At 67.7% G+C, this 56,147-nt stretch carries 55 protein-coding genes (2 of these 55 running past the window's edge); 45 read left to right on the top strand and 10 right to left on the bottom strand.

Features of this window, described 5'->3' with window-relative positions:
* The 15 genes from KV106_RS05750 to KV106_RS05820 all read left to right on the top strand — a co-directional run.
* Nucleotides 1-254 carry the 3' portion of a hypothetical protein gene (locus tag KV106_RS05750; RefSeq protein ID WP_261206979.1) on the top strand. 160 nt of this gene lie to the left of the window's left edge, so only the last 254 of its 414 coding nucleotides appear in the window; its start codon lies off the left edge, out of view; the stop codon is at nt 252-254.
* 10 nt (nt 255-264) lie between these two features.
* Complete coding sequence (locus KV106_RS05755) at nt 265-1,050, top strand: phage tail tube protein (RefSeq protein WP_261206981.1); 786 nt, start codon at nt 265-267, stop codon at nt 1,048-1,050.
* A gap of 98 nt (nt 1,051-1,148) precedes the next feature.
* Nucleotides 1,149-3,869, top strand: coding sequence for a phage tail tape measure protein (locus KV106_RS05760; RefSeq protein WP_261206983.1), 2,721 nt, complete (start codon nt 1,149-1,151; stop codon nt 3,867-3,869).
* A gap of 2 nt (nt 3,870-3,871) precedes the next feature.
* Nucleotides 3,872-4,270, top strand: a complete 399-nt coding sequence (locus KV106_RS05765) for a hypothetical protein (protein WP_261206985.1) — start codon at nt 3,872-3,874, stop codon at nt 4,268-4,270.
* Nucleotides 4,271-4,273: 3 nt separating this feature from the next.
* Nucleotides 4,274-7,852 carry a hypothetical protein gene (locus KV106_RS05770; protein WP_261206987.1) on the top strand — a complete coding sequence of 1,193 codons (3,579 nt, stop codon included), beginning with the start codon at nt 4,274-4,276 and terminating at the stop codon, nt 7,850-7,852.
* 23 nt (nt 7,853-7,875) lie between these two features.
* Nucleotides 7,876-9,069, top strand: coding sequence for a hypothetical protein (locus KV106_RS05775; RefSeq protein WP_261206990.1), 1,194 nt, complete (start codon nt 7,876-7,878; stop codon nt 9,067-9,069).
* Nucleotides 9,070-9,072: 3 nt separating this feature from the next.
* Nucleotides 9,073-10,527, top strand: a complete 1,455-nt coding sequence (locus tag KV106_RS05780) for a LamG domain-containing protein (RefSeq protein WP_261206992.1) — start codon at nt 9,073-9,075, stop codon at nt 10,525-10,527.
* Nucleotides 10,524-10,934, top strand: a complete 411-nt coding sequence (locus KV106_RS05785) for a hypothetical protein (protein WP_261206994.1) — start codon at nt 10,524-10,526, stop codon at nt 10,932-10,934. The genes KV106_RS05780 and KV106_RS05785 overlap by 4 nt, the downstream gene beginning before the upstream one ends.
* Complete coding sequence (locus tag KV106_RS05790) at nt 10,924-12,813, top strand: hypothetical protein (protein ID WP_261206996.1); 1,890 nt, start codon at nt 10,924-10,926, stop codon at nt 12,811-12,813. The genes KV106_RS05785 and KV106_RS05790 overlap by 11 nt, the downstream gene beginning before the upstream one ends.
* 3 nt (nt 12,814-12,816) lie before the next feature.
* Nucleotides 12,817-13,050, top strand: coding sequence for a hypothetical protein (locus tag KV106_RS05795; protein ID WP_261206998.1), 234 nt, complete (start codon nt 12,817-12,819; stop codon nt 13,048-13,050).
* Between the two features lie 21 nt (nt 13,051-13,071).
* The gene (locus KV106_RS05800; RefSeq protein WP_261207000.1) at nt 13,072-13,443 is read left to right on the top strand and encodes a hypothetical protein; all 372 of its coding nucleotides are present in this window, start codon (nt 13,072-13,074) and stop codon (nt 13,441-13,443) included.
* A complete protein-coding gene (locus KV106_RS05805; RefSeq protein WP_261207002.1) occupies nt 13,430-13,825 on the top strand; it encodes a hypothetical protein in 396 nt (131 codons plus the stop codon). The genes KV106_RS05800 and KV106_RS05805 overlap by 14 nt, the downstream gene beginning before the upstream one ends.
* The gene (locus KV106_RS05810) at nt 13,822-14,406 is read left to right on the top strand and encodes a glycoside hydrolase family 19 protein (protein ID WP_261207003.1); all 585 of its coding nucleotides are present in this window, start codon (nt 13,822-13,824) and stop codon (nt 14,404-14,406) included. The genes KV106_RS05805 and KV106_RS05810 overlap by 4 nt, the downstream gene beginning before the upstream one ends.
* Nucleotides 14,403-14,756: a hypothetical protein gene (locus tag KV106_RS05815; protein WP_261207004.1), complete on the top strand. Its 354-nt coding sequence runs from the start codon at nt 14,403-14,405 to the stop codon at nt 14,754-14,756. The genes KV106_RS05810 and KV106_RS05815 overlap by 4 nt, the downstream gene beginning before the upstream one ends.
* Nucleotides 14,753-15,052 carry a hypothetical protein gene (locus KV106_RS05820; RefSeq protein ID WP_261207005.1) on the top strand — a complete coding sequence of 100 codons (300 nt, stop codon included), beginning with the start codon at nt 14,753-14,755 and terminating at the stop codon, nt 15,050-15,052. Before KV106_RS05815 ends, KV106_RS05820 begins: the two co-directional genes overlap by 4 nt.
* A gap of 239 nt (nt 15,053-15,291) precedes the next feature.
* Here KV106_RS05820 and KV106_RS05825 read toward each other — a convergent pair whose 3' ends face one another.
* From KV106_RS05825 to KV106_RS05845, 5 genes are read right to left on the bottom strand one after another with little or no spacing between them, the layout of a single operon-like run.
* Complete coding sequence (locus KV106_RS05825) at nt 15,292-15,591, bottom strand: DUF2591 domain-containing protein (protein WP_261207007.1); 300 nt, start codon at nt 15,589-15,591, stop codon at nt 15,292-15,294.
* Nucleotides 15,588-15,830 (bottom strand): hypothetical protein, encoded by a 243-nt coding sequence (locus tag KV106_RS05830; RefSeq protein ID WP_261207009.1) that lies wholly within the window; start codon nt 15,828-15,830, stop codon nt 15,588-15,590. Before KV106_RS05830 ends, KV106_RS05825 begins: the two co-directional genes overlap by 4 nt.
* A 26-nt stretch (nt 15,831-15,856) precedes the next feature.
* The gene (locus KV106_RS05835; protein ID WP_261207011.1) at nt 15,857-16,069 is read right to left on the bottom strand and encodes a hypothetical protein; all 213 of its coding nucleotides are present in this window, start codon (nt 16,067-16,069) and stop codon (nt 15,857-15,859) included.
* Nucleotides 16,070-16,093: 24 nt separating this feature from the next.
* On the bottom strand, nt 16,094-17,392 hold the full coding sequence (locus KV106_RS05840) for a Y-family DNA polymerase (protein ID WP_261207013.1): 1,299 nt from the start codon (nt 17,390-17,392) through the stop codon (nt 16,094-16,096).
* Nucleotide 17,393: 1 nt separating this feature from the next.
* Nucleotides 17,394-17,834 carry a LexA family protein gene (locus tag KV106_RS05845; protein WP_261207015.1) on the bottom strand — a complete coding sequence of 147 codons (441 nt, stop codon included), beginning with the start codon at nt 17,832-17,834 and terminating at the stop codon, nt 17,394-17,396.
* 84 nt (nt 17,835-17,918) lie between these two features.
* Between KV106_RS05845 and KV106_RS05850 the strand changes: the two genes are divergently transcribed.
* The 3 genes from KV106_RS05850 to KV106_RS05860 all read left to right on the top strand — a co-directional run bounded on the left by KV106_RS05850 (nt 17,919) and on the right by KV106_RS05860 (nt 21,226).
* Nucleotides 17,919-18,899: an SOS response-associated peptidase family protein gene (locus KV106_RS05850; protein ID WP_261207017.1), complete on the top strand. Its 981-nt coding sequence runs from the start codon at nt 17,919-17,921 to the stop codon at nt 18,897-18,899.
* Between the two features lie 9 nt (nt 18,900-18,908).
* A complete protein-coding gene (locus KV106_RS05855; RefSeq protein WP_261207019.1) occupies nt 18,909-19,859 on the top strand; it encodes an AlbA family DNA-binding domain-containing protein in 951 nt (316 codons plus the stop codon).
* Nucleotides 19,860-20,038: 179 nt separating this feature from the next.
* On the top strand, nt 20,039-21,226 hold the full coding sequence (locus KV106_RS05860; protein WP_261207021.1) for a hypothetical protein: 1,188 nt from the start codon (nt 20,039-20,041) through the stop codon (nt 21,224-21,226).
* Between the two features lie 659 nt (nt 21,227-21,885).
* Here the strand turns inward: KV106_RS05860 and KV106_RS05865 are convergent.
* Together KV106_RS05865 and KV106_RS05870 are read right to left on the bottom strand one after the other, a co-directional pair.
* On the bottom strand, nt 21,886-22,509 hold the full coding sequence (locus tag KV106_RS05865) for an FMN-binding negative transcriptional regulator (protein ID WP_261207023.1): 624 nt from the start codon (nt 22,507-22,509) through the stop codon (nt 21,886-21,888).
* An 8-nt stretch (nt 22,510-22,517) separates the two neighbouring features.
* Entirely contained in the window at nt 22,518-23,276 is a 759-nt protein-coding gene (locus KV106_RS05870; RefSeq protein ID WP_261207025.1) for a hypothetical protein, read from the bottom strand.
* A 136-nt stretch (nt 23,277-23,412) separates the two neighbouring features.
* Here KV106_RS05870 and KV106_RS05875 point away from each other — a divergent pair, with 136 nt between their 5' ends.
* Together KV106_RS05875 and KV106_RS05880 are read left to right on the top strand one after the other, a co-directional pair.
* Entirely contained in the window at nt 23,413-23,790 is a 378-nt protein-coding gene (locus KV106_RS05875) for a VanZ family protein (protein ID WP_261207028.1), read from the top strand.
* Nucleotides 23,791-24,056: 266 nt separating this feature from the next.
* The gene (locus KV106_RS05880; RefSeq protein ID WP_057595717.1) at nt 24,057-24,341 is read left to right on the top strand and encodes a hypothetical protein; all 285 of its coding nucleotides are present in this window, start codon (nt 24,057-24,059) and stop codon (nt 24,339-24,341) included.
* 67 nt (nt 24,342-24,408) lie between these two features.
* Here KV106_RS05880 and oxlT read toward each other — a convergent pair whose 3' ends face one another.
* Both oxlT and KV106_RS05890 read right to left on the bottom strand, forming a co-directional pair.
* The gene (gene oxlT / locus KV106_RS05885; protein ID WP_057595716.1) at nt 24,409-25,734 is read right to left on the bottom strand and encodes an oxalate/formate MFS antiporter; all 1,326 of its coding nucleotides are present in this window, start codon (nt 25,732-25,734) and stop codon (nt 24,409-24,411) included.
* A gap of 211 nt (nt 25,735-25,945) precedes the next feature.
* On the bottom strand, nt 25,946-26,770 hold the full coding sequence (locus KV106_RS05890) for a ferritin-like domain-containing protein (protein ID WP_057595715.1): 825 nt from the start codon (nt 26,768-26,770) through the stop codon (nt 25,946-25,948).
* Between the two features lie 266 nt (nt 26,771-27,036).
* Between KV106_RS05890 and alaS the strand changes: the two genes are divergently transcribed.
* From alaS to KV106_RS05990, 20 genes are all read left to right on the top strand, one after another.
* Nucleotides 27,037-29,661 carry an alanine--tRNA ligase gene (alaS, locus tag KV106_RS05895; protein ID WP_057595714.1) on the top strand — a complete coding sequence of 875 codons (2,625 nt, stop codon included), beginning with the start codon at nt 27,037-27,039 and terminating at the stop codon, nt 29,659-29,661.
* Nucleotides 29,662-29,680: 19 nt separating this feature from the next.
* Nucleotides 29,681-30,697, top strand: coding sequence for a 2-dehydropantoate 2-reductase (locus KV106_RS05900; RefSeq protein WP_261207041.1), 1,017 nt, complete (start codon nt 29,681-29,683; stop codon nt 30,695-30,697).
* Between the two features lie 52 nt (nt 30,698-30,749).
* Nucleotides 30,750-32,006 (top strand): D-amino acid dehydrogenase, encoded by a 1,257-nt coding sequence (locus tag KV106_RS05905; protein ID WP_261207043.1) that lies wholly within the window; start codon nt 30,750-30,752, stop codon nt 32,004-32,006.
* Between the two features lie 188 nt (nt 32,007-32,194).
* A complete protein-coding gene (locus tag KV106_RS05910; RefSeq protein WP_261207045.1) occupies nt 32,195-33,178 on the top strand; it encodes a Bug family tripartite tricarboxylate transporter substrate binding protein in 984 nt (327 codons plus the stop codon).
* A gap of 7 nt (nt 33,179-33,185) precedes the next feature.
* Complete coding sequence (locus KV106_RS05915; protein WP_261207047.1) at nt 33,186-34,001, top strand: SDR family oxidoreductase; 816 nt, start codon at nt 33,186-33,188, stop codon at nt 33,999-34,001.
* 33 nt (nt 34,002-34,034) lie between these two features.
* Nucleotides 34,035-34,583, top strand: a complete 549-nt coding sequence (locus tag KV106_RS05920; RefSeq protein WP_261207050.1) for a cupin domain-containing protein — start codon at nt 34,035-34,037, stop codon at nt 34,581-34,583.
* A gap of 11 nt (nt 34,584-34,594) precedes the next feature.
* Nucleotides 34,595-35,452: an alpha/beta fold hydrolase gene (locus tag KV106_RS05925; RefSeq protein WP_261207052.1), complete on the top strand. Its 858-nt coding sequence runs from the start codon at nt 34,595-34,597 to the stop codon at nt 35,450-35,452.
* A gap of 40 nt (nt 35,453-35,492) precedes the next feature.
* Nucleotides 35,493-36,329 (top strand): IclR family transcriptional regulator, encoded by an 837-nt coding sequence (locus KV106_RS05930; protein WP_261207054.1) that lies wholly within the window; start codon nt 35,493-35,495, stop codon nt 36,327-36,329.
* Between the two features lie 5 nt (nt 36,330-36,334).
* Nucleotides 36,335-37,168, top strand: a complete 834-nt coding sequence (locus tag KV106_RS05935) for an SDR family oxidoreductase (RefSeq protein WP_261207056.1) — start codon at nt 36,335-36,337, stop codon at nt 37,166-37,168.
* Nucleotides 37,161-38,867, top strand: coding sequence for a thiamine pyrophosphate-binding protein (locus KV106_RS05940; RefSeq protein WP_057595706.1), 1,707 nt, complete (start codon nt 37,161-37,163; stop codon nt 38,865-38,867). Before KV106_RS05935 ends, KV106_RS05940 begins: the two co-directional genes overlap by 8 nt.
* A 20-nt stretch (nt 38,868-38,887) precedes the next feature.
* Nucleotides 38,888-39,685 carry an aspartate dehydrogenase gene (locus tag KV106_RS05945; RefSeq protein WP_261207059.1) on the top strand — a complete coding sequence of 266 codons (798 nt, stop codon included), beginning with the start codon at nt 38,888-38,890 and terminating at the stop codon, nt 39,683-39,685.
* Nucleotides 39,686-39,693: 8 nt separating this feature from the next.
* Nucleotides 39,694-41,169: an aldehyde dehydrogenase gene (locus KV106_RS05950; RefSeq protein ID WP_261207061.1), complete on the top strand. Its 1,476-nt coding sequence runs from the start codon at nt 39,694-39,696 to the stop codon at nt 41,167-41,169.
* Between the two features lie 13 nt (nt 41,170-41,182).
* Nucleotides 41,183-42,154, top strand: coding sequence for a VOC family protein (locus KV106_RS05955; protein WP_261207063.1), 972 nt, complete (start codon nt 41,183-41,185; stop codon nt 42,152-42,154).
* Between the two features lie 14 nt (nt 42,155-42,168).
* The gene (locus KV106_RS05960; RefSeq protein WP_082322008.1) at nt 42,169-43,155 is read left to right on the top strand and encodes a Bug family tripartite tricarboxylate transporter substrate binding protein; all 987 of its coding nucleotides are present in this window, start codon (nt 42,169-42,171) and stop codon (nt 43,153-43,155) included.
* 31 nt (nt 43,156-43,186) lie between these two features.
* Nucleotides 43,187-44,347, top strand: coding sequence for an FAD-dependent monooxygenase (locus tag KV106_RS05965; RefSeq protein ID WP_261207067.1), 1,161 nt, complete (start codon nt 43,187-43,189; stop codon nt 44,345-44,347).
* Between the two features lie 29 nt (nt 44,348-44,376).
* On the top strand, nt 44,377-44,598 hold the full coding sequence (locus KV106_RS05970; RefSeq protein ID WP_057595700.1) for a recombinase-like helix-turn-helix domain-containing protein: 222 nt from the start codon (nt 44,377-44,379) through the stop codon (nt 44,596-44,598).
* A 10-nt stretch (nt 44,599-44,608) separates the two neighbouring features.
* Nucleotides 44,609-45,655, top strand: coding sequence for an aromatic ring-hydroxylating oxygenase subunit alpha (locus KV106_RS05975; protein WP_261207069.1), 1,047 nt, complete (start codon nt 44,609-44,611; stop codon nt 45,653-45,655).
* A gap of 17 nt (nt 45,656-45,672) precedes the next feature.
* Nucleotides 45,673-46,641: a PDR/VanB family oxidoreductase gene (locus KV106_RS05980; protein WP_261207071.1), complete on the top strand. Its 969-nt coding sequence runs from the start codon at nt 45,673-45,675 to the stop codon at nt 46,639-46,641.
* Between the two features lie 45 nt (nt 46,642-46,686).
* Nucleotides 46,687-47,793, top strand: coding sequence for a porin (locus KV106_RS05985; protein ID WP_261207073.1), 1,107 nt, complete (start codon nt 46,687-46,689; stop codon nt 47,791-47,793).
* A 26-nt stretch (nt 47,794-47,819) separates the two neighbouring features.
* Nucleotides 47,820-49,142 (top strand): MFS transporter, encoded by a 1,323-nt coding sequence (locus KV106_RS05990; protein WP_261207075.1) that lies wholly within the window; start codon nt 47,820-47,822, stop codon nt 49,140-49,142.
* Here KV106_RS05990 and KV106_RS05995 read toward each other — a convergent pair.
* Entirely contained in the window at nt 49,139-49,870 is a 732-nt protein-coding gene (locus KV106_RS05995; RefSeq protein WP_057595695.1) for an ABC transporter substrate-binding protein, read from the bottom strand. The two genes, KV106_RS05990 and KV106_RS05995, sit on opposite strands and share 4 nt — an antisense overlap.
* Before the next feature lie 203 nt (nt 49,871-50,073).
* Between KV106_RS05995 and KV106_RS06000 the strand changes: the two genes are divergently transcribed.
* The 5 genes in view from KV106_RS06000 to KV106_RS06020 are tightly spaced (at most 36 nt apart) and all read left to right on the top strand, a layout consistent with a single transcriptional unit that may run on beyond the window.
* Complete coding sequence (locus KV106_RS06000; protein ID WP_057597945.1) at nt 50,074-50,463, top strand: response regulator; 390 nt, start codon at nt 50,074-50,076, stop codon at nt 50,461-50,463.
* Nucleotides 50,463-51,119, top strand: a complete 657-nt coding sequence (locus KV106_RS06005; protein ID WP_261207079.1) for a biliverdin-producing heme oxygenase — start codon at nt 50,463-50,465, stop codon at nt 51,117-51,119. Before KV106_RS06000 ends, KV106_RS06005 begins: the two co-directional genes overlap by 1 nt.
* Before the next feature lie 36 nt (nt 51,120-51,155).
* Entirely contained in the window at nt 51,156-53,486 is a 2,331-nt protein-coding gene (locus KV106_RS06010; RefSeq protein ID WP_261207081.1) for an ATP-binding protein, read from the top strand.
* Nucleotides 53,479-53,937: a response regulator gene (locus KV106_RS06015; RefSeq protein WP_057593082.1), complete on the top strand. Its 459-nt coding sequence runs from the start codon at nt 53,479-53,481 to the stop codon at nt 53,935-53,937. The genes KV106_RS06010 and KV106_RS06015 overlap by 8 nt, the downstream gene beginning before the upstream one ends.
* Nucleotides 53,930-56,147 carry the 5' portion of a response regulator gene (locus KV106_RS06020; RefSeq protein ID WP_261207086.1) on the top strand. It continues 302 nt past the right edge of the window, so 2,218 of the gene's 2,520 nt are visible here — the first part of the coding sequence; the start codon lies at nt 53,930-53,932; its stop codon lies off the right edge, out of view. Before KV106_RS06015 ends, KV106_RS06020 begins: the two co-directional genes overlap by 8 nt.

A 56,147-nucleotide genomic window follows, 5' to 3' on the forward strand; every position in this document is an offset into this window, starting at 1 on the left:
GCGTGCTGGTGCGGCCGTTGTGGTTCGTAACGCTCGTTGGTAGGCGGGCCGATGCAGGGGCGTTGCAGCAGCTCGATAGCGCATTCGCGCAAGTCATCGAGGCGCTTCACGGCTGGGCACCGGGGCAGGTGACCGGTAGGCGGTGGGAGCGTCTGCGGCTGCTGCGCGTGAAGCCGCCCCCCTATCTCGAGAACGGCCTAGTCGGCATCGAACTCGCTTTTTCTACATCCGCCCGCTTCGACGGGCAACTCTGAAAGGAAATCCATGCCAATCGTGCATCAGAAAACCGAGCTGTCGGCCCCGCGCGGCCGGCTGCGTCTCGACATCATGAACGCCCTCGAGGAGCTGACGGGCGAGGAGGAGATGGGCAACTGCCCGAGCTTCGTTCTCTCCGTCGACTCGGAGAAGGCCGAGGAGTTCTCGTCCGAAACCGCGGCGAGCGAACTCATCGGGACGATGACGGGAAAGATCAAGCGCACCGCAAAGATCGTCTGCAACAACATGAGCATGGCGACCTATCAGCGCTTCCTCGCCGCCACCAGCGAGACGGTGACGCAATCGCCGGCGCCCGTGACCGGGGAACTGCGCAAGGTGATGCCGGGCAAGATCTATCAGCTCGGCCAGACTGCCGCCAACCCCCTCGGCGTGCGCAACGTCAGCACGGTCACGGTGAAGAACGAGGACGGCACCACGCCCTATGAGGCCGGCGTCGATTTCAACGTCGATCCGGAAACCGGCGCCGTGCAGATCATGGCCGGCGGTGCCATTGCGGCTGGCATGGTGCAGTTCGGCTACACGCCTGCCGCCGGCACGTACCAACGTCTCAAGACCGGCGGCAACACCACGTTCCTCGCCGCGATCCGTGTGGTGGCTGATAACGCCGCGGGCAGCAACAAGGATTGGTACATGCCCCGCGTCAACGTCACGCCGTCGGGCGAGCTGCCCATCGTGTCGGCGGATGTCGAGTTCGTGAAAGTCGAATTCGACATCGACGTATTGAAGCCCGCGAATGCGGAAGCCGTCTACGTCGGAGGCCGTCCGGTCGCCTGACCTCCATGCCCGGCCCCTCATGGGTCGGGCGGGTGACGCATGCGGCTTCCTGCGAGGCCGTATCCGTCTCCTGACTCTCACTCCTGCAGCTCCTCCACATGGCAGCATTCAAGCCGATTCAGATCCTCATCAACGCGAAGGACGATGCGTCCAAGGTGTTTGATCGCCTGCAGCAGCGGGTGATCGCGTTCGCCGCGCTGGTGGCCGGGTACTTCGGCATTCAGGCCTTTGCAGGGTGGGTCAAGGGCGGGGCAGATCTTGAGCAGCAGCTCAGTCGGGTGCAGGCCGCGACGGGGGCGACGGCAGAAGAAATGCGGCTCTTGCGCAAGGCAACCGCAGACGCGGCGGCTGACGCGCGCTACAACTTCACGCAGCTTGAGGCTGCTGGTGCGTTGGAGAACCTCGCGAAAGCGGGCCTGTCAGTGCGCGATGCGATTGCAACGCTGCCGGCGGCGATGTCGCTCGCGCGGGCCGGGGATGTCGAGCTTGCGACCTCTGCCGAGTATCTTACGAAGATCGTCAACGGCCTGGGGCTTTCGTTCTCGGAGTCGGGCCGCGTCGCTGACGTGCTCGCAAAGGGGGCCAATGCCACGAACACCAGTGTTGTCGGGCTGGCGCAGGCGTTGAGCTATGCCGCGCCCCTGGCGAACACCCTGGGCATCGGCCTCGAGGCGACGGTGGCGATCATCGGCAAGTTTGCAGATGCCGGCATCGATGCGAGCCGCGCCGGCACGGCGTTGAACAGCATCCTTGCGCAGTTCTCCGACCCTGCCTCCAAGTTCCGTACCGAGCTGGCCGCCGCCGGGATCACGACGACGAATTTCGAGAAGATGCTGCACGAGCTGGCTGCCGCCGGCCCGGCCGGACAGCGGGCGATTGCTGCTGTTGGCCAAGAGGCTGGCCCGGCGTTGCGTGCGCTGCTGAATCAGGGCATCGGTAAGCTCGATGACCTGAAGAAGTCGCTGCAGGACGCGAGCGGCAGCGCGGCGGAAGCGGCTGCGATCATGCAGCGCAACCTCAAGGGCGCATTCTCGGGGCTGGTGACCGCCTGGGACTCGGTACGCAACGCGCTCACGACTCCCATCCTGCCGGTGCTCACGCAGGCCGTGGAGCGCCTGGCGGGCGCGCTGCGCAGCGCGGTGGCGGACGGCACCGTGGGCCGCTTCGGCGAAGCGCTGGCCTCGGCTTTCCGCAATGGCATCAAGTGGGTGCAGGAGTTTGTCGCGAGCGTGGACGTGCCCGCCCTTGTCGCGAAGGCTGAAGACCTGGCGGCGCGGGTTGGTGCCCAGCTCGACAGCATCGGCCAGAGGGCGCAGGCGGCGGGCAACATCGTGCAAACCGTCTGGGGCGTGATTGTGGCCGGCGGCAATGCTGTCGTGGCGATCACGTTCAAGATCGCCGAGGGCATGGCGCACGCCGCCTCGACGGTGCAGGAAGGTATTGGCTTGATCCTGTCGGGCCTCTCGCGGGTCACGTTCGGCGAGGTGGCCGCGGCGTTCAAGGCGGCGGCGGCCGAGGTCCAGCTCTCCGCCGAGGCGACCGCTGCCGTGGCGGAGGCCTTCGGGGAGAAGGCGGCAGAGGCCTTCGACCGTGCCACCGAGGGCGCAGAGGCGGCGCGCGCGGGATGGGCTGGGTTGACCAGCGATGCGGAGCAAACGGCCGCAGCAGCCGCGGCCGGTAGCAATGCCTTCGCGGACATGGCGGCGTCGATGCAGGCCGCAGGCGACAGCGCGCAGGAAGCGGGCCAGAAGGCTGCAGGCGCGTCCGAGGCCCAGAAGCTGAGTGCCGAGCAGGCGCGCGCCGCGGTCGAGCGTCTGCGGGCCGAATACAAGCAAGCCATCGCTACAGAGAATCTGCAGCTCGCGGCCGAGAAGCTCGAGGAGCTGCGCAAGGCCAACATCGCGGCGGCGCAGGCGGCCACGGCAAACAAGAACGCGCAGACCGAGGCGGCGGCCGAGATCGCGGCGGCGTTCCAGCGAGCTGGCGTGCAGACGAAGGTCGAACTCGAGACGGCCGCGAAGACGGCGCTGCGCGATTTCGAGATGATCCGCGACAGCGGGCAGGCCACCGCCATCGGCCTGGGCGAGGCGTGGAAGCGCGCAGCCGAGGCCGCCATCGCAGCGGCGAACGGCATCGCGCCTGGCTGGGTGCAGGCGCAGGCCGCGCTTCGTGGCTTCGACGTGGTGCTCGACAGCGCGGGCCGCTCGACACTCAAGCTGCGCGATGCACAGCAGGATGCGACCCAGGCGGCCTACGGCCTGGCTGGTGCCATCCGTGAGGTGACCAGCGCGCGGGAACGAGACATCGAGGCGCGCGAGAAGGCGCTGCAGCTCGCCGAGCGCGAGCAGGAACTCGAGCGCAAGCGGCTGGGCGTCGACAAAAATGGTTTCTCCACCGACAAGGCCGGCAACACGGTCAACGCCGGGGGCAACCTCAACACCTTGACCGGCATCGCTGCCTTCCTGAAAGAAGCCGGCATTGCCGACGAGAAGAAGGCCAGGGCCATCGCGCTGCAGTTCTCCGACGGCAAGGGAAACATTCCTTTTTTCGGCAACCCCGGCCAGCGCCTCTATGGAGGCGACACGATCAGCCAAGCCCTGCTACGCGCTGCCGAGAAGGAAACCTTCTTTGGCAAGGGCGACACGGCCACCACGATTCCGCGGCCGGAATCGACGCGGCGCGTTGACCTGAACCTGCGCCTCAATGGCCGTGACCTCGGCACCGTCAACACCGACAACGCCGGCGCGGATGCGATTCAAGGTCTGCTCGCGCAGCTCGGCACCGCCGCTGGCACCTCTTCAATCCGGCCGGGGAGCTGAGCATGCCAGCACCGAAGTTTCACACGCTCAACGGGTCGCAGATCCCGCGCGGCATGGTCTGGGTCGATGAGTATGGATGGAGCGCCATCGAGAAGAGTCTCGAGTACTCGCTCACAGGCGCCGCGCTTATCGATGGCGCCAAGCGTCAAGCCGGGCGGCCGATCACTTTGCAGGGCGAGGTCGATGCCGGATGGATCCAGCGCGGAAAGCTCGAGGCGCTGCGCCAGCTCTCCGAGGTCGATGCCGTGGCGTCGTACTCGCTCGTGCTGGCCGACGGCCGCACGTTCAACGTGCAGTTTGCGCCGGCCGCAATCCCCGTCGAGGGCAAGCCGCTCGCGCGCCCCGAGCTTCCCGATGACCAGCAGCCCTATGTCGCCACCGTGCGCCTCATCACCGTCTGACCCATGACCATCCTCGAATCTGACATCAAGCTGGTGACCACGCAGGTCATGGACGACGTACCAAACGGCGGCGGTGCGCCCACGTCCAACGTCATCCCGGATGGCGCGAGCAACAAGATTTTCAAAGACATTTCGGCCGTGGATCGCGCGCAGGGCGATGACTCGATCATGAAGATCGCGGCCACGGTGCAGACCATGAACACCGACACCGCGCTCGGTGGGACGGTCATCATCTCGCGCATGCCGGCCGACCCCGGCGTGACCCCGTTGCTGTTCTACACGGGCGACTTCTTCGACCAGCGCGCCGCGATTCAGGCCCGCATCGAGGCCTACACCGTCCCGGGCGAGGAGTTCGCCGGCTTCCTGCTGTCGAACCACGTCGCAGGGCAAAAGTCGGTCCAGATCTTCCAGCGGCCCGGCGGCACGCCGCCCAATCCGAACAGCGCGCTCCAGATCAGCGACGGCGTGAACAGCGAGGCGGTGGGCATCGAGAGCGTCGATGTCGAAACCCGGACCTACAGCTATGCCGTGGGAACGTCCATCGTGGACTATGACGCGCAGGTCTGCATCTGCACGATCCGCGACGGCCTCAAGCACGATTACTCGGGCACCGCCGCAAACCGCCTGTTCGAGCGCTCGCCCACCGCTGCAGCGATCAAGCGGATGCTCGTTGCCGATGCGGCGCGCTTCTACAGCATTGCCAAGCTGGTCGACCCGATCGACATCGGCGACCTGTCCATCAAGGTGGACCGCACCCATGCCCAGCTCGTGCCCTCCGCGACCACCGAAATCCCCATCGTGGATACGGGCGCCGCCGGCTCCTCCCAGGCCCTGATCGCCTCGGGTGGTGGCAATGTGTCGTTGCCCACGAGCGCTCTGTTCGGGCCGAATACCTCGTTCACGCTCGGCAATTCCGCCTTTCCGGGCTCGGTGTCCATCGCAACGGCCGCGGGCAGCATCACTGACGATGGCGGGCGCCTGAAGCTGGCCGGCCAGACCATCGGCAGCATCGCCTATGCCGCTGGCACCTTCACGCTCGCTTCGGATGCACCGCAGATCACGGGGCCGAAGACGATCACCTTTCGCCCGGCCGGCGCGCCATCCCAGCTTGCAGACTCCACTTCCATCGCGGTCAGCGTCGAGAACCGCCGGATTAACTATCCGATCACCATCTTGCCGCCCCCAGCGCCCGGCACGGTGCGCGTGGCGTTCCGCTCGGGCAACAACTGGTATGAGCTGATGGACGACGGCGCCGGCCGTTTGCGCGGGGTGGATTCCAGCAGCGGCAGCGGAACGGTGGACTATGCGACCGGCACGGTCCTGCCAACCCTCGGCGCCCTCCCGGATGTGGGCAGTGAGGTGCTGTACTTCTGGGGACGGAAGGCCAACTATCGCGACCGCAGCGGCACGCTCACCGCGGCGCTGTCGATCCCGCTCGCGCTCGACAACGCCGCGGCGCAAGCGGGAACCGTATCGGTGGACTGGAACGATGGCACGGCCCGCCACGCGGGCGACAACGGCAGCGGGGCGCTGGCAGGCGATGCGACCGGCCCGGTGAGCTACGCGACCAGCACGCTCGAAGTGCGGCCCTCTGTGGTGCCGTCGTCGGCGGTGGCCTTCACCGTCACCTACAGCCACGGCGCGCCGCAGTCGCGCAGTTTCGGGGCGCCGGCGCGCGACGTGGACGGCGGCATCACCCTGAACCTCGGCGCGACCAACATCGCGCCGCGATCCATCGAGATCGACTGGAACTTGGTGCTCATGTCGATGGGCGGCGTGCCGCCCGATCTCTGGGTGCCTCAGAACTTCGCCTCCACAAAGACCGTGACCGACAACGGCGCGGGCAAGCTGGTGGATGGCGCGGGCGTCGAGTTCGGCACGGTCAACACCGCAACCGGCATCGCGAAGCTCTACCCCGAGGCCGTTGTCTCCATTCCTGTGCCGCAGTGGGCCGTGAACGAGCTGGGCGTGCTGGGCACGGCGATGTCGCCGAATCTGCCCGGCTTCTTCCGCAACACGCTCACGGGCTACAGCTATGTCGCCCTGAATGCCACGCTGCCGGCCGACTCGAGTGCGCTGGTCAACGCGCGATACCGCGTAGCCGGCGCTGGCACCAGCAAGTCGCAGGTGTTCAACAGCCCGCGGCTTGCGTTGAAGCTCCTGCCGAACGCCAGCGAGGTCAGCGTGCCCGGGAGCGTGCGATTCACGTTCGGCGGCAAGACCTACTTTGACCGGGCCGGCGCGCTGTACATGGACCTCGACACCGCCACCGGGGCGGCAACGCTGGCCGGCGGCTACGACTACGCGACCAACACGGCCACCTTCACGGCCTGGCCAGCATCGGCGACAAACAGCGTCGAGGTGAATAGCCTGCTGACCTCCCTCGACGGGCAGCCGGTGGACTACGTGGTCTTCCGCACGCCTGTGGCACCCATCAGCCCCGGTTCGCTGCAGATTCTGGCAACGAAGGTCAGCGGCGGCACGATCAACGTGACCGCGAGCCTGGCTGGTCTGATCGAAGGCCCCAACGTGCATGGCACCGTGGATGTCGCGTCAGGCGTCGGGAAGGTGCGCTTCGGCGACTGGGTGACCGCTGCCGGCAACGAAGGGGCGAGCTGGTACGACCCTGCGGCCGTGGGCTCGGACGGCAAGATTTGGAAGCCGGTCCCGGTGTTCGCGAACACCATCCGCTACAACACGGTCGCCACCACCATGGTGCCGATCGATGCCGAGCAGCTCGGCCTCGACCCGGTGCGGCTGCCGGTGGATGGGCGCGTGCCCATCTTCTCGGAAGGCGGCCTCGTCGTCATCGGCAACGTCCTGCGCATGCCTGCGGCCGTGGTGTCCAACGGCCAGACGCTCGACACCGCGCGCGAGCGCCTGGCGCATGTGCGTGTGATCGATGCGAACGGCCAAACCATCGAGGCGGGCTACAGCGTCAACTACGACGCGGGCACGGTGGAGTTCCTCGACGTGGAGGGCTATGTGCAGCCCGTGGTGATCGAGCATCGCGTCGAGGACATGCTCACGTTGACCGACATGGGCATCGATGGCCGGCTCACTTTCCGCAGCCGTGTGACGCACGACTATCCGGCCGAGGGAACCTACGTCAGCAGCGCCTTGCGCATGGGCGACCTGAAGGCGCGCACCTCGGTCCTGTTCGCGCAGAAGACGTGGACCGGCGTGTGGGCCGATGCGCTGATCGGCAATGCGCCCGATGGCCGCTATGACGACGTGAACTACCCGCTGTTGCTCACGAACAAGGGCGCGGTGACCGAGCGCTACCGCATCCAGTTCGAAACGCCCAACACCTACCGCGTGGTTGGCGAGCACCTCGGCGTGATCGTCACGGGACAGTCCGTCTTTGCCGACTGCTCTCCGATGGGCCCGCAGGGCGTGCCTCTGTTCACGATCTTCGCGGCCGGCTTCTCGCAAGGCTGGGCGGCGGGCGACGTAGTGCGCTTCAACAACGCGGCCGCCACGTTCCCCTTCGTGGTCATCCGCTGCGTACAGATGGGCGCCGAGACGGTGCTCGATGACTCTTTCGAGGTGATGGTGCGCATCGGCGTGGACCGTCCCTGATTCGTTGAAAACAAGGAACAGCTATGGCTTCTGTCGTTGACACCAGCGTCAAGAACTTTAACAACACGATGGGCGGTGCGCCCGTCGTCAATGGGGTAGCGGGCTCGTTCATCGCTATGTTCGATGCCGTGGGCGTGAACGGCTTCGATTCCAAGATCGCCACGAGCTTGACCATCGCGGGCGGGGTCGCCACGCTTGCCTTTACCGGTGGGCACAGCGCGCAGGTCGATTCGGTGATCGCGTTGAGCGGCATCACGGCAACCTATGCAGCCCTCAACGGCGAGCAGAAGGTGACCTCCGTTGCCGCAGGCATCGTGCGTTTCGCCACGAACATGGCCGACGGATCTGCTTCGGGAACAGTCACCTTCAAGATGGCGCCGGCGGGCTTCGAGAAGGTCTTTGCGGGCCCCAACAAGGCGGTATATCGAAGCCTCTCGCCCTTGAGCACGAAGATGCTGCTACGGGTAGACGACACGAACGCGCAGTTCGTGCGCGTCGTGGGCTACGAGTCGATGACCGACATCGATACAGGCGTGGGGGCGTTCCCGACGGCCGCGCAGATCAGCGGCGGTGGCTACTGGCCTAAGAGCAGCGTCACCGGGACTGCCGCTGTGCCGTGGGTGCTCGCAAGCGATGGCCGCACCTTCATTTATCACGTCGCGCCGCTCTACCCACAGAGCACTTCCTATGTCCACGGCATGACGCGCGGCTTTGGTGATGCCATCGCGCTCAAGCCAGGAGGGGATGCATTTGCCTGCTTCCTTAGCTACTCGGTGCAGTCATCGCCGGGGTCGATGTACGACTCCGCGCTCGATGCTGCGCAATCCGGGTTGTACACGTCGTTCCCGAGGTCGTATTCCGGCCTGGGTTCGGCGCAAGGGCATGCGTGCATCCCGTACACCGGGCAAAACGCTCTGTCGGGCCTCGACGGCGCCATGGGTCCGTTCCCGAGCCGCGTCGATGGGACGCTGAGGCTGAGTCGGCGATTCCTTGCGCTGGCGACGACGAATGCAGAGCCTCGTGCTGACCTGCCCGGGCTGCTGAGCGTGCCGCAGTCGGGCGCCTTCAATGCGTTCCGAACGGGGGACAGGCAGCCTGGTGCAGATGCTTTTGCCGGCCGCACTCTGATCGCGCTGAACCCCACCAACACGCCCGGCACGCCGAACGACTCGAACACCGGCGCATCGTTCATCGACATCACGGGGCCGTGGCGGTAAGCGATGACTGCTCATCGCTACTGGCGCGCTGTCGGAGTGGAGGCGACCGGGAAAACCGGCCTGGCGCTGTCGGAACTGCATCTGCTCGTGGCCGGCAGCCGCGTGGACGCGCTCGCCGTGTTCACGAGCAGCCCGGTGCCGGCGACGGGCTCGCTCGCGGCCCTGCAGGATGACAACGGCGCCACGGGCGCGGCGTGGGGTGCCAGCGATCTTCTCGCGGGACTGCAGTTCTACTGGGACTTCGGAGGGAGTCCGCAGGATGTAACGGACATGGCCGTGGGCGCCGGTGTGAGCGCGGGCCAGTTCCTCAATGCCATACAGCTCCAGTGGTCCGACGACGGCAGCGCATGGACAACGCTGGCGGCCTTCTTCGGAATGCCATGGCCTGGCACAAATGCGAAGTTGAGCTCGATCTCGAGCGTGGACCCGCTTGCCGGCAGCACGGCGATTCACCTGCCGATGATGGCCAATCTCAACGATGCCTTTCGGCCGCCGGTGACCGTGACGGGCGGCGTGAGCTTGACGACCGCGAACGCGAAGTTCGGGGCCGTCTCGGGTGCGTTCGACGGCTCGGGGCGTGTCGTCGTGGATACCGGACTCGACACGATCACGACGGCTGCCGCGGGCTACACCGTCGAGCTATGGGTGCGCATCGCCACCTTCGGCGTCAATCCCTACTACCTTGTCTCGCGTGGTGACTCGGGGTATTTGTCTGGCTTCGTGCTGAGCATCGACGGCGACAGAAAGGCCTATGCGCAGTACGGCACTGCCTCGGGCGAGGTCATCGCCAAGAGCCCGACCGTGATGCCGCTCAACACTTGGGTGCATCTGGCCGCTGTGCGAAACGGTTTTGCCCTGACGCTCTACGTGGATGGCGTCGCGGTCGCTTCAAGCAGTGGGGCGGCCATTTCTGACAACACCCGACCGATTGCCATCGGGTACGACCCGCGGAACTCGCTGCGCGGATTCATCGGGCAGATGTTCGACGTGAGGGTAACGAAGGCGGCGCGCTACACGGCCAACTTCGTCCCGCCGCTTCTAGCACTGCCGCGATACCCGTTCGCGAGCATTCGGCCCGTGCCCGAGGCGCCGCGCGTGCTCAGTGCCGCCAGCGTGCCGATGGTCTACGGGCAGACTCGCGTGCGCGAGCTGCTGCGCGGCAGGTTCGATTTTCTCACCGGCGTGCTCGGCAAGGGAATTGGCCGAGTGCGAGGGCAGACCCTCGACTATGTGCCGCCCACCAACCAGCCGTACCGCTGCCGCGTGCGCTTGATTCGAGAGGTTGACGGCCTGGTGGTGCGCGAGCTGTGGAGTGGCGTCGACGGCGGCTACGACTTTCAGTATGTCGATGAATTGCAGAGCTACAGCGTGCTCGCGTACTACCTCGATCACGGTAAGCGCGCGGTCGTCAGCGACGGCATGACGCTCGCAAACGGCAAGGTCGAGGTGATGGCATGAATGTGCTCGCCGTCAATGCAATGCTGGCCGGCCCGGGCCTCGTGCCGTTCATGGGCGAGGGCTCGCGCATGGTGCTGTGCGACGGCGCGCAGCCCATCGATGGTGGCGCGCTGACCACGATCATCGCCGCGGCCGTGCTGGCGGTTCCGGCGGGCAGTGCGGCCGACGGGGCACTCACGCTCGTGCAGGCGAATCCTGATGGTGACCTTGCCACCGCGACGGGCATTCCGACATGGGGGCGCGTGGAGCGCGCTGACGGTACGTGGATTGCGTACTACAGCGTGAGCGGGCCGTCGGGGTCGGGGCAGGTCAAGGTCACCGTCGAGAACCCGCCTCCCGGCGATCCGGAAGCCAAGATCTACCAAGGCGGAACCTTCTTCATCAGCGAGGTGAAGATTGGCGGGTAACGACCTGATCTTTCGGCAGCCGCTGGCCGGTGGCCCGCCGAATGTCCTTGTCTTCGGTGAGCCAGAGACGCCCAGCAGCGGCGCGGCCTATGCAGTGGGCCGCATCCCACTGCCGGCGTTCATGGTGGGTGGTGCCGTGCGGGTCACTGCGCCGCCCAAGGCGACGGCTGCAGGTCGCATTCCGTTGCCCGCGTTCATGGTCGCCGGCTCCGTGCGCTACGACAGCGCCGCACAACGCCCGTTGATCGGTGCAGTGGTATCGCGGTGGCAGCAAGCCCAGAACATCGAAGCACCGACGTTGGCGCGGCACCAGGTAGCGGCGACTGCTCGTGTGGGGCGCGTCTCGCGCTGGCAGCGCGCCGAGCCGCGAAGCGCCGGCACCGCGGTTGCTTGGCAGGAGGCGAAGCAATCGCGCGCGGCGGTGTCCTTGCGACACCAGGCGGCGGCCGAGCTGGGAAGTGTCAACGGCGTGCGCTGGCAGGAAGCGGCGCGCGTGCTCGGTGCCGCGTCGTTGCGGTGGCAGGCGGCGCGCGCCGTCGGGAGCGGCGTGGGGCTGCGCTGGCAAGAGGCGATCCGCATGCGCCAGGCCGCCGCGGTGCGTTGGCAGGCGGCCGAGATGCTTCTGCGGCCGCACGTCGAGGCCTTCGGCGCAGCGCGCCAGATCGAGCGTGGATGGGTGTCGCGCTGGCAGGCCGCCATGTGGCCGCAGCCAGGCCGCTCCCCGACTCCGCCCGGCAGTGATCCCTGCTACGTGCCCTCGACGCAGCTCGTGTTCCGCGAGCCGCAGCGCCACACCTCGGCGCTCATCTTCATCTGCGAGCGGCACGGCCTGCCGCCCGGCACGGGCGAAACCGTCGTCGTGCCCATTCTGGAGGTCTATTCCGTGGAGAACAGCATTGCGCTCTCGCGCGTCGATGGCGGCGACATCATCGACGCCAAGGGCTTCGCCATGTCCCTCGATGCCGATTCGTGGACATGGCAGTGGAGCGCGACGATTCCGGCCTCGGCGCTTCCGCTGGTGACCGCCGACGGCAACGGCGATCCGGCCGAGGTCATTGCGAACGTCAACGGCGTGCCGTACCGGCTGACTGCGGAGAGCTATCGGCGTGATCGCAGCTTCGGAAAGTCGGAGGTCCGGGTGCAGGGCCGAGGTCGCGCCGCGATGCTCGACGTGCCATATGCCCCTGAGCTCAACTTCGCCGCGAGTGCGCCGCGCAGCGCGGCCCAGCTCATGGCGCTCGCGATGACGATCAACGGCGTATCCAACGGATGGGCCATCGATTTCGGCATCACCGATTGGCTGGTGCCTGGCGGCACCTGGGCATTTCAGGGCACGCCCATTGCGGCCGTGCTCGACATTGCCGCCGCTGCGGGCGCCATCGTCCAGCCTCACGCTACCGACGCAACGCTGCGCATCCTGCCGCGCTATCCGGCCGCACCGTGGAACTGGCACACGCTCACGCCCGACTATGTGCTGCCGGCCGACGCCATCGCGGTGGAGGGCGTGGAGTGGATCACGCGGCCGGACTACAACCGTGTTTTCCTCTTCGGCTCGACCGATCCGAGCTTTCGCGGCCAGGTCACACGCAGCGGTACTCAGGGGGATAGCGTGGCCCCTCAGGTCGCCCACGCCTTGATGACCCATGCCGATGCCGCGGCCCAGCGTGGCATCGCGGAGCTAAGCAATACGGGGCGGCAAGCGAGCGTCAGCCTGCGCATGCAGGTACTTCCTGAAACCGGCTTGATCCTGCCTGGCTCGCTTGTGAGCTACGACGGCGGCGACGCGGTGCGCCTGGGCCTTGTGCGTGGCATGCAGCTCGACTGGTCGCGGCCGACGCTGCGCCAAGTCTTGAGCCTCGAAACGCATGTGGAGGCCTGACGCATGAGCCGCAATCTCTACCGCGCATTCCTCGACCTCCTGCCGTCGACGCCGTTGCAGATCGCGACCGTGACGGCGGTTAACGGCGATACCGCGCACCTCGTGTTGCCTGGCGGCGGTGTGTTGACCGCGCGCGGGGTGGGTAGCCGATCGATCGGTGCTGAGGTGTTCGTGCGCGATGGCGTGATCGAGGGCGACGCGCCCGCCGGCCTGCCGCTCGTGCAGCTCGAAATTTGACGAAGAAAGCAGAGGGAATACATGGACATAGGCGACATCGCGGGCAATCCCATCGCGCAGCTGGTGTTCCTGATCTTGTCGGCCGCGGGTGGCTACAAGGTCTGGCGCGCGCAGCAGCCAGCCGAGGCCAAGGAACGCGCCGACAGCGAGGGGCAGATAGCCGCGCTCGGTACGTGGAAAGAGCTGCTCGAGGGGGAGCGCGCTGCCCGCGTTAAGGCCGAGGAGCGGGCCGACAAGTTCGCGGCCGAGCGGAACGAGGCGATGCAGCAGGTTTGGGAGATGCGAGGCCAGCTCACGGCAATGAATGAGGCCCTCACTGCGCAAACGTCGGAGCTGGCGTCCTTGCGCGATCAGGTCCGCCAACTGAAGGAGCAAATCCATGCGCCGCAATGAACTGCCAATTGATTCCGACGCAGCGCCGCTCGAGGAACTGCCGCGCCTCCGTGCGCCGCGTCAGTGGCGCCGCCTGCTCGAGACAGCGGCCGTCGTCGGAAGCCTCTTCCTTGGCGGCTTCGGCTCGGGCTACTTCTGGTCCACGCGCAACGCAGAGGCGCAGATCTCGCGCCAGCGCGAAGACCACCTCGCAGAGATAGGGCGCCTGCGCCAGGCCTATGGCGACCGCCTCTCTTCCATCGCCGGCCGCGTGACCGAAGCGGCCGATACCGCGGCGAGCGCTGCGCAGACCGCGGGCGAGGCCGCGAGCACTGCGCAGAACGCCGCACAAACCGCCAACCAGGCCGCGAAGACCGCGGCGAAGGATCTCAAGAAACCATGATCGATACCCAAACCCTCATCGCATGCACAGGCGCGACGCGCACGGACGCCGAGCGCTACACGCTGCACCTTGCGGACGGCATGAACCGTTTTCGGATCCATTCCGATAGCGCGGTGGCCGCGTTTCTCGGGCAGCTCACAATCGAGTCGGATGCCCTGCAGAAGGTCGAAGAGGATCTCAACTACAAGACGTCGGATCGCCTGCGCGAGATCTTCCCGAGCCTGTTCGTGAAAGGTGGCTATCGCGCCGAGGACTACATTCGCAACCCGCGCGCACTGAGCCAGCTTCGCTACAAGGGGTTCCACGGTCGTGGCCTGATTCAGTTGACCTGGGAAGAGGCCTACATCGCGGCTGGGCGCGCTATCGGCGCTGACTACCGCGGCAATCCGGATCTCCTCCTGCAGCCGCAGCATGCGGCCTTCTCCGCGTGCTGGTTCTTTGCCGAGTACAAGGGCTGTATCGCACCTGCCGAGCGCGGCGACATCTACGACGTGACCGGCCGCGTCAACGGGCCGAAGCGCCTCAAGTTGGCCGAGCGGAAAGCGGCCACGGCGCGCGCGTTCAAGGTGCTGAGCGCATGAGCATGCTGCAAGCTTTGATGGCGGTCCTTGGCATCAGCCTGGCGGGCAATGCTGCGCTCGGCTGGGCGTGGGTGGGCGCCCGAGAACGAGCGGCTACGTCGGTACTTCAGCGCGACGACGCGCGCGCCGCGGCCTCGGCCTGCAGCGATGCGACCGAGGATCTCCGCGACCTGGCCGACAAGCGCGGCGCGGAGGTGAAGAAAGCGCAGGCCTTGGCGCGCGCTGATGCCAGTGGGCGCCAGCAGGCGGCTCACACGATCCTGAGCACGCCGCCGGCGGTGCCGGGCGATGCCTGCGCGAGCGCACAGGTTCGCGTCGATGGGTGGCTGAGGGGGAGGGTGCAGCCATGAAGCGATTGGTGCTCCTGGGGGCGATGGTGGCCCTTGTAGGGCTTCTCGCGGCGTGCGGGGTGGCGCCCGTGCAAACCGTGAAGGTGCCGATCCCCGTCCCGTGCGATGCCGCCGAGCCGGCGCGGCCGGCGATGCCGACCGAGGCGCTTTTGCCTAGCGTGGATCTCGACCGGTTTGCCGCGGCGGCGATGGCGGAAATCGAGCTGCGCGAGGGCTATGAAAGCGAGCTGCGCGCCGCCGTGAGGGCTTGCGCGGCCCCGATTGATGCGGCGGGTACATTCCGAGCTTCCCGATAGACCTGTAGGCCAGCTATGCCGATGGATTTCCTCAAGCGCATCGAAGACGCTTCTTTTCCTCTCGCTCTGAGCGAAGCGTCCGATGTTCGCTGTGCTGTTGTGCTTGCTGCAGCGGATCTCATCGAGGCCAATCTCCCGCCGGCGGATGTGCCACTCGAGGGCGCGCACGCAGTCATCTTGCGGATCACGCCGCAGGGCCGCGCGGCCCTTTCGAAAAGCCGAGCGGGGCCGAAGACCGGTCAATCTGATACTTCGGCGCCGTAGCGCGCGGCCACAATGGCGCGGCCGACGGCTACGCGCGGAGTCGGCCCCTCTTGCCAGGGCGCGCGCCCGTCAGGAAAGCGACTGCCTGGCTTGCCTGTCACGATGGCGCACCACTGATAACCCTTGCCTGGCATAGGTGCGACGTGGATCGCCTCTCTCTCGAGCACTCGGTCGAAGCCCGGCCACTCGTTCGCATAGTCGATGTCGACCGGCTCGCCAAGCGCCTTTGCGATCCAGGCATTGAGCGCAGCACCGGCCAGCTCGGCTGTTTTCATGCTTCCGATGTGCCCAGCAGCGGTATCTCGGTGCCGTCAGCGGCCACCATGATCCCGGGCGTGCTGTGCGAGATCTCGATGCGTACGCCCATGTGGGTTTCGCTGCTGATGGTTTTGGGGTCGGCACCGCATCGGATGCGCGATTCTGTGTAGGCCTCGAGCTGCGGCGGCGTGAGTACGAATTTTTGCGGGTAGGCGTTGTTGTTGGCTTTCCAGTGGGCGGACAGCTTCTCGGTCATCGAAAGGTATAGGGATGCCATGCCGCTCACCTCGAGGCGCGCCGGATTTCCACCGGGCCGATGCCGTCGTAGACAGTCGTTCCATCTTTTAGAGAGGTGACGGTCCATCGGGCGCCGGGCGTCACCTTGTAGTCGCCAGGTGCCAGGGGAAGTGCATGCTCGTCGCGGGCCTCATCGCTGTACCAGGTCGGCGCGCTGAGGATGGCGGGCTCGGGAGGAAAAAAATCTGCTTGGCTCATGGCTTCGATTGTGAGTGGGGGGCGCTATGCCCGTGCGATAGGGACTTGGCGCCAGTCGGTGGTGTAGTTCGGAGTGCGTCGCTGCTGTTTCATCGTCCATTCGCGTTGGTCGCCCGCGGTGCCGGTGCTTGCGATCCGTAGCGTGCCCTTGCCGTATCGATCGTTCAGCGTGTCCACCGCACGCATCAGCTTGCTGCGTTCGCGGCCTTCCTCGCTCTCGAGGTCTAACTCGCCCTGCAGGATGCTTCCGTCGTTGAGTTCGAGCAGCATCACGCCTGCTTTCGCGATGTTGTAGCCGGGCTCAAACAGCAGTTCGATGCCCATCACTGCGGCCTGAGTGATGGCGGCTGTGTCGCACGTTGGCCGACGAAGAGGCACGGTCAGCGAGCGCGCGAACTTCGGGCCAGGCCGGAAGGGCGACGTGTGCGCAAAGACGTGAACCATGCCGGCCAAACTGCCTTGGCGGCGCAGCTTCTCGGCCGCGCGTGCCGCGAACTCGCTCACTGCTTCGATCAGCGGCGGCAGCTCGCGCACGGGATGCCCGAAAGAGCGCGTGCAGGCGATTTCTTTTTTTGGCGGTGGCGCGTCATCGAGGTCGATGCAGGACAGCCCTTGCAGCTCGCGCACCGTGCGCTCGAGCACGACGGACCACCGTCGCCTGGCTGTTGCTGGATCGAGCTTTGCGAGGTCTAGCGCAGTGGTCACGCCGCCTTCGCGCAACTGCTCGCCGATGCGCCGGCCTACCCCCCACACGTCGCCCACCTCGGTGCTGGCGAGCAGTTCCTCGACTTCGTTGCACGACAGCGAAGAGAGGTCGCAGACCTGGGCTTGCGTCGCGGGATAGCTGCCGGGCTTCCGTTCGGCGTCTTTGGCAATGTGGTTCGCGAGTTTGGCGAGGGTCTTGGTGGGAGCGATGCCCACGCAGCAGGGGATGCCGATCCACTGCAGGATGCGCGACCGCACGGCGCGCGCTCGCTCCCGCAGATCGCCTCGCACGCCCGTAACATCGATGAAAGATTCATCTATCGAATAGATTTCTTGCCCTGGGCCCATGCCGGCGGCCAAGCTCATCATGCGATCCGACATGTCGCCGTACAGGGTGAAGTTCGCCGACAGCGCCACGAGCCCGGCGTGCTCCTCGAGGTGGCGGAACTCGAAATGCGGCTGCGCCATCTTGACCCCGAGGGCCTTCGCTTCGTCGCTGCGACTGATCGCGCAGCCGTCGTTGTTGCTCAGGACGACGACAGGGCGCCCCTGCAGACTGGGCCGGAACACCCGTTCGCAGGAGACGTAAAAATTGTTCCCATCGAGCAGCGCGAACATCTCACGTACGAAATTGCTTGATGTTGCTCGTCACCACGCCCCACACCTCGACGGTCTGGCCTTCCGAAGGGGTGATGTCCGGGTAGGTGGGATTGCCGGCCTTGAGCTTGAGGCGGCCGCCGCGAAGATGTAGAAACTTCACTGCGAAATCGCCGTCGATCACAGCCACGACGATATGTCCGTGCTGCGGCTTGATCGCTCGATCAACCACCAGCATGTCGCCGTTCTCGATGCCGTGCCCGCTCATGCTGTCGCCGGCCACGCGAAGGAGGAACGTTGCCTGTGGGTGCGTGATGAGGATGGCATTGAGGTCGATGCGCTTGACGAGAAAATCCTCGGCAGGCGACGGAAAGCCGGCGTGCACCGTCACCTCGGCCATCGGCAGCAGCTGGCTCTCGGTGCTCACTGGCACCGGGGCGGGTTGTGCTGCAATACTGTTCATACATACAGTATAGGGCGGGCAGGCGCAGGGGCGTCACCCCTTTTGCTTACAGCGCCCCCGGGCGCGCATCGGAGACACCTCGTCATGTGCTTTTCCGCTTCGACCCGAGCTGAGCATTCCGCCTTCCGGCGGCTGTTCCCGAAATCCCTACTGTCGATCAAGGACTTTTACCGGGAATACATCTCGCGCAAGAAGAAGCCGAGGCCCTTCGTGCCGAAGTTTCCGAAGGCGATGGATGCCAACTTTTCCAACCCGACGACCGACGAGGAGCGGGCCATCAAGGCGCTAATCGATGAGTACGACGCTGAGCAGGCGATGGGGTACGAGCGAACGCTTTTCGAGCAGCGCGCGCGCCTCGTGAAGGCCGAGCGAAAGCTGCAGGAGAAGGAGACGAAGACGGCGCTCCACGACCAGCGCGTGGCGTCTGAAAAAATCGCAGCGGCCCTGGCGAAGCTCGAGGACCTGAAGCGCACCGAACTGAAGCCGCGGGACGGGCGCATCTTTCCGGGGTGGTATGCCTCGGTGCTGGTCATCGAGGACGGCGAATGGCTCATCAAGCCGATGCGCTACCAGTGCCGGCCGGCGGGAAAACCTGTCTTTTACGACACGAAGTACCCTGGCACCTACAACGCGCGGCGCAACAGCCTCGAGGGCTTCTGGAAGGGCCAATTTGGGCAGACCCACGGGCTCATGATCGTCAACGGCTTCTACGAGAACGTGAAGCGGCACGACATGGAGCACCGAGAGTTGCGGCCGGGCGAGGAGCCCGAGAACGTCGTGCTCGAGTTCCGACCGCGGCCGACACAAGACATGCTCATCGCGTGCCTCTACTCGAGGTGGACGCCTCCAGAGGGCTCGGACGAGCCGGAATTGTGGTCTTTCGCGGCGATCACGGATGAGCCGCCGCCGGAGGTCGCGGATGCCGGCCATGATCGTTGCATCGTGCAACTGCGACAGGAAAACGTCGAAGCTTGGCTTTCGCCGCAGCGGCGGTCAAAAGCGGAGCTTGAGGGGTTGCTTGATGATAAAGAGCGACCGTATTACGAGCACCTTTTGGCAGCATGACTATTAAAAATGAAAATTGAACTTTTACGCGAAATCGAAAGACTAGTAGAGGGTAGGGCGCCAGAGTCGCCCACTCTGGAATTTAAGGCTGGGGATGCGCTAAGAAATGGTGGGAAAAATCCTTCCGAGATGATCAAGGATATATCTGGCATGGCAAATGCCGCGGGCGGCAGAATTATTTATGGAATTTCCGAGGATGGCCCAAAAAATGACCGTTGCGCAAGTAATTTTTCGCCGGTAATGGATGAGAATGTTTCTGCAGATTGGATATCCCAAGTGGTGGCAAGTCGTACTTCTCCGCCAATTCCGTCCTTAAGCGTTCAGTCGATTCCCAAGGGGAGTGGAAGAATTTTCGTTGTTGATGTTGCTCAAGGCAATACCGCGCATCAATCACTGTTCGATAATATTTATTATCAACGTATCGGCGCGCAAGTTCTAGCAATGCAAGATTTTCAGGTGCGCGATGTTATGAATCGCAGGATGGGTCCTGTATTAAATATTGCCTTGCAAAGGCGAATAACGAACTATCCGAAGGAAGAGGCGCGTGGATATCATTTTTATCCTACGATACAAAATGTCGGGCACATAACCGTGAGCAACTGGAGGCTGCGGGTTTTGGTTCCTCAATTGGCATATTTTTTACGTGAAAAAGACAATGCCATCGTGCTCGGGGGCGATAGGTTGGTTACTACGGATTTATCCCGCACTGAAACTGGTATGTGTAATGTTTATACGTACTCATCCGGAGCATTGTCGACCTTAAACAAAGAAGATTTACATCCAGGAGAATTGCTTCAACTCCAGGGGGGAGTGGCGCTTCCAGAGATAAATCTAAAAGTAAGCAATAAAAATTATGAAAATCTAAAAGCGTCTTCGGCAGCGATTTATTGGTTTTTTTACAGCCTCAATGCAAGACCTTTATTGGGATCGTTGACCTTTGATGAGTGGTGTGATTTTTGAGGTTCGGCAACGCAAATGTTATTTTGCGCTAATGCGCATACCCGCATTAAGGTGTCAATATGAATAGCAATATGACTATGACGTGCAAGGTTTGCGAACAAGACACGGATTGCCGGATAGGCTACTCAAACAGGCAAATCCAACCGCTTAGTTTTGCTTGTCCGCATTGCGGGTCGCTAATGAAAATCACGCTCGATATTTCTCAGGCACCACGCTCGATTTTCACGTATGAATCGTGCGAAATGTCCAAAAATCAGCCGACTAAGCTTTTTGACGGATCAAATCCGTTTGTGGATTTGCATTTAGATTTTCCGGTGAAATTTGGAAAATATATCCAAGGTGGCACTCCCTTTTTTATGGCCCTGCAAGAGCTAAGCGGGGGCCCTGATCCGGAACTGGGGGCGCGCAAAATGGCGTTTCATGTTCAAAGGCTGGATCAGTTAAATTACTTCCATGATCGTGCTGGCGAAATTAAAACGATCATCCGACTTTATAGCGGAAATAACAAGCAACTATTTAAAAAGCGAGTTGGTGAATTTCTCAAACAAGATCAAGGCGCTTCGCTAAAGCCTCAGGACGTCAACGCCTCGCTTTATCAATTCATTAGCTTTGTATTTTTGCCCTTCTTAGATTTTGGTGAAATCAAAGAAGTCGTTGATGGCTTTTCGGATTTAATTGGAAGACTGCCTAGGAGTGCTCTTGAAAAATTTGTATGGTCGCTGATGGCAACTGGATTTCTTGGCAATCTTCAGAAGGATTGTTTGAATATATATCCTGAAATCTATAATGCAGAAATGGCCCTTCGGCCTGCATTTTTTCTCGATCTGGTTGGTGGCTATGAGAAAGCTAAAACGGCAGCTAGAATTTCAACCAAAGACTTCCAGTCCTATAAGGATCTTTATAAAGATATCATAGAGGTTTTTTCTAGACAGCTTGTCATTCTCGCGGGAATCAATAACTTAATCCAACGAGGAGATAGCGAATCATTTCCCAAAATCGATGGCGGAGTGTTAAGCTCCATGGAGAAATTTACTGCGAAAGCACTTTCTGATAAATTTAAGTACTTGGATAATTGTTTTTACAACATTAATCCGGACGCAATAGACGCGGGAGTTAGAAATTCAATTGCGCACAACAATGTAAATTACGATGAAATTTCGCAAATAGTCACTTACTATCCCAAAGGCGGTGGCATTGCTCAAACGCCCGGTCAAACCATCTACTTCTTGGATTTTATGCGGATGGTTCTTGTGTTATTTCGAGAAATGCACAATCTTCATCACATGATTAAAGCCTTGTTCTATTTGGAGTATCTTGTGTTCCAGCCAGGCAGAGAGAAATTAGCGACGAATGGGGGGAATGACTGAGTCAGTTCGCGGCGAACATGTCCGTGCGATCAGTGGATCCGTCCAACGCCTGGCGTAGTTCGGCGTCTGATGCTGCTGGCATCCTTTGACTTTGGTGAGGGGGCTGGCTTCAGCTCGATGTTAGGCAAGACGCCTTGTTGCTATCTCGCGACAAATTTGAGGCTTATCGTGTAGGCATTTCTGTAGGTATCCCAGAAAAAATCTTTGGGAAGCCGCATGGATGCTTGATATTTGCCTCGCTCCATCTGCGCTTTAAGGGCATGGTCCAATAGCTCGTATGACGGCCGAGCATTTCCAATCATGAGCTGGCGGAGCAAATTGAGGTGGTTGGCGATGCTGCAACAAGCAACTTCATGCCCCCAATCGAAGGGGGCCACCAAACTCAGATATCTTTCGAATTTGCACGTTGCTGCCGTTAGCTGCCGCTTGTGTGCGCTTGACTCGCCTAGCACGTCAGCTTGACGCCAGCGGCGCGGCTATCGCGGTTTCCGGACTCAGCGTCGTTGGAGCTATCCAAATGGCGGCGTAGCTTTTGGCGTAGGTTTCAGTGAATCTACTGCATTTTCACTGGAGGGCGAGCTTCTACCATTGAACTACACCCGCGTGGGGGCGGATTCTAACGTCAGTCCGAAGGTGGGGCAGTACGCCCAGGGCCAAGGTCACCGCTTGATGAGCCCACCCACGACCCGCGCCGCCAGCGACACCTCCCCCTCCAGGTTCCGCACCAGGCTCTCCCGATCCGCATCGGTGCGCTGCTGGGAAAGAAACCGCTTGCCGGTCAAGCCCTCGATCTGGATCTCGAAGCCCACGAGCCGCCGTGCCGTCTCGCCGAGGAATTCGGGCGATGCGTCCTCCACCGACCAGGGCTGCGGTCGCCCCGCCTCCTGCGCCGCGGTCAACGCCGCAAGGTGGGCGCGCATCCAGTCGGCGTCGTCGATGAATCGCAGCCGCCCTTGCGCCTGCACCGCCACGTAGTTCCAGCTCGGTGCATTGCGGCCGCTGCGCTGTCCGTTGACGTACCAGCGCGGGGAAATGTAGGCGTTGGGGCTCTGGAAGACGGCGGTGACCTCGGTCTCTCCCGGGTCCTGCGTCCACAGCGAATGGCTTCGCGCCACGTGGCCCGACAGCAGGCCATGCGCGCCGCGGTCCGAGAGGTGCAGGGGCAGCAGGTTCGCGTCCATCTTCCCCGAGCGGGCGACGACGACGGTGGCGAGCGGGTAGTCGCGCATGAGCCGGTGCAGCTCCTCGCGCTCGGTCATGGCGAACAGCGGTTGAACGTGCATGGGTCGTGCTACTTCGCGCCGCTGACCAGCGTCTGCACCGTCGCACGCGAAATCGCTGCGATGTGCGCATCGATCGCCGCCACCACCGGCTGGAATTCGGCCTTGCTCAACTGGTTGAAGTCCTTCGGTTCCGCGAAGTCCTTGAGCTGCCGCACGCGGCCTTCCTGCAAGGTCTTCAAGGGCTCGTAGGCCGAGAGCTCGAGCGGCGGGGCGAGGGCGAAGACCTTGGCCTCCATCGCGGGCACGGCGAAGTAGCGCGTCGAGCCGAACATGCTGCGCGTGAAGAGGCCCGAGTTCGCCATGTAGCTCTCGGCGCAGGGGCCGCCGCTGCACTCCAGGCGCGCCAGGGTGCGCTTGCCCTCGACCACGACGACCGCCGCGATCTGTTCCTCCCTGAGCTTCTGCGTTGCCCAGGCTTGCGCCGGATTGGCGCGCCAGCCGTCGTTCTGCGAGACGGCGAGTGCATTGACGCTGGTGGTGGCGTAGCTCGTGAGGCGCACGACCTGGAAGCCGGCGCGCTCGAGGTCGGCCGTGAAGACGTCGTAGGTTCGCGAAGTCGGGTTCCACGGAAACTGGTGGTTCGCCGCGAAGTTGGTGAAGACGGTGGTGCCCACGTGCAGGTGCTGCGCGGGCGCCGGCATGTTGACGAGCAGGCCCACCTTCGCACCCTTGGGCAGCTTGCCGGCATTGGGTGGAACGGGGGGCGCGGTGGTGCAGCCCACGAGCGCGGTGGCGAGCATGGCCAGGGCCAGAAGCCGTTTGAGCATCGGTTGTCTCCTCGTTTTCTTCTTGGACGAATGCGCCCGGATGCGGGCACGCGCGATTCTGCGGGGACGCCGCGCGCGAGGGCAAGCCGCGGCTGTCGTGGGCGGCACAATCGAGGGCTTTGCTACAGGAGATGGCGTGAGCCGACCGGAGATCTTTTCGCATGCGGCCCTCGCCGGCCCGCGCAAGTGGCGCTGGCTGCTGGCCCTCACGATGCTCGCGGTGCTCGTGCTGAGCCTGCTGCCCCAGAACGTGCCGATGCCGAGCACGGGCTGGGACAAGTCCAACCATCTGCTGGCCTTCGCGACGCTTGGTGGCCTCGGCTGCTGGTCGTGGCCCGGTCGGTTGCGCTTCGTGCTGCCGGCGCTGCTGGCCTATGGCGGATTGATCGAGGTGCTGCAGTCCTTCACGCCCGATCGCTCGGCGGAATTCGAGGACCTGCTGGCGGACGCGATCGGGCTGCTGATCGGCGCGGCCATTGCCGCCTTCCTGGCGAGCCGGCTGCGGCGCGCCTGAGGCGCGCGGGACGCGGATCGCGGGCCCCAAAAAAACACCCGCCGAAGCGGGTGAGGTGAGCATGTAGCTCAGGGGGAGGGAGGATTCGAGCGAAGTTTCCGATGAAAACAAAAGTTTAACGTCGGTACTTTCCCTGCCCTCATGCCGGCCGCGATTCCGTGAACGATTCCCTCGTGTCTACGCCCGCGTGGCGCATGAGACTACAGACCGCCGCCGCCCGGCGGCCAAGGATGGCTCCATCGCATCACATCCGAAAGGAGCTTCCCATGATGTTCGACTTCCTTCGTTCGAGCCCGACCGCCTACCTGAAGCGCGCAGCGACGCTGCTCGAGGAGGCGCAGATGGCGCGCATCGAGCACCAGGCCGCGGCCGAGCACCACAGCGCGCTGGCGCGCATGTACGCCGAGCGGGTGCGGCGCCTCGAGAGCGAGCTCTACCGGCCGCAGCCCTCCAGCGGCGCGGATGCGCCCAAGGTGTCCGAGGAGCGCCCGCAACCTCAGCTCTACTCGCTCGATGCCGGCCGGCGTGCCGGCGCGACCTCGGCGAGCTGACACTGCCCGCAGAAAGAAGACAAAACGGCCGCTGATGCGGCCGTTTTTCTTTGGGGCGGAAACGTCTTCAGTTGCGCGCGGCCGCCGCCGCGTTCGCGGCCTCGATGGTGCGCCGGCGCAGCGGCGCCAGCACCAGCTTGGCCGCGATGCCCGAGGCGATCGACACCACCGCGACCAGCAGGAACACGCGGTCCCAGTTGCCGCCCGCGGCCAGCACGGTGCCCAGCGGCACGAACAGCGAGGCGGTGCCCTTGGCCGTGTACATGGTGCCGGCGTTGCCGGCGGCGTTCTTGATGCCGAAGGTGTCGGCCACCAGCGCCGGGAAGATCGAGTAGATCTCGCCCCAGAACAGGAACACCAGCGCCGCGAAGGTCATGAAGGCCACCGGCTCGTGGCCGTACTGGCGCAGGCCCAGCAGGGCCAGGCCCTCGCCGATGAAGACGATCAGCATGGTGTTCTCGCGGCCGATCTTGTCCGACACGAAGCCGCACAGCGGCCGCGTGAAGCCGTTGGCCAGGTTGTCGATGGCCAGCGTCATGGTCAGCAGGGGCATCGACAGGCCGAGGAAGTGCATCGGCATCTTGTCGATGTGGTAGTCCTTGGCGATCGGGCCGATCTCGGCCGTGGCCATCAGGCCGCCCGCGGCCACCAGCACGAACAGCAGGTAGGTGAGCCAGAAGACCGGGGTCTTGACCATCGCGGCCGGCGTGTAGTCGACCTTGGTCATCACCAGGCGGGTCTGCGCGATCACGCCGCTGGGTACGAAGGGCTTCACCATGAACATCGACATCACGAAGATGCAGGCGCCCTGCAGGATGCCGAAGTACAGGAAGGTGTGCTCGTAGCCCGAGGTCTGGATCATGTTGGCGATCGGGATCACGGTGATCGCCGCGCCGGCGCCGAAGCCAGCGGCCGTGAGGCCCGCGGCCAGGCCGCGGCGGTCGGGGAACCACTTGAGCGCGTTGCCCACGCAGGTGCCGTAGACGCAGCCGGCGCCGATGCCCGAGATCACGGCCGCGGCGTAGAGCACCGGCAGGCTGTCGGCGTAGGCGTTGATGATCCAGCCGCAGGCCGCGAGGATCGCGCCGCCGGCGATCACCGGCCGCGGGCCGAAGCGGTCGACCAGCCAGCCTTCGATCGGCACCAGCCAGGTCTCGACCACGACGAAGACCGAGAACGCGATCTGGATCGCGGCCAGCCCCCAGTGGTGCTTGGCCTCCATCGGTGCGACGAACAGGGTCCAGCCGTACTGGACGTTGGCGATCATCGCCATGCAGACGATGCCCAGCGAGAGCTGGATCCAGCGCGTCGAGGGTTTGCGGGTGGTGGAGGAAGCCGAGGCGGAGCGCGGCGCGCTGCTGCTCTCCACGGCGATGGGCGAGGGAGTGGTCATGACGAACCTGTCCTTTGTCTCTGGGCGAGTCTGTAGTTATGGAAGGTGCTCGGAGCCTTCGCATGGATGGCTTCCGAAACGGTTTCCACTGTCGGAGCGTTCGCCTCAAAAACTCTTGACGCGCGTCAATTTCATGCCGATGGCGGCATGCTCGTTGTCCCTTATTCGCTGTCGTGAATGGATGGCCGCGCGGGCCCGCATGCACCGTGCCTCAGCGCAGGAACACGTGCTGCATGAACTGCTGGATCGGGTACTGCACCACCGTCTGCACGCGCGCCGGCAGCTCGAGCGGACGCATCAGCATCTTGAGCGTGGCGCCCGGGCTCAGGTGGGTGCGGATGGTGCGGTTCATGGTGGCGCCGAGGCCGCGCACGTAGGCGGCATCGTCGGCACGCTCGGGCGAGCGCGCGCGCACCACGTGGCGGATCGCGCAGTCGGCGTCCTCGCTCTTGAGTTCCAGCGTGCGCCGGCCGATGGTGCCGAGCACGCGGAAGCGGCCCAGCCCTTCCTGCTCGCGGTAGCGGCGGAAGAAGCGATAGAAGTGCTTGTAGTGGTTGACCTCGTCGGTCGCGATGCGGGTCGCGAGGTCGTGCAGCACGGGCTCGTCGGTGCTGCGCGCCATGGCCTTGTAGTAGGTGGCGGTGCCGGTCTCGACCACGCAGCGCGCGCTCATCTCGAGGCCGCGCGTGGGCGCCAGCAGCTCGACCTTGCAGTAGGTGGCGTACTCCTCGAGGAAGCCGCGGTAGGCCTGCTCCCAGGGAAACTCGGGCCAGACGTACTCGACGTAGGCGCGCAGCGCCTTGCCGTGCTGCAGTTCCTCCTGCTCCCACTGGGTGCTGAGCCAGGCGGTGACTTCCTCATCGCCACGAAAGAAATCGACCAGGTTGTGGGTGTAGAGGTCGGAACCGCTTTCGATGAAGGAGGCGGCGGCCACCAGGTAGAAGAGGTTCTCGTCGCTGCGCACCCTGTCGAGCGCGATGCGCGAGAAGTCGAGGTCTTCGATCGTCCAGTGCGCTTCCGCCTCGTGGCTTGCCATGCGTGTTCCTTGATTCATGTCCAGATGAATAGGAGGGGGCCGGCCGGTTTTGGTTCTCGCCGGTCCCCGGATTCGCGTCAGGGCACATATTAGCCCCGCGCCAGGGAGCGTGCAGCGGGGGATTGCATCCGGCCGGGCCGCCCGGCGGGCGCCAAACCTATAATCGATTGTTCAAGCAAATCAAGCAGTTAGGCCGGTTCGCCGCAGTGGGTTCGACATGAGGGTCGCCATCGCCGCGCCGCCCTCGACAGAAGACGAATCCAAAGATGAGCCAGCCCACATTCACTGTCGCGGACATCCGCAAGACCTTTCTCGATTTCTTCGCCTCCAAGGGCCACACGGTGGTGGCCTCGAGCCCGCTGGTGCCGGGCAACGACCCGACGCTGATGTTCACCAACTCGGGCATGGTGCAGTTCAAGGACGTGTTCCTCGGCGAAGACAAGCGCCCCTACGTGCGCGCCGCCTCGGTCCAGGCCTGCCTGCGCGCCGGCGGCAAGCACAACGACCTCGAGAACGTGGGCTACACCGCGCGCCACCACACCTTCTTCGAGATGCTGGGCAACTGGAGCTTCGGCGACTACTTCAAGCGCGAATCGCTGCACTGGGGCTGGGAGCTGCTCACCCAGGTCTTCAAGCTGCCGCCCGAGCGCCTGCTGGCCACGGTCTACCACGAGGACGACGAGGCCTTCGACATCTGGACCAAGGAGATCGGCCTGCCGCCCGAGCGCGTGATCCGCATCGGCGACAACAAGGGCGGCAAGTACAAGTCCGACAACTTCTGGATGATGGCCGACACCGGCCCCTGCGGCCCGTGCTCCGAGATCTTCTACGACCACGGCCCGCACATCCCCGGCGGTCCCCCGGGCAGCCCGGAGGAAGACGGCGACCGCTTCATCGAGATCTGGAACCACGTGTTCATGCAGTTCGACATGCAGGACGACGGCAGCGTCGTCAAGCTGCCCGCGCCCTGCGTCGACACCGGCATGGGCCTGGAACGCCTGGCGGCGATCCTGCAGCACGTGCACAGCAACTACGAGATCGACATCTTCGATGCGCTGATCAAGGCCGCCGCGCGCGAGACCGGCGAGAAGGACCTCGCGAACAACTCGCTCAAGGTGATCGCCGACCACATCCGCGCCACCGCCTTCCTGGTGGCCGACGGCGTGATCCCCTCGAACGAAGGGCGTGGCTATGTGCAGCGGCGCATCATCCGCCGCGCGATCCGCCATGGCTACAAGCTGGGGCAGAAGAAGCCCTTCTTCCACAAGCTGGTGCCCGACCTGGCGAGGCTGATGGGCGAGGCCTATCCGAAGCTGGTGGCCGACGAGAAGCAGATCACCGACACGCTCAAGGCCGAGGAAGAGCGCTTCTTCGAGACGCTGGCGATCGGCATGGAAATCCTCGACACGGCGCTGGCCGGCGGCGTGAAGACCCTGCCGGGCGACGTGGCCTTCAAGCTGCACGACACCTACGGCTTCCCGCTCGACCTGACGCAGGACGTCTGCCGCGAGCGCGACGTGCAGGTCGACGAGGCCGGCTTCAACGAAGCGATGCGGCGCCAGAAGGAAGCCGGCCGCGCGGGCGGCAAGTTCAAGATGGAGCGCGCGGTCGAGTACAGCGGCGCGGGCAACGTCTTCACCGGCTACGAACACCTCGAGGAAGCGGCCAAGGTGCTGGCGCTGTACCTCGAAGGCTCGGCCGTGCAGGAACTCAAGGAAGGCCAGAGCGGCATCGTGGTGCTCGACACCACCCCGTTCTACGCCGAGAGCGGCGGCCAGGTCGGCGACCAGGGCTTCATCTCGGCCGAGGGCGTGCAGTTCGGCGTCGAGGACACGCTCAAGATCAAGGCCGACGTCTACGGCCACCACGGCACGCAGACCCAGGGCACGCTCAAGGTCGGCGACAGCGTCAAGGCCGCGGTCGACGGCGCGCGCCGCGCCGCCACCATGCGCAACCACTCGGTCACCCACCTGATGCACAAGGCGCTGCGCGAGGTGCTCGGCGGCCACGTGCAGCAGAAGGGCTCGCTGGTCGATGCCGACAAGACGCGCTTCGACTTCGCGCACAACGCACCGGTCACGCGCGAGCAGATCCTCGAGATCGAGCAGCGCGTGAATGCCGAGATCCTCGCCAACGCCGCCACGCAGGCGCGCGTGATGGACATGGAATCGGCCCAGAAGACCGGCGCGATGATGCTGTTCGGCGAGAAGTACGGCGAGACCGTGCGCGTGCTCGACATCGGCTCGAGCCGCGAACTCTGCGGCGGCACGCACGTGGCGCGCACCGGCGACATCGGCCTGTTCAAGATCGTGAGCGAAGGCGGCGTGGCCGCCGGCGTGCGCCGCGTCGAGGCCATCACCGGCGCCAATGCGCTGGCCTATCTGCAGGACCTCGAATCCACCGTGCACAGCGCGGCCGCCACGCTCAAGGCGCCGGCCGCCGAGCTGCAGGGCCGGCTGGCCCAGGTGCTCGACCAGGTCAAGGCGCTCGAGCGCGAAGTCGGCTCGCTCAAGGGCAAGCTTGCTTCCTCCAAGGGCGACGAGCTGCTGGCGCAGGCCATCGAGGTCAAGGGCGTGAAGGTGCTGGCCGCCAAGCTCGACGGCGCCGATGCCAAGACGCTGCGCGACACCATGGACAAGCTCAAGGACAAGCTCAAGAGCGCCGCCATCGTGCTGGCCGCGGTCGACGGCGCCAAGGTGCAGCTCGCGGCCGGCGTCACGGCCGACGCGATGGGCAAGGTCAAGGCCGGCGAGCTCGTCAACTTCGTGGCCCAGCAGGTGGGCGGCAAGGGCGGCGGCAAGCCCGACCTGGCGATGGCCGGCGGCACCGATGCCGCCGCGCTGCCCGCGGCGCTGCAGTCGGTGCAGGCCTGGGTGAGCGAACGCCTCTGATCCCGCGGAAACCGTCGCGATGACCGACACGGTGCCCGGCGAAGTCCTCGTGATGGGCGCGGGCACCATCGGCTGCTTCGTCGGCGGCAGCCTCGCGGCGGCCGGCGTGCCGGTCACCTTCGTCGGTCGCCCGCGCGTCCTGCAGGCGCTGGCCGCGCGGGGCCTGGCCCTGACCGATCTCGAAGGCCGCAGCCACCAATTGCCGGCCGAAGGCCTGCACCTGGTCGACCGGGTCCCCGGCGGCATCAAGCCCGCGCTGGTGCTGCTTGCCGTGAAGAGCGGTGCCACCGCCGAGGCCGCGGCCGAGCTGGCCTTCTCGCTGCCCGCGGGCACGCTGGTGGTTTCGCTGCAGAACGGGGTCTCGAATGCCGCGGTCGCGTCCGAGGCCGGTCCCACGCTCAACGTGGTGCCGGCGATGGTGCCCTACAACGTCGCCGAGCTCGGCCCCGGTGCCTTCCACCGCGGCACGCCGGGCCGGCTCGCGGCGCGCGACGACGAGGCGCTGCGGCCCTGGCTGCCGGTGTTCGAGCGCGCCGGCGTGCCGCTCGACCTGCATGCCGACCTGCGGCCGATCCAGTGGGGCAAGCTGCTGATCAACCTCAACAACCCGGTCAATGCGCTGTCGGGCCTGCCGCTGCGCGAGCAGCTGATGCAGCGCGGCTACCGGCGCTGCTTCGCGGCGCTGATGGACGAGGGCCTGCGCGTGCTGCGCCAGGCCGGCATCTCGCCGGCCCAGGTCACGGCCGTGCCGCCGCGCCGGCTGCCGGGCCTGCTGCGGCTGCCCGACTGGCTGTTCCGCATCGTCGCCGCGCGCATGCTGCGCATCGACGCCAAGGCGCGCTCGAGCATGGCCGACGACCTCGCGCTCGGCCGGCGCACCGAGATCGACGCGCTCAGCGGCGAGATCGTGCGGCTGGCCGAGGCCTGCGGCCTGGAGGCGCCGCGCAACGCGCGCATGGTCGAGTTGCTCGAGGCCTGGCCCGCGGCGCGGCAGCGCTTCTCGGCACGGCAGTTGCAAGACGCTTTGAAGCTGTAAGTCGGCCGCTGTACCCTCGCGGCATGCCGGCTTCGGCAGCGGGAGGTCTTCGATGCGGATCCTGGTCCTGGGCAGCGGTGTCATCGGCACCTCGGTGGCGTATTACCTGGCGCGCGACGGCCACGAGGTGACGGTGCTCGAGCGCCAGCCGGCGCCCGCGCTCGAAACCAGCTTCGCCAACGCGGGCGAGGTCTCGCCCGGCTATTCGGCGCCCTGGGCCGGGCCCGGCGTGCCGCGGAAGGCCGTCAAGTGGATGCTGATGCAGCACAGCCCGCTGGTCATCAAGCCGATGCTCGACCCGGCCATGTGGCGCTGGGGGCTCGCGATGCTGCGCAACTGCACGCAGGCGCGCTACGAGGTCAACAAGGCGCGCATGGTGCGGCTGGCCGAATACAGCCGCGACTGCCTGAAGGCGCTGCGCGCCGACACCGGCATCGCCTACGACGAGCGCATGCAGGGCACGCTGCAGCTGTTTCGCAGCCAGCAGCAGCTCGACGGCAGCGCCAAGGATGTCGAGGTGCTGAAGGCCTCGGGCGTGCCCTACCAGCTGCTCGACCGCGAGGGCTGCGTGCAATACGAGCCCGCGCTGGCCGCAGTGCGCGAGAAGTTCGTCGGCGGCCTGCGGCTGTCGGGCGACGAGACCGGCGACTGCTTCAAGTTCACGCAGGCGCTCGCGGTGCTGGCCGAGGGCCATGGCGCCAGCTTCCGCTTCGGCGTGAACATCGAGGCCATCGAGCACGACGGCGGCGGCGTGACCGCGGTGCGTACCGATGCCGGGCGCTTCGTCGCCGACCGCTACGTGCTCGCGCTCGGCAGCTACTCGCCCGCGCTCGCCAGGCCGCTGGGCATCGACCTGCCGGTGTACCCGGTCAAGGGCTTCTCGATCACGGTGCCGATCGCCGATCCGGCGGGGGCGCCCGAATCCACCGTGATGGACGAGACCTTCAAGGTCGCCGTCACCCGGCTCGGCGAGCGCATCCGCGTCGGCGGCACGGCCCAGCTCTCGGGCTTCGACCTGCGCCTCGATGCCGGCCGGCGCGACACGCTCGAGCACGTGGTGACCGATCTCTTTCCGCGCGGCGGCGACGTGGGCACGGCCAGCTTCTGGACCGGCCTGCGCCCGATGACGCCCGACGGCACGCCCGTGATCGGCGCCTGCCGCATCCCGAACCTGCTGCTGAGCACGGGCCACGGCACGCTGGGCTGGACCATGGCGGCCGGCACCGGCCGCGTGATGGCCGACCTGGTCGGCGGGCGTGTGCCCGCGATCGACATGGAAGGGCTGACGGTCGCGCGCTACGGCGGCTGAGCAGCGCTGCTTCGACGCCAGGGCAGGGCGGTTCCGAGAGGAGCCGCCCTGTTTTTGCATGCGCAAAGCCGACTAGGGTTTCTACCTAGATATGAAGTTGTCCTGATCGTTATCCTTCGTGGCGTTCCATTAATAAATCGTTGTTTCATTAGTAAAACAAACGGCGATCCACCCGGACCCACGAATCCATGCCCCTCACTCGCCGCCACGCCCTTGCCGCCGCCGTCTGCGCGGCCGCCGCCAGCGCCACCGGGTCCGCCTGGGCCGACGCCTATCCGGCCAAGCCGATCACGCTGGTGGTCGCCTACCCGGCCGGCGGCGACACCGACGCGCTCGCGCGGCTGTTCGCCGAGAAGCTCGCCACGCGCGTCGGCCAGCCGGTGCTGGTCGACAACCGGCCCGGCGCCAGCGGCATCATCGGCAGCGCCTTCGTGTCGAAGGCCGCGCCCGACGGCTACACGCTGCTGCTCGCGCCCAGCACCTTCTCGATCGCGCAACTGGTGCTCAAGACCGGCGGCACCTCGGGCTACGACGTGCTCGCGGGCTTCACGCCGATCGTGCAGACCGGTAGCCAGCCGCTGTTCCTGGTGGCCGGCGCCGGCAGCGGCTTCGCGAGCCTGAAGGACGCGGTGGCCGCGGCCAAGCCGGCCAAGCCGCTCGGCTATGCGAGCCCGGGCAGCGGCTCGCCGATGCACATCCTCGGCGAGATGTTCGCGCGCGCCTCGGGCGCCAGCCTCGCGCACGTGCCCTACAAGGGCGTGGCGCCGGCGGTCAACGATGTGCTCGGCGGCCACGTGCCCGTCACCTTCATCACGCTGGGCCCGGTGGCGCCGTACTTCGCCAACGGCAAGCTGCGCGCGCTGGCCGTGGCCTCGGCCCAGCGCACGCCGCTCGCGCCCCATGTGCCCACGCTGGCCGAGCAGGGCTACAAGGACGTCGAGGTGACGGCCTGGAACGGCCTCTGGGGCCCGCGCAACCTGCCGCCCGAGATCGTGAAGACGCTCAACGGCCACTTCAACGAGATCCTGAAGATGCCCGAGATCGTCTCGCGCATGGCCGTGCTCGGCACCACGCCCGTGGGCGGCGAGGCCGAGGTGCTCGGCAAGACCAATGCCGCCGACTACGCGCGCTTCGGCAAGGTCATCAAGGAGCTCGGCATCCAGGCCGACTGAACCCGCCATGACCGAACTCAAGACCACCGCCGATCCCGCCAGCCTGCAGGCGCTGCTGGCCGAACTGCCGGCCAACCTGCTGGCCGGCCGCCGCGTGCTCGTCACCGGCGGCGCGCGCGGCCTCGGCCTCGCGTTCGCGCAATGCATCGCCGCGGCCGGTGCCGGCGTGGTGCTGGCCGACATCCTCGGCGAGCAGGCCGAAAGCGAAGCGAAGGCGCTGCGCGACGCCGGCCGCCAGGCGCATGCGCTGGCCATCGACCTCGCGGACCCCGCCTCGATCGAGGCCGGCGCCGCCGAGGCGATCCGGCTGCTCGGCGGGCTCGACGGCCTGGTCAACAACGCCGCCATCACCAACTCGGGCGGCCGCGACGCGCACCAGCTCGAGATCGACATGTGGGACCGCGTGATGGCCGTCAACGTGCGCGGCAGCTGGCTCATGGGCCGCGCCTGCCGCGCGGCGCTGGCCGACAGCGGCCGCGGCGCCGTCGTCAACCTCGCCTCCGACACCGCGCTGTGGGGCGCGCCCAACCTGCTGGCCTATGCCTCGAGCAAGGGCGCGGTGATCTCCATGACGCGCTCGCTGGCGCGCGAATGGGGCGGCGACGGCATCACCGTCAACGCCGTGGCGCCCGGCCTCACGCTGGTCGAGGCCACCGAGTACGTGCCGATGGCGCGCCACCAGAAATACCTCGAGGGCCGCGCCATCCCGCGCGAACAGCAGGCGGCCGACGTCTGCGGCGCCACCTTGTTCCTGCTCTCCGGCCTCGCGCGCTTCGTGACCGGCCAGTTGCTGGCCGTGAACGGCGGCTTCGCGATGCACTGAATCCCTTCCTCTTCGACCCAGGAGTCCCACACCATGAGCGATCTGTCCGAACAGCAAAAGATCAACGATGCCGGCGGCAACAGCCTGGCGCAACCCGCGGGCAGCAGCCTCGCCGAGTGGATGGACAGCCGCATCGCGCGCTATTCGACCCGCAAGTACGACTGGGACGCGCTGAAGTTCCAGGCCGATTTCGATCCCAAGTTCCGCCGCGCCCAGATGCGCTACGTGGGCACGGGCGGCACCGGCGTCGCCAAGGACGTCAACACCGTGCCGGCCGAGCACTTCACCTTCTCGACCATGGTGATCCCGGCCGGCCACGAAGGCCCGCCGCACCTGCACACCGACGTGGAGGAAGTGTTCTTCCTGATCCGCGGCAAGCTCAAGGTGGTGATCGAGAAGGACGGCGAGCGCTTCGAGACCATCATGACCGACCGCGACCTGATCTCGGTGCCGCCCGGCGTCTACCGCGAGGAGATCAACATCGGCGACGAGGACGCCCTGATGTGCGTGATGCTCGGCGCCAAGAAGCCGGTGACGCCGACCTATCCGGCCGACCACCCGCTGGCCAAAATCAAGCGTTGAGCACGGCGGCCATGCAGACCACCGACATCCAGGCCTCGATGCCGCCCGCCGCCGAGCTGGCGCGGCTCGATGCGCGCTTCGCGGCCCGCGGGGTCGCGGTCGCGGGCGGCGCCGTGGTGTCGGTGCGCGAACGCGGGCAGGGCCCGGCGATCGTGTGCCTGCATGGCATCGGCTCGGGCGCGGCCTCGTGGCTCGAGGTCGCCGAGCTGCTCGCACCCGAGGCGCGCCTGATCGCCTGGGACGCCCCGGGCTACGGCGCATCGACGCCGCTCGAGGCCGATGCACCGGCGGCCGCCGACTACGCGGCGCGCCTGGGCGCCTTGCTCGATGCGTTGCGCATCGAGTCCTGCGTGCTGCTCGGCCATTCGCTCGGCGCGATCGTTGCCGCCGCGGCCGCGCGCCGCGATGCGCGCATCCGCCGGCTGCTGCTGGTCAGCCCCGCGATCGGCTACGGCGCCGCGCAGCGCGCGCAGGCGCGCGCCAAGGTCCGCGCCGAACGGCTCGCCACGCTCGAGCAGCTCGGCATCGCCGGCATGGCCGCGCGGCGCGCGGGCCGGCTGGTGTCCGACAACGCCAGCGAGCCCGCGCGCCAATGGGTGCGCTGGAACATGGCACGCCTCAACGACCGCGGCTACCGCCAGGCCGTCGAGCTGCTGTGCAACGCCGACCTGCTGGCCGAGCTGCCGCCGCCGATGCCGGTGCGCGTGGCCTGCGGCGCGCTCGATGCCGTCACGCCGCCCGCGGCCTGCGAGGAAGTGGCGCGGCGCTGCGGCGTGGCGCTCGAATTGGTGGACGATGCAGGCCACGCCGGCTACGTGGAGCAACCGCGGGCCGTCGCCGCGCTGCTGCGCGAATCGCTCGCGCATTGAGCGCCCACCACCCCGATACCCAAGGAAGGAATCCAGAGACATGGCCACCAACGACAACGACGCGATGGAAGAGGGCGCGGACCGCTACAACGTGCCCGCGCTCGAGCGCGGACTGCGCGTGCTGTGCGAGTTCAGCCGCGAGAGCCGCACGCTCTCGGCGCCCGAGCTGGCGCGCCGCTTCGACCTGCCGCGCTCGACCGTGTTCCGCCTGCTCACCACGCTCGAGAACATGGGCTTCCTCGAGCGCGCCGAAGGCGGGCGCGACTACCGCCTGGGCCTGGCCGTGCTGCGCCTGGGCTTCGAATACCTGGCCTCGCTCGAGCTCACGCAGCTCGGCACGCCGCTGCTCAACCGCCTCTGCGAGGAGCTGCGCACGCCCTGCAACCTGGTGGTGCGCGACGGCCGCTCGATCGTCTACGTCGCCAAGGTCGCGCCGCCCACGCCCTTCGCGAGCTCGGTCACGGTGGGCACGCGGCTGCCGGCCCATGCCACGGTGCTGGGCCGCATCCTGCTGGAGGACCTGACCCTGCCGCAACTGCGCGCCCTCTATCCCGAGGACAAGCTCGAGACCTTCTCGCCGAGCACGCCGAAGACCGTCAACGAGCTGTTCGACATGGTGCAGGCCGACCGCCAGCGCGGCTATGTGCTCGGCGAGGGCTTCTTCGAGTCGAACATCTCGACCATCGCCGCGCCGGTGCGCGACCACGGCGGCCACATCGTGGCGGCGCTGGGCGCCACCATCACCTCGGGCCACATCGACGAGAGCCGCATGGACGAGATGGTGCAGCGCGTGCGCGGCACGGCCGACGAGATCTCGGGCCTGCTCAACTATTCACCCGCGCGCGCCGCCAAGGTGGTGCCGCTGCGCAGCGCCTGAGACCCATGGCTGCTTCCTCTTCTTCCTTCTTCGCCGCCGATGCACTGGCCGGCCGCGTGGCCGTGGTCACGGGCGGTTCGTCGGGCATCGGCCTGGCCACGGTCGAGCTGCTGCTTGCCTGCGGTGCCGCGGTCGCGCTGTGCGGCCGCGATGCCGAGCGGCTCGATGGCGCCGTGGCCGGCCTGCGCGCGCGCTTTCCCGAGGCGCGGCTGTTCGCGCAGCCCTGCGACGTGCTCGATGCCGCCGCGGTGCGCGCCTTCGCGGCCGCCAGCGAGGCCGCGCTCGGCCCGGCCTCGATGCTGGTCAACAACGCGGGGCAGGGCCGGGTCTCGACCTTCGCCGACACCGACGACGAGGCGTGGACGCAGGAGCTGCACCTGAAGTTCTTCTCCGTGATCCATCCCACGCGCGCCTTCCTGCCGCAGCTCGCGGCGCAGCGCGCCGTGCTCGGCGATGCCGCCATCGTCTGCGCCAACTCGCTGCTGGCGCGCCAGCCCGAGCCGCACATGGTCGCGACCTCGGCCGCGCGCGCGGGCCTCTTGAACCTGGTGCGCTCGATGGCGACCGAGTTCGCGCCGCAGGGCGTGCGCGTCAACGGCATCCTGATCGGCCTGGTCGAGTCGGGCCAGTGGCGCCGCCGCTTCGAGGCGCGCGAAGACAAGTCGCTGGACTGGGCCGCCTGGAGCGGCCAGCTCGCGAAGACCAAACACATCCCGCTGGGTCGCCTGGGGCTTCCGACCGAAGCCGCGCGCGCGATCCTGTTCCTTGCTTCCCCCCTCGCTTCCTACACGACGGGCAGCCATATCGACATCTCCGGAGGCCACTCGCGCCATGCATAACCCCCAGAACAACAACAGCCCCGTGACCGTGGGCGCGGTCGTCGCCGCCTTCCTCGAGCAGTGCGGCGTCAAGGCCGCCTTCGGCGTGATCTCGATCCACAACATGCCGATCCTCGATGCCTTCGCGCAGCGCGGCACGATCCGCTTCGTCTCGGCGCGCGGCGAGGCCGGCGCGGGCAACATGGCCGACGCCTATGCACGCTCCACCGCGAGCCTGGGCGTGTGCATCACCAGCACCGGCCCGGCCGCGGGCAACATCGCGGGCAGCCTGGTCGAGGCGCTGACCGCCGGCGCGCCGCTGCTGCACATCACCGGCCAGATCGAGACGCCCTACCTCGACAAGGGCATGTCGTACATCCACGAGGCGCCCGACCAGCTCACCATGCTCAAGGCGGTGTCGAAGGCGGCGCTGCGCGTGCGCAGCGTCGAGACCGTGCTCGGCACGCTCAAGCGCGCGGTGCAGCTCGCGCTGACCGCGCCCACCGGCCCGGTCAGCGTGGAGATCCCGATCGACATCCAGTCGGCGCTGACCACCATGCCGGCCGACCTGTCGCCGCTGCCCATCGAGCGGCCCGTGCCCTCGGCTGCCGGGCTCGATGCGCTGGCCGCGCGGCTCGCCGCCGCGAAGCGTCCGCTGCTGTGGATCGGCGGCGGCGCGCGCCATGCCCGCGCCGCGATCCAGCGGCTGCAGAAGCTGGGCTTCGGCGTGGTCACGACCACGCAGGGCCGCGGCACCGTGCCCGAGGACGATGCCGGCTCGCTCGGCGCCTACAACATCCAGAAGCCGGTCGAGGCCTTCTACCAGAGCTGCGATGCGCTGCTGGTCGTCGGCTCGCGGCTGCGCGGCAACGAGACGCTCAAGTACGAACTCAAGCTGCCGCGCCCGCTCTACCGCATCGATGCCGACGCGGCCGCCGAGGGCCGCTGCTATGCCTCCGAGGCCTTCGTCTGCGGCGACTCGGCGCTCGCGCTCGAGGGCCTGGCCGATCGCCTCGAGGCGGCGGGCTATCGCGCCGACCCGCAACTGCTGGTCGACCTGCGCGCCGCGCACGAGCAGGCGGTGGCCACGCTGCGCGACGGCCTCGGCCCCTATGCCGAACTCGTGCGTCGCCTGCAGTCGGCGGCCGGCCGCCAGTTCAACTGGGTGCGCGACGTGACCGTCTCCAACAGCACCTGGGGCAACCGCGAGCTGCGCATCTTCGAGCCGAGCGCCGGCGTGCATGCCACGGGCGGCGGCATCGGGCAGGGCATGCCGATGGCGATCGGCGCGGCCATCGGTGCCGCGGTCACCGGTTCGGGCCGCAAGACCTTCTGCCTGGCCGGCGACGGCGGCTTCATCCTCAACCTCGGCGAGCTGGCCTGCATGGTGCAGGAGAAGGCGCCGATGGCCATCGTGCTGATGAACGACCAGAGCTACGGCGTGATCAAGAACATCCAGGACGCGCAGTACGGCGGCCGCCAGTGCTATGCCGAGCTGCACACGCCCGACTACGAACTGCTGTGCCGGTCGATCGCGCTGCCGCATGCGCGCGTGAAGGACCTGGCCGAGCTGCCGGCGCGGCTCGACGAGGCGCTGTCCACCGACGGCCCCTTCCTGCTCGAGATCGACATGCTGTCGATCGGCGGTTTCAAGACCAGCTTCGCGGGCCCGCCGACCAACACGGTCACGCAGATTCCCGCGCTCGGCACGGCAAAGTGACAGCGAGCGAGACCCGATCCATGACCGCCCCCACGCGCATCGCCCTGGTCGGCTGCGGCGCCATCGGCACCGCGGTGCTCGAACTGCTGCGCGACGACCCGGCCCTGAAGGTGACGACGATCGTCGTGCCCGCCGACGGCACCGAAGCCGCGCGCCGCGCCGCGCCCGGCGCGCAGGTGCTCGCCGCGGTGCCGGCCGAAGGCATCGACCTCGTGGTCGAGACCGCGGGCCATGCGGCCATCGAGCAGCACGTGCTGCCGGCGCTGGAACGCGGCACGCCCTGCGTGGTCGCCTCGGTGGGCGCGCTGTCGGCGGCGGGCTTCGCCGAACGGCTCGAGGCCGCGGCGGTCGCGGGCCGCACCCAGGTGCAGCTGATTCCGGGCGCCATCGGCGCGATCGATGCGCTGGCCGCGGCCCGCATCGGCGGCCTGGCCAGCGTGCGCTACACCGGCCGCAAGCCGCCGAAGGCCTGGAAGGGCACGCCGGCCGAGCAGGGGCTCGACCTCGATGCGCTGGCGCAGGCCACCGTCATCTTCGAGGGCAGCGCGCGCGAGGCGGCCTTGCTCTATCCGAAGAACGCCAACGTGGCGGCCACCGTCTCGCTCGCGGGGCTGGGGCTCGACCGCACGCAGGTGCGGCTGATCGCCGACCCGGCCACCGCCGAGAACGTGCACACCGTCGAAGCCGAGGGCGCCTTCGGCAGCTTCGAGCTGACCATGCGCAACAAGCCGCTCGCGGCCAATCCCAAGACCTCCGCGCTGACCGTCTACAGCGCCGTGCGCGCGCTGCGCAACCGCGTCGCGGCGCTCGCCATCTGAGCCATCCCATGATTTCTTCCGAACTTCTTCCGATCTGCATCGCCGGCGAATGGCGCCTGGGCGGCGGCGACATTTACGAGAGCCTGTACCCGGCCACGGGCGAACCGATCGCGCGCCTGCGCGCCGCGAGCCTGGCCGATGTCGAGGAGGCCATCGCGGGCGCCGACCGTGCCTTCCGCAACAGCGGCTGGGCCCAGCGCCTGCCGCACGAGCGCGCCACCGTGCTGCACCGCGTGGCGCAGCTGATCCGCGACGAGGCCGAGTCGCTGGCGCAGAAGCAGCGCCTCGACAACGGCAAGCCGATCAACGAGACGCGCAACCTCGTGGCCAGTGCCGCGGGCACCTTCCAGTTCTTCGCGGCCGCGCTCGAGACGCTCGAGGAAAGCATCACCCCGTCGCGCGGCGCCTTCGTCACGATGAGCGTGCACGAGCCCATGGGCGTGGTCGCGGCGATCACGCCGTGGAACTCGCCGATCGCGAGCGAGGCGCAGAAGCTCGCGCCCGCGCTGGCGGCCGGCAATGCGGTGGTGGTGAAGCCCGCCGAGGTCACGCCGCTGATGGCGCTCGAGCTGGCGCGCATCTGCGAACAGGCCGGCGTGCCCAGGGGCATCGTCAGCGTGCTGCCGGGCCGGGGCTCGGTGATCGGCGATGCGATCACGAAGCATCCGCTGGTCAAGCGCGTGTCCTTCACCGGCGGCACCACCACCGGCCGGCACATCGCCCACATCGCGGCCGACAAGATGATGCCGGTGTCGCTCGAGCTCGGCGGCAAGTCGCCGACCATGGTGCTCGAGGACGCGGACCTCGACCATGCCGTCAACGGCGTGCTCTACGGCATCTTCAGCTCGTCGGGCGAATCGTGCATCGCGGGCTCGCGGCTGTTCGTGGCGCGCGGCATCTACGACGAGTTCCTCACGCGGCTGGCCGAAGGCGCGAACGCACTGCGCGTGGGCGACCCGGCTTCGGAGCGCACACAGATGGGCCCGCTGATCACGGCGAAGCACCGCGAGGGCATCGAGCGCTACGTCGAGCTCGGCGTGTCCGAGGGCGGCCGCATCCGCACCGGTGGCGTGCGTCCGCAGGGCGCCGGCTACGACAGCGGCTACTTCTACCGGCCGACCATCATCGAAGGCCTGGACAACGGCGCGCGCACCAGCCAGGAGGAGATCTTCGGCCCGGTGCTGGTCGCGATGCCCTTCGACGACGAGGCCTCGCTGGTCGCGCAGGCCAACGACAGCGTCTACGCGCTGGCCGCGGGCGTGTGGAGCCGCGACTTCAAGCGCGCCTGGAAGCTCGGCCGCGCGGTGCAGGCCGGCACGGTCTGGGTCAACACCTACAAGCAGTTCTCGGTCTCCACGCCCTTCGGTGGCTGGCGCGACAGCGGCCTGGGCCGCGAGAAGGGCCGCGAAGGCATCTTCCAGTACATGGAGCAGAAGAGCATGTACTGGGGCACCAACGAACAACCGCTCGCGTGGGCGAACTGAACAGGGCCACACCATGAGCGTTCTAGGCATCGACCAGATCACCTACGGGGCGGACGACCTGCCCACCTGCCGCCGCTTCTTCGAGGACTGGGGCCTCGCGCTGAAGTCCGAGGCGCCCGGCGAACTCGTCTTCGAGTGCCTCAACGGCTGCCGGGTCGTCGTTGCGGCGTCGAGCGACGCGAGCCTGCCGCCCGCGATGGAGGAGGGCCCGACCCTGCGCGAGGTGGTGTGGGGCGTGGAGAGCGAGGCCGATCTCGAGCGCTACGCCGCCGCGATCGCGAACGATCCGGCTTTCTTCGACGCCAGCATCGACGGCGCGCGCCGCATCGGCTGCATCGATCCCAACGGCCTGGCCGTGCGGCTGCAGGTCAGCCGCAAGCATGCCGTCGAGGTCGACTGCGGCGTGATGAACACCTGGAACGCCAAGCCGCGCCTCAACCGGCCCGCGCCGATCTACGAGCGCGCCACGCCGATCGAGGTTGGCCACGTGGTGTTCTTCGTCGGCGACGTGAAGGCCACGAGCGCCTTCTATGCCGAACGCTTCGGCTTCGTCGGCTCCGACAGCTATCCGAACCGCGGCGCCTTCATGCGCTGCGCGCCCGAGGGCGGCCACCACGACCTGTTCCTGCTGCAGATCCCCTCGGGCAAGCGCGGGCTCAACCACGTGGCCTTCACCGTGCGCGACATCCACGAGGTGTTCGGCGGCGGGTTGCACTTCTCGCGCCAGGGCTGGGACACGCAGCTCGGCCCGGGCCGGCACCCGGTCTCCTCGGCCTACTTCTGGTATTTCAAAAACCCGGCCGGCGGCCTGATCGAGTACTACGCCGACGAGGACCAGCTCACGGCCGACTGGCAGCCGCGCGAGTTCGAGCCGGGGCCGACGGTGTTCGCCGAATGGGCGGTCGATGGCGGCCTCGACGGCCACACGCGGCGCCAGAAGAACGCGGAGGGGCCGAAGGGCGCCTTCCTCACCGAGAAGAAATGACGGTTCCGATCACCATGCAACGACGCTTCTGTGTCTCCCTCCTGTTCGCGGCGCTGGCCGCCATCGCCTTGCCCGCGAGCGCGCAAAGCGATGTGCACAAGCAACTGGCCGCCGAGCGCTTCACCATCGTCTCGCCGTTCCCGCCCGGCGGGCCGGTCGACACGCTGGCGCGCGTGCTGTCCGACGGCCTCGCCAGGCGCTATGGACAAGCGGCCGTGGTCGACAACCAGGTCGGCGCGGCCGGCAACATCGGCATGGAGAAGGTCAAGCGCGCCAAGGGCGACGGCCACACGCTGCTGGTGATCCCGGCCGGCAACGTCACGATCAATCCCACGCTGATGCCGAACTTCCCGTTCGACATGCAGAAGGACTTCGTGCCGATCACCATGCTGGCCAAGGCGCCCAACGTGCTGGTGGCATCGCCGGCCTCGGGCATCAAGAGCGTGAAGGAACTGGTGGCGCAGGCCAAGGCCAAGCCTGGCACGCTGTCGTATGCCTCGCCGGGCGTGGGCAGCGGGCTGCACCTGGCGGGCGAGCTGTTCAAGCAGCAGGCCGGCATCGACCTGCTGCACGTGCCCTACAAGGGCACGCCGCCCGCGCTCAACGACGTGCTCGGTGGCTCGGTGCCGCTGATGTTCAGCAACCTACCCGCGACCCTGCCGTTCATCGGCAACGGCAAGCTGATCGCGCTCGGCGTGACCGAGGCCGTGCGCAGCCCCGCCGCGCCCGACATCCCCACCCTGGCGGAGCAGGGCATCCAGGGCGTGGCCGTGACCTCCTGGTACGGCCTGATGGCGCCGCGCGGCACGCCGGCGGCGGTGGTCGACCAGCTCGCGAAGGACGCGGCCGAGATGCTGGCCCAGCCCGAGGTGCGCGAGCGCCTGAAGGCGCAGGGCATGACCGGCGCCGCGATGAAGCCGGCCGAGTTCGCCGCCCACATCCGCGACGAGACGGCCGTCTGGGCCCGCATCGTCAAAGCGCGAAACATCGTGGCCGAGTGAGCCGCGAACAAGAAGGAAGAGACACACACCCATGAACACCAGCGAATCCACCATCGGCATCGTCGGCGCCGGCATCGGCGGCCTGGCCGCCGCCATCGCGCTGCGCCGCGCCGGCCACGACGTGGTCGTGTTCGAGCAGGCGAAGCAGTTCGCGCGCGTCGGCGCCGACATCAACCTCACGCCCAACGCGGTGCGCGCGCTCGACGGCCTCGGCGTCGGCGAGGCGGCCCGCGTGACCGCCGCGCGGCCCTCGCACCGCATCAGCCGCACCTACGACAGCGGCGCGGAGACCTCGCGCCTCGAGATGGCCGAATCGGCCGAGGCACGCTACGGCGCGCCGCAGCTCACGATCCACCGCGCCGACCTGCTGGCCGCGCTGGCCCAGATGTTCCCGGCCGAGCGCGTGGCATTGGCCAGGCGCGCCGAGCGCATCGCGGCCGACGAGGGCGGCGTGTCGATCTCCTTCACCGACGGCAGCGAGGCCCGCGTGGGCGCGCTGATCGGCGCCGACGGCATCCACTCCTGCGTGCGCAACGCGATGTTCGGCGCCGAGAGCCCGCGCTTCACCGGCATCGTGGCCTACCGCGCCGTGGTGCCGGCCGAGCGCGTGGCCGGCCTGCCGAACCTCGGTGCCTTCACCAAGTGGTGGGGGCCGAATCCGCAGAGCCAGATCGTCACTTTCCCGCTCAACCGCGGCCGCGACATCTTCATCTTCGCGACCACGCCGCAGGACAGCTGGCAGCTCGAATCCTGGACCGCGCCCGGCGACGTGGACGAGCTGCGCGCCCAGTACACGGCCTACCACCCCGAGGCGCGCGCGCTGCTCGATGCCTGCGACACGGTGCTCAAGACCGCGCTCTACGAACGCGACCCGATGCCCGCCTGGGCGCGCGGCCGCATGGCGCTGATCGGCGATGCCGCGCATCCGATGCTGCCGTTCATGGCGCAGGGCGCCGGCATGGCGATCGAGGACGCGGTGGTGCTCGCGCGCCATCTCGAGGGCGTGGCGATGGACGGCATCGCCGCCGCGCTGGCCGACTTCGAGACCGCCCGCATCGAGCGCGCGAGCCAGGTGCAGCTCGGATCGCGCGGCAACAACTGGCTGCGCGAGGGCGGCAACGCCGACTGGGTCTACGGCTACGACGCCTGGACCGCGCCGCTGGCCACGCCCGCGATGGCCGCGACCGTTTGAAGAATTCCACCTCACCCACGGAGGACCCCATGCCACAAGACCGCTACCTGCAACCGCACCAGGCGCGCCAGCGCCCGGCCACCACCTACGAAGACCTGCTGGGCGACGTGATCGAGCGCGCCTTCGCCGACGGCATCCACGACCTGCCGGGCCTGGTGCAGCGGCTCAACGACAGCGGCCTGGCCACGCCCGGCGGCCTGGCCTGGACCGAGGCGCTGTACCGCAAGGAAATGGCCACGCTGGCCGGCTGAGGAGACACCCATGAGCATCGCCATCCAACCCGTTCCGGCCGACCCGGTCGACCATCTGCTCGAGATCGGCCTCAAGGACCTCTGGTATCCGATCTGCCCCTCGCACTTCATCAAGGAGAACCCCGTCTCGCTGCGCCGCCTGGGCCGCAAGCTCGCGCTGTGGCGCGACGGCGAGGGCGTGCTGCATGCGCTCGAGGACCGCTGCCCGCACCGCGGCGCGCCGCTGTCGCAGGGCGTGGTGCTCGGCGACCGGCTCTCGTGCCCCTATCACGGCGTGGAGGTGCGGCACGACGGCGTGGTCACGCGCGTGCCCGGCAGCCCGGGCTGCAAGCTCGAGGGCTCGAAAGCCACGCGCCACTTCCACGTGCAGGAGCGAGCCGGGGCCGTGTTCCTCTACAACTCGAAGGAGCCGGTCGATACGCCGCCGCCGCTGGTTCTGCCCGAGCAACTGACCGACGACGCCGAGTATTCGAGCTTCCTCTGCTACACCGAGTGGAAGGGCGACTACCGCTACGTGCTCGACAACGTGATGGACCCGATGCACGGCACCTACCTGCACAAGCAGTCGCACTCGATGGCCGAGGGCGACGCGAGCGCCAAGTTCGGCATCCGGCCGACCGACATCGGCTTCGTGTTCGAGAAGGAAGGCCAGCGCAACGTCAACTTCGACTGGACCGAATGGGCCGACACCGGCATTCACTGGATGCGGCTGGAGATCCCGTATCCGAAGACCGGCGGCCCCGGCGGCAACTTCATCATCGTGGGCGCCTTCTCGCCGATCGTGAAGGGCATGACCGCCACCTTCTTCTGGCGCGTGCGCAAGCTGGCACCGGGCTGGCAGCGCGACACCTGGCGCTTCCTCTACCGCAACCGGCTCGAGGCGCGCCACTGGCACGTGCTCGAGCAGGACCGCGTGATGCTCGAGGAGATGGAGGCCGACGCCAACCAGCACGAGAACCTCTACCAGCACGACCTGGGCATCGTGCGGCTGCGCCGCCACATGCGCAACCTGGCGGTGGCGCAGCTCGCGCAAGCGGCCGAGCCAGCCACCGCCTGAGCGAGGAAGCGATCGCCATGTCCTCTCCCACGCTGAACGCCCTCGTGCACACGATGCGCTACGAGGCCGACGGCATCGTCAGTGTCGAGTTCCGGCCGGCCACGCCCGCGGTGGACTTTCCCGCCTTCGAGGCCGGCTCGCACATCGACCTGCACCTGCCCAACGGCCTGGTGCGCAGCTACTCGTTGTGCAACCCGGCCAGCGACCGCCAGCGCTACGTGGTGGGCGTGCTCAACGACCGCAAGAGCCGCGGCGGCTCGCGCTACGTGCACCAGCAATTGCGCGTGGGCATGACCCTGCCGATCTCGGCGCCGCGCAACAACTTCGCGCTCGAGGAGGACGCTCGGCGCTCGGTGCTGGTGGCCGGCGGCATCGGCGTCACGCCCATCTGGTGCATGCTGCAGCGGCTCGCGTCGCTCGGGCGGCCGGTCGAGCTGGTCTATTGCGCGCGCAGCCGCAAGGAGGCGGCCTTCGTCGAGGCCATCGAGGCGCTGGCGCGCGAGAAGGCCATCGAACTGAGCTGGCACTTCGACGACGAGAAGGGCGCGCCGCCCGATCTCGCGAAGCTGCTGGCCGGGCGCGGCGACCACAGCCACTACTACTGCTGCGGTCCCACGCCGATGCTCGATGCCTTCGAGCGCGGCTGCGAGCAACTGGGCTATGCCAACGTGCACATCGAGCGCTTCGCCGCCGTGCAGGTGGAGGCACCGGCCGCCACGCAAAGCTGCGTGGTGGCCTGCGCGAAGAGCAAGCGCGAGGTCGAGGTGCCCGCGGGCAAGTCGATCCTCGACAGCCTGATCGATGCCGGCCTCGACCCCGACCACAGCTGCAAGGAAGGCGTGTGCGGCGCCTGCGAGACGGCCGTGATCGAAGGCGAGGTCGACCACCACGACGGCATCCTCACCAAGGCCGAACGCGCGGCCAACAAGACCATGATGATCTGCGTGTCGCGCTGCAAGGGCGCGCGCCTGGTGCTCGATATCTGATTCCCCCAAGGCCCCAGGCCAGAAGAAAACCACCCGAGACATTCCATGAAAAAGTACTTGCTCACGCTGGTTTCGATCAGCGCGGCTGGCGGAGCGCTGGCCCAATCCTCCCTCACGATCTTCGGCGTGGTCGATGCCGCCGTCACCTACACGCGCGGCAGCGGGCCCGGCGCGGGCAGCAAGACGCAGCTCACGAACAGCGGCAACATGTTCAGTCGCCTCGGCTTCCGCGGCACCGAGGACCTCGGCGGCGGCCTGTCGGCGGGCTTCTGGCTCGAGATGGGGCTGCAGAACGACAGCGCGCTGGGCTTTCCCTCGAACTCGAACAACCAGGCCAGCGGCAACGGCACGCCCGGCGTGCTGAGCTTCAACCGCCGCGCCACCGTGAGCCTCGCGGGACCCTTCGGCGAGATCCGCCTGGGCCGCGACTACGTGCCGGCGTTCTGGAACACCGCGATCTACGACCCCTTCGGCACCGGCGGCGGCATCGGCGCCAACCAGCTCTACTTCTCGGGGCTGGGCGGCCTCACGGCGCCGACCGGCACGCGCGCTTCCAACAGCGTGGGCTACCTGCTGCCGGGCGGCCTCGGTGGCTTCTACGGCCAGGTGATGTACGCGATGGGCGAGAACGAATCGACCTCGGTGCTGCCGGGCACGCTGGTGTCGAACAAGCGCGACGGCAACCATGCGGGCCTGCGCGTGGGCTATGCCGACGGCGGCTTCAACATCGCGCTGGCGACCGGCAGGACGCGCTACGCGAGCGGCGACCTGCGCGTGACCAACCTCGGCGCCTCCTACACCTTCGGCCCGTCGCTGATGAATTTCAAGCTCACGGGCGAGCTCTACGGCGAATCGAAGGGCAGCACCGATGCCAAGGGCGCGCTGATCGGCTTCCACCTGCCGATCGGGCCGGGCGAGATCAAGGGCTCGTACGCGCGCTACCGGCTCGAGCCCTTCGGTGCGCTGCGCAATCCCACCTCGTCGAAGCTCGCGCTGGGCTACGTGCACAACCTGTCGAAGCGCACCGCGCTCTATGCGACCGTGGCGCGCATCAGCAACAGCAACGGCGCGGCCGCGGCCCTGTCGGGCGCGATCACGGCGCCGAACCGATCCTCGAGCGGCACCGAATTCGGCATGCGCCACATGTTCTGAGAGGGCGAACGCGCCCGGAAAGTCCCATGCGAAGCCAGAGCAAGAACCTCCGCTGGTACGGCGTGATCACGCTGTTCCTGATCGTCGCGATCTCCTACGTGGACCGCATCAACATCGCGGTGCTGATCACCGACGCCGACTTCCTGCGCCACGTGGGTCTCGCGCCGGACGACCGGGTGCGCCAGGGCTTCCTCGCGACGGCCTTCATGCTGGGCTACGGCATCTCGGCCTTCGTGCTCACGCCGTTCTGCTCGGCGCTGTTCGGCGTGCGGCGCAGCCTGATCTTCGGGCTGGTGCTGTGGGGCGTGGTGACCTGGGCCTCGCCGCTGTTCCACAGCTACGGGCTGCTGCTGGCCTCGCGCGTGCTGCTGGGCGTGTCGGAAGGGCCGCTGTTCTCGCTGGCCTCGTCGTACATCAAGGCGCATTTCCGCGGCGACGAGAACGGCAAGCCCAACGCGATCGTGAACATGGGCACCGGGCTCGGGCTGGCGCTGGGCTTTCCGCTCGTGGGCTGGCTGCTCGCGCAGTACGCCTGGGACACCTCGTTCCACGTGCTGGGCGTGCTCAACATCGTGCTGGGCATTCCGCTGGTGCTGGCCTTCGTGCGCATGCCGGCGGGGCAGGGCGATGCGATAGCGCCGAAGTCCTTCGGCGACGCGATGGCGCGCGTGGGCGGCATCGTGAAGGGCGCGCTGCACACGCGCCACCTGTTCCTGATCACGCTGCTGACCTCGGCCGCGCTGGCCTACCTCTGGGGCAGCAGCAACTGGCTGCCGACCTACCTGCGCGAGGCGCGCGGCTTCTCGCTGCGCGAGATGGGCTGGCTGGCCTCGCTGCCGCAGTACGCGACCGTGCTCGCGGTGTTCGTGGGCGGCGTGCTGGTCGACCGGCTGGGCCGCGCGCGCGTGCCCTTCATCTTCATGGGCGCCAGCGCGGGCGTGGCGCTGTCGGTGCTGCTGGCGATCAGCGCGCGCGATCCCTACGTGGCGGCCTGCTGCCTGGTGGCTGCGAACTTCTTCTGGGGCCTGCAGAGCCCGGCGATCCCGAGCACGGTGCAGCACTGCGCGCGGCCCGAGCACACGGCCAGCGCCTTCGGCGTGACCAACGGCGTGGGCAGCCTGGTGGCCGGCTTCATGCCGGTGCTGATGGGCGGCGTGATCGGCGCGCTGTCGTCGGCCGGCGCGGCGGGCCATGGCGCGGGCGGCGGATCGGCGGCGGGCTTCTTCGCGGGCTTCGCGCTGCTGATCGGCACCCAGGTGGTGGTGTTCGGCTGCGGGCTGGTGCTGTGGCGGCGCGACCGGGCGCCGCGGGCGGCCGGTCTTGCGGAAGGGGTGTCCCGGGCTTCTTAGGGCGCGACGCTCGCGCCCTCGATGCCGTGGCGCTGCAGCGCCTCGGCCACGAAGCCGCTGGCCTTCATCTCCTCGACGAAGGCCGCGAGCAGCGCCTGGGCCTCGGCGCCGCGGCTGGCCGGCGTGCCCATGGCCTGCTGGATCACCATGAAGCGGCCCGGCAGCAGGCGCACGCCCGAGGAGCGGCGCGCCTCGGTCTCGAGCAGCTGACGGATGCCGGCGGCCACGTCGACCTGGCCCGCGCGCAGCGCCGAGAGCACGGCCTGCGCGCCCTGCACGCGCACGAGCTCGGCCCGGTGGATCTCGCGCGTGAGGAACAGGTCGTAGGCGCTGCCCGCGCCGACTCCGATGCGATGGCCGGGGGCGTCGACCTCGGCGTTGTCCTGCAGCGCCGAGCCGTCGAGCACCAGGTAGCTGCCCTCGATCAGCACATAGGGCGCGGTGAAGCGCAGGCCCTCGCTGCGCGCCGGGTCGATCGCGAAGAAGCCGATGTCGGCGCGCTCGGCCTTGACGGCGTCGACCGAGGCCGCGGCCTTGTCGAACACCACCAATTCGACGCCCACGCCCAGGCGGCGCGCGAACTCGTGGGCCAGGTCGATCGACACGCCCACCGGCTGGTAGCTCACCGGGTGCTTGTTGGCCAGGATCGGGTTGCCGAGGTTGATCGAGGCGCGCAGCGTGCCGCTGGGCGCGAAGGCGGAGACGAGGGCGGGGGAGATCTGGGTCATGGCGGTCCGTCTGGGGTGGCGCGCGGGCGGCGGGCCCGGCCCCGGAGTTTACGGGCGCGGCCGCCGGCCCGCCGGTTGCCGTGGTCCGGGGGGCCTGGCGGCCGGATTTCCTACTCGGGGTGATGGTTCTCGCTCACCGGATATTCAGCGCCATCGCGTAGGCTCTCGCCATCCGAAAAAAAATACCGAGGCTGTCGCCCATCGTGCCGATCTCCACCTTTCTCGTCGAAGACAACCCACTCATCCGCCACAACCTCATCGCCGCCATGGAGGACGAGGCCGACATCCTGCTGGTGGGCACGGCCGCCACCGAGGCCGAGGCCATCGAGCGGCTCGACGCCTGCGATCCGCCCTGGGAACTGCTGGTGGTCGACCTGTTCCTCGAGGAGGGCTCGGGCCTGGGCATCGTCAAGCGCTACCGCGAGCGCCGCGCCGGCCAGCGCGTGGTGGTGCTGACCAACTACGGCACCGACGACATCGCGGGCTGGGCGCGCGAACTCGGCGCCGACGCGGTGTTCGACAAGTCGGGCGGGCTCGACGACTTCTTCTCGTTCTGCGCCGGCCTCGGGGCCGAGGCCCAGGGCGCGCGCTGATGGCGGCACCCGGACCGGCGGCTTCGGTCGCGCTGCAACCGCTGCGCGAGGCCACTCGTGAACTGCACCATGCGCTCGACAGCCGGCTGCGCATCGGCGGCGAGGACGCCACGCTGGCCGACTATGCCGAGCACCTGCGCGCGCTGCGGCCCTGGCTGGCGGCCGTGCGCGACGCGCTCGCCGGCTCGGGCGTCGCGGCGCTCGAGGCGGTGGCGCGGCAGCTCGCGCTGCGCCTCGAGGCGCTCGAACTCGACCTGCGCGACGCGCAGGCGGCCGGGCCGGCCACGCTGCCGGCCTTGCCGGACACCGGCACGCTCGCCGCGCAGGCCACCGACCCCGGCTTCGCCTGGGGCCTGGCCTACGTGGTCGAAGGCTCGCGGCTCGGCGGCAGCGTCATGCACCGGCGGCTGGCCCCGCGGCTCGCGCCGCATCCGATGCGCTACTTCGCGCCCGTGGGCGCCGAGGACGGCACGCCCGCGCACTGGCGCCATTTCGTCGCCCAGCTCGGCGAGGCGCTGCGCGACGGCGCGGCCGTGCCGTCGGCGCAGCGCGGCGCGGTGGCGGGCTTCGAGGCGCTGATGCCGTGCTTCGGCCTCGGGCGCGACGGCGGAAGCGCGCCGTCGCCAAGCCGCGACGCCAACCTGCATGCCTCGTAGGAATCCGCCGACGAGGACGCCGCCGAGGCCGCTGGCATGATCGAACCGACCTCGATCCATTCCCCCTCCCACCCCGCGCCGACCGATCCGGCCTCGTCCTTTCCACCGAACGTGCCAGCTTCCCCCACGCCCTCGCAATCCCTCCCCGGCAGCGTCGACGCGGTCGATCTGTCGAGTTGCGATCTCGAGCCGATCCGCGTGCCGGGCTCGATCCAGCCGCATGGCCGGATGCTGGTGCTGGCGCCCGAGGGCCTGGCGCCGCTGGCCTGGAGCGACAACTGGCCCGAGGGCGAAGCCGCCGCGGCGGCGCGGGTGCTGCGCGCCATGGCGTTGCCGGCGCTGCAGCCCGGCGCCTCGCCGGTGTCGCTGGGCGCGCTCGACATCGCCGGCCACCTGCTCGACGTGGCGGTGCACCGCACCGAACAGCACCTGGTCGCCGAGTTCGAGGCCGCGAAGCCGGCCGCGGGCAACGAGGCGCCGATCTACGCGCTGAGCCGCATCCTGCTGCCCGCGCTGCAGCAGGCGGTCGACGTGGGCGAGCTCACCGGCCTGGTCGCGCGGGCGATGAAGCAGCTCACGGGCTTCGGCCGCTGCCTGGTCTACCGCTTCGATGCCGCGGGCCACGGCGAGGTGCTGGCCGAGGCCGCCGACGCGGGCTACGACAGCTACGTCGGCCACCACTTCCCGGCCTCCGACATTCCGCAGCAGGCGCGCGCTCTCTACCTGGTCAATCACTTCCGGCTGATCGCCGACGCCAACTACAGCCCGGTGCCGCTGGTCTCGAACGACGCGGCACTGGCGCCGGCCGGCATCGACCTGTCGCAGGCGCAGTTGCGCAGCGTGTCCCCGATCCATCTCGAGTACATGCGCAACATGGGCACGCTGGCCTCGATGTCGGTGTCGATCGTGGTGCGCGGCCGGCTCTGGGGGCTGATCTCCTGCCACGACCACGACCCGCGCTTCCTCGACACCGCGACCCGGCTGGCCTGCGAGCACATGGGCCAGCTGCTGTCGATGCAGATCGACGCCAAGGAAACCCACGGCGAGGTGGCCGAGCGGCTCGAGCTGCGCCAGCTCACCCTGCAGACCGTGTCGCAGCTCGCCGACAGCGACGCCACCCTGCGCCGCCTGGTCGACGAAGGCTCGCTGCTGCTGCGCGTGGCGCGCGCCACCGGCGCGGCCGTGGTGCTCGACGACGCGGTCTGGACCGTGGGCGACGTGCCGGCCGAGGCGCAGATCCAGGAGCTCGCGCACTGGATCGCGGGGCTCGGCGTCGAGGTCTACGAAAGCGACGCGCTGGCCGCGCATTTCGCGCCCTTCGCCGACTGCCAGTCGGTCGCGGCCGGCGTGCTGGCGATCTCGATCTCGCAGGTGCACCGCCACCTGATCCTGTGGTTCCGGCCCGAGATCGTGCAGACCGTGCAATGGGCCGGCGACCCGCGCAAGCCGATGGTGCCCGATGGCCGGCGCATGCATCCGCGGCTGAGCTTCCAGAGCTGGGTCGAGCACATCCGCGGGCGCTCCAATCCCTGGACCGGCGCCGAGCAGGGCGCGGCCGTCGAGCTGCGCCAGGCGCTGATCGGCATCGTGCTGCGGCGCGCCGAGGAGCTCGCGGCCGTGGCGACCGAGCTGGGCCGCGTGAACCGCGAGCTCGAGGCCTTCTCGTACACCGTCTCGCACGACCTGCGCGCGCCGATGCGCCACATCGCGGGCTATGTCGACCTGGTGACGCAGACCGAGGGCCAGCAGCTCACCGACCGGGCGCGGCGCTATCTCTCGCATGTGAAGGACGCGGCCGCGTTCGCGGGGCAGATGGTCGATGCGCTGCTCGACTTCTCGCGCATGGGCCGCGCCGCGCTGCAGAAGCGCGCGGTCGACACGCCCTCGCTGGTCGAGGGGCTGGTGCGCGAGCTGGTGCGCATCGAGCCCACGCGCGCCATCGAATGGCGCGTCGAGCCAGACCTGCCGCCGCTGTACGCCGACCCGCTGCTGCTGCAGGTCACGGTGCGCAACCTGCTGGCCAACGCGGTCAAGTACTCGCGCACCCGCGAGCCCGCCGTGATCACGGTGCGCGCGGTGCGCAATGCCGCCGGCACCGGCCTCGAGGTCGAGGACAACGGCGTGGGCTTCCAGATGAAGTACGTCGACAAGCTGTTCGGCGTGTTCCAGCGGCTGCACCAGGCCGAGGAGTTCGAGGGCACCGGCATCGGCCTGGCCAACGTGAAGCGGATCGTGGAGCGGCATGGCGGCACGGTGTGGGCGCGCGGCGAACTGGGCGCGGGCGCCTGCTTCGGCTTCGTGCTGCCGGGCGCGGAGGCGGATGGAACGAATTCGAGCAACGCAACTGACGGAGAAGAGGATGCTTAAGCCGATCCTGCTGGTCGAGGACGACAAGCGCGACCTGGAACTGACCCTGGTGGCCCTGGAGCGCAGCCAACTGGCGAACGACGTGGTGGTGCTGCGCGACGGCGCGCAGGCGCTCGACTATCTCAAGCGCGAGGGCGAGCATGCCGATCGCGCCGAGGGCAATCCGGCCGTGATCCTGCTCGACCTCAAGCTGCCCAAGGTGACCGGGCTCGAGGTGCTGCAGGAAGTGCGCGCCTCGGCCGCGCTGCGCAGCATCCCGGTGGTGATGCTGACCTCCTCGCAGGAGGAGTCGGACGTGCTGCGCAGCTACGAGCTCGGCGTCAACGCCTATGTGGTCAAGCCGGTGGCTTTCGACCGGTTCGTCTCGGCGATCGCCGACCTCGGGGTGTTCTGGGCCGTGCTCAACGAACCGCCGCCGGGGTCGCTCAAGGCCACCCGGCGCCATGAGTAGCGGCACGGCTTCCACGACGGCCCCCGACATCCTCGTCCTCGAGGACTCGCGCTTCGACGTCGAACTGCTGACCGAGGCGCTGGTCGCCGCGCTGCCTGGGGCGCGCGTGACCGTGGTGTGCGACGAGGAGGGCTTCACGGGCGCGCTGCAGAGCGCGCGCTACCAGCTGATCCTGTCGGATTACGAGCTGCCGGGCTTCTCGGGCGCGCATGCGCTGGAGATCGCGCGCGCGGTGGCGCCGCTCACGCCCTTCATCTTCGTCTCGGGCGTGATCGGCGAGGACAACGCGGTCGAGCTGCTCAAGCGCGGCGCCACCGACTACGTGAGCAAGGGCCGGCTGGCGCGCTTGCCGGTGGTGATGGAGCGCGCGCTCAAGGAGGCGGCCGACCGCGAGGCCAAGCAGGCGGCCGAGGCCAAGCTGCGCGTGGCCCACGAGATCTTCGGCGCCGCCGAGTCGCGCCGGCTGGCGCTGATCGAGCTCAGCGACCGCATCCGCGACATGGACGGCATCTGCGAGATCGCCTACACCGCCTCGCAGATGCTTGGCATGCAGCTGCAGGTGGACCGCGCGGGCTACGGCCTGGTGAACAAGGCGGCCGAGACCATCGAGATCGAGCGCGACTGGACCGCGCCCGGCGTCAAGAGCCTGGCCGGCACGCTGCACTTTCGCGACTACGGCAGCTACATCGACGACCTGCGCCAGGGCACGACGGTGGCTTTCGCCGATGCCCACGACGATCCGCGCACGCGTGCCAACGCCGATGCGCTCGACGGCATCGGCGCGCGCGCCGTGGTCAACATGCCGCTGACCGAGCGCGGCGGGCTGGTCGGGCTGCTCTATCTCAACCACGGCAGCGCGCGCGCCTGGTCGCGCGACGAGCTCGATTTCATCGGCGAGGTCGGCGAGCGCATCCGCTCGGCGATCGCGCGGCGCGAGGCCCAGCTCGAGCTGCAGGCCTTCGCCGAATCGCTGGCGCGCGAGGTCGAGGTGCGCACGCGCGAGCGCGACCGCACCTGGGAACTGAGCCAGGACCTGCTGGGCGTGGCCAACGGCCAGGGCCATTTCGAGAGCGCGAATCCGGCCTGGGAGGCGGTGCTCGGCTGGAGCCGCCAGGAGCTGATGGCGATGCCGTTCCGCGAGCTGGTGCATCCGGACGACCTGGCCGCGACCGAGGCCGAACTCGCGCGGCTGGCCCGCGGCGAGCGCACGCGCGGCTTCGAGAACCGCTACCGCGCCAAGGACGGCAGCTACCGCTGGCTGTCGTGGACCGCGGTGCCCGATGGCGGTCTCAACTACTCGGCCGCGCGCGACATCACCGAGCAGAAGGAGCGCGCGGCCGAACTCGAGGCCGCGCGCGAGCAGCTGCGCCAGAGCCAGAAGCTCGAGGCCGTGGGCCAGCTCACGGGCGGCCTCGCGCACGACTTCAACAACCTGCTGGCCGCCATCGGCGGCAGCCTGGAACTGATGCGCCGGCGCGGGCTCGAGGGCCGGCAGGCCGACCTCGAGCGCTACATCGGCGTGGCCCACGGCGCGGTCAAGCGCGCGGCCGCGCTCACGCACCGGCTGCTGGCCTTCTCGCGCCGGCAGACGCTGGAGCCCAAGTCGGTCAACCTCAACCGCCTCGTGAGCGGCATGGAGGACCTGCTGCGCCGGACCATGGGCCCCGAGATCGCGCTCGAGACCGTGGCCGCCGTCGGCCTGTGGAACGTGCATGCCGACCCGAGCCAGCTCGAGAACGCGCTGCTCAACCTGTGCATCAACGCGCGCGACGCCATGCCCGAGGGCGGCACGCTGGTGATCGAGACCGCCAACCGCTGGATCGACGCGCGCAGCGCGCCGGGCCGCGACCTGCCGGCGGGCCAGTACGTCTCGCTCACGGTCAGCGACAACGGCGTGGGCATGAGCGCGGAGGTCGTGGCGCGCGCCTTCGATCCCTTCTTCACCACCAAGCCCATCGGCATGGGCACCGGGCTCGGCCTGTCGATGATCTACGGCTTCGCCAAGCAGTCGGGCGGGCAGGTGCGCATCTATTCCGAGGTCGGCCAGGGCACCTCGGTCAGCATCTACCTGCCGCGCCACGACCACAAGGAGGAGAGCACCGCCGAGGCCGTGCAGGTCGAGACCGCGCCGCGCGCCGACCGTGGCGACACCGTGCTGGTGGTCGACGACGAGGCCTCGCTGCGCATGCTGATCGTGGAGGTGATGCAGG

Source organism: Variovorax endophyticus (assembly GCF_025376855.1).
GTDB lineage: Bacteria > Pseudomonadota > Gammaproteobacteria > Burkholderiales > Burkholderiaceae_C > Variovorax.

Excerpts from the sequence above, each read along its gene's own strand:
- KV106_RS05755 (WP_261206981.1), top strand. The coding sequence starts at position 265 with ATGCCAATCGTGCATCAGAAAACCGAGCTGTCGGCCCCGCGCGGCCGG.
- KV106_RS05760 (WP_261206983.1), top strand. The coding sequence starts at position 1,149 with ATGGCAGCATTCAAGCCGATTCAGATCCTCATCAACGCGAAGGACGAT.
- KV106_RS05765 (WP_261206985.1), top strand. The coding sequence starts at position 3,872 with ATGCCAGCACCGAAGTTTCACACGCTCAACGGGTCGCAGATCCCGCGC.
- KV106_RS05770 (WP_261206987.1), top strand. The coding sequence starts at position 4,274 with ATGACCATCCTCGAATCTGACATCAAGCTGGTGACCACGCAGGTCATG.
- KV106_RS05775 (WP_261206990.1), top strand. The coding sequence starts at position 7,876 with ATGGCTTCTGTCGTTGACACCAGCGTCAAGAACTTTAACAACACGATG.
- KV106_RS05780 (WP_261206992.1), top strand. The coding sequence starts at position 9,073 with ATGACTGCTCATCGCTACTGGCGCGCTGTCGGAGTGGAGGCGACCGGG.
- KV106_RS05785 (WP_261206994.1), top strand. The coding sequence starts at position 10,524 with ATGAATGTGCTCGCCGTCAATGCAATGCTGGCCGGCCCGGGCCTCGTG.
- KV106_RS05795 (WP_261206998.1), top strand. The coding sequence starts at position 12,817 with ATGAGCCGCAATCTCTACCGCGCATTCCTCGACCTCCTGCCGTCGACG.
- KV106_RS05800 (WP_261207000.1), top strand. The coding sequence starts at position 13,072 with ATGGACATAGGCGACATCGCGGGCAATCCCATCGCGCAGCTGGTGTTC.
- KV106_RS05805 (WP_261207002.1), top strand. The coding sequence starts at position 13,430 with ATGCGCCGCAATGAACTGCCAATTGATTCCGACGCAGCGCCGCTCGAG.
- KV106_RS05810 (WP_261207003.1), top strand. The coding sequence starts at position 13,822 with ATGATCGATACCCAAACCCTCATCGCATGCACAGGCGCGACGCGCACG.
- KV106_RS05815 (WP_261207004.1), top strand. The coding sequence starts at position 14,403 with ATGAGCATGCTGCAAGCTTTGATGGCGGTCCTTGGCATCAGCCTGGCG.
- KV106_RS05820 (WP_261207005.1), top strand. The coding sequence starts at position 14,753 with ATGAAGCGATTGGTGCTCCTGGGGGCGATGGTGGCCCTTGTAGGGCTT.
- KV106_RS05825 (WP_261207007.1), bottom strand. The coding sequence starts at position 15,591 with ATGAAAACAGCCGAGCTGGCCGGTGCTGCGCTCAATGCCTGGATCGCA.
- KV106_RS05830 (WP_261207009.1), bottom strand. The coding sequence starts at position 15,830 with ATGACCGAGAAGCTGTCCGCCCACTGGAAAGCCAACAACAACGCCTAC.
- KV106_RS05835 (WP_261207011.1), bottom strand. The coding sequence starts at position 16,069 with ATGAGCCAAGCAGATTTTTTTCCTCCCGAGCCCGCCATCCTCAGCGCG.
- KV106_RS05840 (WP_261207013.1), bottom strand. The coding sequence starts at position 17,392 with ATGTTCGCGCTGCTCGATGGGAACAATTTTTACGTCTCCTGCGAACGG.
- KV106_RS05845 (WP_261207015.1), bottom strand. The coding sequence starts at position 17,834 with ATGAACAGTATTGCAGCACAACCCGCCCCGGTGCCAGTGAGCACCGAG.
- KV106_RS05850 (WP_261207017.1), top strand. The coding sequence starts at position 17,919 with ATGTGCTTTTCCGCTTCGACCCGAGCTGAGCATTCCGCCTTCCGGCGG.
- KV106_RS05855 (WP_261207019.1), top strand. The coding sequence starts at position 18,909 with ATGAAAATTGAACTTTTACGCGAAATCGAAAGACTAGTAGAGGGTAGG.
- KV106_RS05860 (WP_261207021.1), top strand. The coding sequence starts at position 20,039 with ATGAAAATCACGCTCGATATTTCTCAGGCACCACGCTCGATTTTCACG.
- KV106_RS05865 (WP_261207023.1), bottom strand. The coding sequence starts at position 22,509 with ATGCACGTTCAACCGCTGTTCGCCATGACCGAGCGCGAGGAGCTGCAC.
- KV106_RS05870 (WP_261207025.1), bottom strand. The coding sequence starts at position 23,276 with ATGCTCAAACGGCTTCTGGCCCTGGCCATGCTCGCCACCGCGCTCGTG.
- KV106_RS05880 (WP_057595717.1), top strand. The coding sequence starts at position 24,057 with ATGATGTTCGACTTCCTTCGTTCGAGCCCGACCGCCTACCTGAAGCGC.
- oxlT (WP_057595716.1), bottom strand. The coding sequence starts at position 25,734 with ATGACCACTCCCTCGCCCATCGCCGTGGAGAGCAGCAGCGCGCCGCGC.
- KV106_RS05890 (WP_057595715.1), bottom strand. The coding sequence starts at position 26,770 with ATGGCAAGCCACGAGGCGGAAGCGCACTGGACGATCGAAGACCTCGAC.
- alaS (WP_057595714.1), top strand. The coding sequence starts at position 27,037 with ATGAGCCAGCCCACATTCACTGTCGCGGACATCCGCAAGACCTTTCTC.
- KV106_RS05900 (WP_261207041.1), top strand. The coding sequence starts at position 29,681 with ATGACCGACACGGTGCCCGGCGAAGTCCTCGTGATGGGCGCGGGCACC.
- KV106_RS05905 (WP_261207043.1), top strand. The coding sequence starts at position 30,750 with ATGCGGATCCTGGTCCTGGGCAGCGGTGTCATCGGCACCTCGGTGGCG.
- KV106_RS05910 (WP_261207045.1), top strand. The coding sequence starts at position 32,195 with ATGCCCCTCACTCGCCGCCACGCCCTTGCCGCCGCCGTCTGCGCGGCC.
- KV106_RS05915 (WP_261207047.1), top strand. The coding sequence starts at position 33,186 with ATGACCGAACTCAAGACCACCGCCGATCCCGCCAGCCTGCAGGCGCTG.
- KV106_RS05920 (WP_261207050.1), top strand. The coding sequence starts at position 34,035 with ATGAGCGATCTGTCCGAACAGCAAAAGATCAACGATGCCGGCGGCAAC.
- KV106_RS05925 (WP_261207052.1), top strand. The coding sequence starts at position 34,595 with ATGCAGACCACCGACATCCAGGCCTCGATGCCGCCCGCCGCCGAGCTG.
- KV106_RS05930 (WP_261207054.1), top strand. The coding sequence starts at position 35,493 with ATGGCCACCAACGACAACGACGCGATGGAAGAGGGCGCGGACCGCTAC.
- KV106_RS05935 (WP_261207056.1), top strand. The coding sequence starts at position 36,335 with ATGGCTGCTTCCTCTTCTTCCTTCTTCGCCGCCGATGCACTGGCCGGC.
- KV106_RS05940 (WP_057595706.1), top strand. The coding sequence starts at position 37,161 with ATGCATAACCCCCAGAACAACAACAGCCCCGTGACCGTGGGCGCGGTC.
- KV106_RS05945 (WP_261207059.1), top strand. The coding sequence starts at position 38,888 with ATGACCGCCCCCACGCGCATCGCCCTGGTCGGCTGCGGCGCCATCGGC.
- KV106_RS05950 (WP_261207061.1), top strand. The coding sequence starts at position 39,694 with ATGATTTCTTCCGAACTTCTTCCGATCTGCATCGCCGGCGAATGGCGC.
- KV106_RS05955 (WP_261207063.1), top strand. The coding sequence starts at position 41,183 with ATGAGCGTTCTAGGCATCGACCAGATCACCTACGGGGCGGACGACCTG.
- KV106_RS05960 (WP_082322008.1), top strand. The coding sequence starts at position 42,169 with ATGCAACGACGCTTCTGTGTCTCCCTCCTGTTCGCGGCGCTGGCCGCC.
- KV106_RS05965 (WP_261207067.1), top strand. The coding sequence starts at position 43,187 with ATGAACACCAGCGAATCCACCATCGGCATCGTCGGCGCCGGCATCGGC.
- KV106_RS05970 (WP_057595700.1), top strand. The coding sequence starts at position 44,377 with ATGCCACAAGACCGCTACCTGCAACCGCACCAGGCGCGCCAGCGCCCG.
- KV106_RS05975 (WP_261207069.1), top strand. The coding sequence starts at position 44,609 with ATGAGCATCGCCATCCAACCCGTTCCGGCCGACCCGGTCGACCATCTG.
- KV106_RS05980 (WP_261207071.1), top strand. The coding sequence starts at position 45,673 with ATGTCCTCTCCCACGCTGAACGCCCTCGTGCACACGATGCGCTACGAG.
- KV106_RS05985 (WP_261207073.1), top strand. The coding sequence starts at position 46,687 with ATGAAAAAGTACTTGCTCACGCTGGTTTCGATCAGCGCGGCTGGCGGA.
- KV106_RS05990 (WP_261207075.1), top strand. The coding sequence starts at position 47,820 with ATGCGAAGCCAGAGCAAGAACCTCCGCTGGTACGGCGTGATCACGCTG.
- KV106_RS05995 (WP_057595695.1), bottom strand. The coding sequence starts at position 49,870 with ATGACCCAGATCTCCCCCGCCCTCGTCTCCGCCTTCGCGCCCAGCGGC.
- KV106_RS06005 (WP_261207079.1), top strand. The coding sequence starts at position 50,463 with ATGGCGGCACCCGGACCGGCGGCTTCGGTCGCGCTGCAACCGCTGCGC.
- KV106_RS06010 (WP_261207081.1), top strand. The coding sequence starts at position 51,156 with ATGATCGAACCGACCTCGATCCATTCCCCCTCCCACCCCGCGCCGACC.
- KV106_RS06015 (WP_057593082.1), top strand. The coding sequence starts at position 53,479 with ATGCTTAAGCCGATCCTGCTGGTCGAGGACGACAAGCGCGACCTGGAA.